This window comes from Mesorhizobium sp. WSM4832 (assembly GCF_055811115.1).
In genome coordinates, this window is the sequence record NZ_JBVVQH010000011.1 from 163663 (window position 1) to 205647 (window position 41985).

General features: G+C 64.1%; 45 protein-coding genes (1 of these 45 only partly in view). 24 read left to right on the top strand and 21 right to left on the bottom strand.

The features are described from left to right. A protein-coding gene (locus AC0L2L_RS17505) for a dihydrofolate reductase family protein (RefSeq protein ID WP_473579820.1) crosses the window boundary here: on the bottom strand, positions 1-133 show its beginning. It extends 419 nt beyond the left edge of the window; only the first 133 of its 552 coding nucleotides appear in the window; its start codon is at positions 131-133; its stop codon lies beyond the left edge, outside the window. A 122-nt stretch (positions 134-255) separates the two neighbouring features. After that, a complete protein-coding gene (locus AC0L2L_RS17510) occupies positions 256-1101 on the bottom strand; it encodes an AraC family transcriptional regulator (RefSeq protein WP_473579821.1) in 846 nt (281 codons plus the stop codon). Positions 1102-1212: 111 nt separating this feature from the next. Between AC0L2L_RS17510 and AC0L2L_RS17515 the strand changes: the two genes are divergently transcribed. Beyond that, the gene (locus AC0L2L_RS17515; RefSeq protein WP_473579822.1) at positions 1213-2451 is read left to right on the top strand and encodes an MFS transporter; all 1239 of its coding nucleotides are present in this window, start codon (positions 1213-1215) and stop codon (positions 2449-2451) included. Positions 2452-2519: 68 nt separating this feature from the next. Here AC0L2L_RS17515 and AC0L2L_RS17520 read toward each other — a convergent pair whose 3' ends face one another. Beyond that, on the bottom strand, positions 2520-3377 hold the full coding sequence (locus AC0L2L_RS17520; protein ID WP_473579823.1) for an alpha/beta fold hydrolase: 858 nt from the start codon (positions 3375-3377) through the stop codon (positions 2520-2522). Between the two features lie 149 nt (positions 3378-3526). Here AC0L2L_RS17520 and AC0L2L_RS17525 point away from each other — a divergent pair, with 149 nt between their 5' ends. Next, on the top strand, positions 3527-3970 hold the full coding sequence (locus tag AC0L2L_RS17525; RefSeq protein ID WP_473579862.1) for a MarR family winged helix-turn-helix transcriptional regulator: 444 nt from the start codon (positions 3527-3529) through the stop codon (positions 3968-3970). Between the two features lie 27 nt (positions 3971-3997). Here AC0L2L_RS17525 and AC0L2L_RS17530 read toward each other — a convergent pair whose 3' ends face one another. Continuing rightward, positions 3998-4642 carry a glutathione S-transferase family protein gene (locus AC0L2L_RS17530; RefSeq protein ID WP_473579824.1) on the bottom strand — a complete coding sequence of 215 codons (645 nt, stop codon included), beginning with the start codon at positions 4640-4642 and terminating at the stop codon, positions 3998-4000. A gap of 349 nt (positions 4643-4991) precedes the next feature. Between AC0L2L_RS17530 and AC0L2L_RS17535 the strand changes: the two genes are divergently transcribed. The 6 genes from AC0L2L_RS17535 to AC0L2L_RS17560 all read left to right on the top strand — a co-directional run bounded on the left by AC0L2L_RS17535 (position 4992) and on the right by AC0L2L_RS17560 (position 9616). Next, positions 4992-5636, top strand: a complete 645-nt coding sequence (locus AC0L2L_RS17535) for a 50S ribosomal protein L25/general stress protein Ctc (RefSeq protein WP_473579825.1) — start codon at positions 4992-4994, stop codon at positions 5634-5636. Between the two features lie 24 nt (positions 5637-5660). Then, positions 5661-6383, top strand: a complete 723-nt coding sequence (pth, locus tag AC0L2L_RS17540; RefSeq protein ID WP_473579826.1) for an aminoacyl-tRNA hydrolase — start codon at positions 5661-5663, stop codon at positions 6381-6383. 92 nt (positions 6384-6475) lie between these two features. After that, the gene (gene ychF, locus AC0L2L_RS17545) at positions 6476-7579 is read left to right on the top strand and encodes a redox-regulated ATPase YchF (protein WP_473579827.1); all 1104 of its coding nucleotides are present in this window, start codon (positions 6476-6478) and stop codon (positions 7577-7579) included. Positions 7580-7598: 19 nt separating this feature from the next. After that, a complete protein-coding gene (gene corA, locus AC0L2L_RS17550) occupies positions 7599-8573 on the top strand; it encodes a magnesium/cobalt transporter CorA (RefSeq protein ID WP_473579828.1) in 975 nt (324 codons plus the stop codon). A gap of 114 nt (positions 8574-8687) precedes the next feature. Beyond that, on the top strand, positions 8688-9149 hold the full coding sequence (locus tag AC0L2L_RS17555) for a MaoC family dehydratase (RefSeq protein ID WP_473579829.1): 462 nt from the start codon (positions 8688-8690) through the stop codon (positions 9147-9149). After that, the gene (locus AC0L2L_RS17560; protein ID WP_473579830.1) at positions 9146-9616 is read left to right on the top strand and encodes a MaoC family dehydratase; all 471 of its coding nucleotides are present in this window, start codon (positions 9146-9148) and stop codon (positions 9614-9616) included. The genes AC0L2L_RS17555 and AC0L2L_RS17560 overlap by 4 nt, the downstream gene beginning before the upstream one ends. Before the next feature lie 164 nt (positions 9617-9780). Here the strand turns inward: AC0L2L_RS17560 and AC0L2L_RS17565 are convergent, their stop codons facing one another. From AC0L2L_RS17565 to petA, 4 genes are all read right to left on the bottom strand, one after another. Next, entirely contained in the window at positions 9781-10326 is a 546-nt protein-coding gene (locus AC0L2L_RS17565) for an adenine phosphoribosyltransferase (protein WP_027164962.1), read from the bottom strand. Between the two features lie 98 nt (positions 10327-10424). Further along, positions 10425-11294, bottom strand: a complete 870-nt coding sequence (locus tag AC0L2L_RS17570) for a cytochrome c1 (protein ID WP_473579831.1) — start codon at positions 11292-11294, stop codon at positions 10425-10427. Between the two features lie 21 nt (positions 11295-11315). Further along, complete coding sequence (locus AC0L2L_RS17575) at positions 11316-12614, bottom strand: cytochrome b (protein ID WP_473579832.1); 1299 nt, start codon at positions 12612-12614, stop codon at positions 11316-11318. Positions 12615-12630: 16 nt separating this feature from the next. After that, positions 12631-13191, bottom strand: coding sequence for a ubiquinol-cytochrome c reductase iron-sulfur subunit (gene petA / locus AC0L2L_RS17580; protein ID WP_027164966.1), 561 nt, complete (start codon positions 13189-13191; stop codon positions 12631-12633). Positions 13192-13502: 311 nt separating this feature from the next. Between petA and AC0L2L_RS17585 the strand changes: the two genes are divergently transcribed. Both AC0L2L_RS17585 and AC0L2L_RS17590 read left to right on the top strand, forming a co-directional pair. Further along, the gene (locus tag AC0L2L_RS17585; protein WP_473579833.1) at positions 13503-13847 is read left to right on the top strand and encodes a cupin domain-containing protein; all 345 of its coding nucleotides are present in this window, start codon (positions 13503-13505) and stop codon (positions 13845-13847) included. An 82-nt stretch (positions 13848-13929) separates the two neighbouring features. Next, positions 13930-14847 (top strand): alpha/beta fold hydrolase, encoded by a 918-nt coding sequence (locus tag AC0L2L_RS17590; protein ID WP_473579834.1) that lies wholly within the window; start codon positions 13930-13932, stop codon positions 14845-14847. A gap of 35 nt (positions 14848-14882) precedes the next feature. On the opposite strand, the gene AC0L2L_RS17595 is transcribed toward AC0L2L_RS17590, so the two are convergent. The 5 genes from AC0L2L_RS17595 to AC0L2L_RS17615 all read right to left on the bottom strand — a co-directional run bounded on the left by AC0L2L_RS17595 (position 14883) and on the right by AC0L2L_RS17615 (position 21591). Further along, positions 14883-15194: a DUF6665 family protein gene (locus AC0L2L_RS17595; protein ID WP_027164968.1), complete on the bottom strand. Its 312-nt coding sequence runs from the start codon at positions 15192-15194 to the stop codon at positions 14883-14885. A 9-nt stretch (positions 15195-15203) separates the two neighbouring features. Further along, the gene (locus AC0L2L_RS17600; protein WP_473579835.1) at positions 15204-17087 is read right to left on the bottom strand and encodes an ABC transporter ATP-binding protein; all 1884 of its coding nucleotides are present in this window, start codon (positions 17085-17087) and stop codon (positions 15204-15206) included. Next, positions 17084-18976, bottom strand: coding sequence for an ABC transporter ATP-binding protein (locus AC0L2L_RS17605; RefSeq protein WP_473579836.1), 1893 nt, complete (start codon positions 18974-18976; stop codon positions 17084-17086). Before AC0L2L_RS17605 ends, AC0L2L_RS17600 begins: the two co-directional genes overlap by 4 nt. 292 nt (positions 18977-19268) lie before the next feature. Continuing rightward, the gene (locus AC0L2L_RS17610) at positions 19269-21149 is read right to left on the bottom strand and encodes an ABC transporter ATP-binding protein (protein ID WP_027164971.1); all 1881 of its coding nucleotides are present in this window, start codon (positions 21147-21149) and stop codon (positions 19269-19271) included. A gap of 25 nt (positions 21150-21174) precedes the next feature. Beyond that, positions 21175-21591 (bottom strand): hypothetical protein, encoded by a 417-nt coding sequence (locus AC0L2L_RS17615; protein WP_473579837.1) that lies wholly within the window; start codon positions 21589-21591, stop codon positions 21175-21177. A 467-nt stretch (positions 21592-22058) separates the two neighbouring features. Here AC0L2L_RS17615 and AC0L2L_RS17620 point away from each other — a divergent pair, with 467 nt between their 5' ends. The 4 genes from AC0L2L_RS17620 (at position 22059) to AC0L2L_RS17635 (ending at position 25423) form a co-directional block, all read left to right on the top strand. Continuing rightward, the gene (locus AC0L2L_RS17620; protein ID WP_473579838.1) at positions 22059-22517 is read left to right on the top strand and encodes a tRNA (cytidine(34)-2'-O)-methyltransferase; all 459 of its coding nucleotides are present in this window, start codon (positions 22059-22061) and stop codon (positions 22515-22517) included. 150 nt (positions 22518-22667) lie between these two features. Then, positions 22668-23114 carry a redox-sensitive transcriptional activator SoxR gene (gene soxR, locus AC0L2L_RS17625; protein ID WP_473579839.1) on the top strand — a complete coding sequence of 149 codons (447 nt, stop codon included), beginning with the start codon at positions 22668-22670 and terminating at the stop codon, positions 23112-23114. A 162-nt stretch (positions 23115-23276) separates the two neighbouring features. After that, positions 23277-24125: a PIG-L deacetylase family protein gene (locus AC0L2L_RS17630; protein ID WP_473579840.1), complete on the top strand. Its 849-nt coding sequence runs from the start codon at positions 23277-23279 to the stop codon at positions 24123-24125. A gap of 92 nt (positions 24126-24217) precedes the next feature. Continuing rightward, positions 24218-25423, top strand: a complete 1206-nt coding sequence (locus tag AC0L2L_RS17635; RefSeq protein WP_473579841.1) for a glycosyltransferase family 4 protein — start codon at positions 24218-24220, stop codon at positions 25421-25423. A 30-nt stretch (positions 25424-25453) separates the two neighbouring features. On the opposite strand, the gene AC0L2L_RS17640 is transcribed toward AC0L2L_RS17635, so the two are convergent. Then, positions 25454-25711: a hypothetical protein gene (locus AC0L2L_RS17640; RefSeq protein ID WP_027164977.1), complete on the bottom strand. Its 258-nt coding sequence runs from the start codon at positions 25709-25711 to the stop codon at positions 25454-25456. 121 nt (positions 25712-25832) lie between these two features. Here AC0L2L_RS17640 and hemF point away from each other — a divergent pair, with 121 nt between their 5' ends. From hemF to AC0L2L_RS17655, 3 genes are all read left to right on the top strand, one after another. After that, a complete protein-coding gene (hemF, locus tag AC0L2L_RS17645; RefSeq protein ID WP_473579842.1) occupies positions 25833-26747 on the top strand; it encodes an oxygen-dependent coproporphyrinogen oxidase in 915 nt (304 codons plus the stop codon). Positions 26748-27002: 255 nt separating this feature from the next. Continuing rightward, positions 27003-27263, top strand: coding sequence for a DUF1344 domain-containing protein (locus tag AC0L2L_RS17650; RefSeq protein WP_027164979.1), 261 nt, complete (start codon positions 27003-27005; stop codon positions 27261-27263). Between the two features lie 462 nt (positions 27264-27725). Continuing rightward, positions 27726-27911, top strand: coding sequence for a DUF1059 domain-containing protein (locus AC0L2L_RS17655; RefSeq protein WP_027164980.1), 186 nt, complete (start codon positions 27726-27728; stop codon positions 27909-27911). Positions 27912-27923: 12 nt separating this feature from the next. Here AC0L2L_RS17655 and AC0L2L_RS17660 read toward each other — a convergent pair whose 3' ends face one another. Genes AC0L2L_RS17660 through AC0L2L_RS17670 form a run of 3 tightly spaced genes read right to left on the bottom strand, consistent with a single transcriptional unit; the run spans position 27924 to position 30465 of the window. Continuing rightward, on the bottom strand, positions 27924-29192 hold the full coding sequence (locus AC0L2L_RS17660) for a CCA tRNA nucleotidyltransferase (RefSeq protein ID WP_473579843.1): 1269 nt from the start codon (positions 29190-29192) through the stop codon (positions 27924-27926). Then, the gene (locus AC0L2L_RS17665; protein WP_473579844.1) at positions 29189-29821 is read right to left on the bottom strand and encodes a CoA pyrophosphatase; all 633 of its coding nucleotides are present in this window, start codon (positions 29819-29821) and stop codon (positions 29189-29191) included. Before AC0L2L_RS17665 ends, AC0L2L_RS17660 begins: the two co-directional genes overlap by 4 nt. Then, entirely contained in the window at positions 29821-30465 is a 645-nt protein-coding gene (locus AC0L2L_RS17670) for a DUF1285 domain-containing protein (RefSeq protein ID WP_473579863.1), read from the bottom strand. Before AC0L2L_RS17670 ends, AC0L2L_RS17665 begins: the two co-directional genes overlap by 1 nt. A gap of 154 nt (positions 30466-30619) precedes the next feature. On the opposite strand from AC0L2L_RS17670, the gene AC0L2L_RS17675 reads away from it, so the two are divergent. Genes AC0L2L_RS17675 through AC0L2L_RS17690 form a run of 4 tightly spaced genes read left to right on the top strand, consistent with a single transcriptional unit; the run spans position 30620 to position 37445 of the window. After that, positions 30620-31624 (top strand): AAA family ATPase, encoded by a 1005-nt coding sequence (locus tag AC0L2L_RS17675; protein ID WP_473579845.1) that lies wholly within the window; start codon positions 30620-30622, stop codon positions 31622-31624. Further along, a complete protein-coding gene (locus AC0L2L_RS17680) occupies positions 31624-32538 on the top strand; it encodes a DUF58 domain-containing protein (RefSeq protein ID WP_473579846.1) in 915 nt (304 codons plus the stop codon). The genes AC0L2L_RS17675 and AC0L2L_RS17680 overlap by 1 nt, the downstream gene beginning before the upstream one ends. Next, positions 32535-35354 (top strand): DUF4159 domain-containing protein, encoded by a 2820-nt coding sequence (locus AC0L2L_RS17685; protein WP_473579847.1) that lies wholly within the window; start codon positions 32535-32537, stop codon positions 35352-35354. Before AC0L2L_RS17680 ends, AC0L2L_RS17685 begins: the two co-directional genes overlap by 4 nt. Positions 35355-35357: 3 nt before the next feature. After that, positions 35358-37445, top strand: coding sequence for a hypothetical protein (locus AC0L2L_RS17690; protein WP_473579848.1), 2088 nt, complete (start codon positions 35358-35360; stop codon positions 37443-37445). A gap of 171 nt (positions 37446-37616) precedes the next feature. Here the strand turns inward: AC0L2L_RS17690 and clpS are convergent, their stop codons facing one another. The 4 genes from clpS to AC0L2L_RS17710 all read right to left on the bottom strand — a co-directional run bounded on the left by clpS (position 37617) and on the right by AC0L2L_RS17710 (position 39136). Further along, positions 37617-37922: an ATP-dependent Clp protease adapter ClpS gene (gene clpS, locus AC0L2L_RS17695; protein ID WP_473579849.1), complete on the bottom strand. Its 306-nt coding sequence runs from the start codon at positions 37920-37922 to the stop codon at positions 37617-37619. A 128-nt stretch (positions 37923-38050) separates the two neighbouring features. Beyond that, positions 38051-38395, bottom strand: a complete 345-nt coding sequence (locus AC0L2L_RS17700) for a hypothetical protein (protein ID WP_473579850.1) — start codon at positions 38393-38395, stop codon at positions 38051-38053. Positions 38396-38544: 149 nt separating this feature from the next. Beyond that, positions 38545-38796 (bottom strand): hypothetical protein, encoded by a 252-nt coding sequence (locus AC0L2L_RS17705; protein ID WP_473579851.1) that lies wholly within the window; start codon positions 38794-38796, stop codon positions 38545-38547. A gap of 37 nt (positions 38797-38833) precedes the next feature. Then, positions 38834-39136, bottom strand: a complete 303-nt coding sequence (locus tag AC0L2L_RS17710; protein WP_027164993.1) for a hypothetical protein — start codon at positions 39134-39136, stop codon at positions 38834-38836. Between the two features lie 237 nt (positions 39137-39373). Between AC0L2L_RS17710 and AC0L2L_RS17715 the strand changes: the two genes are divergently transcribed. The 3 genes from AC0L2L_RS17715 (at position 39374) to AC0L2L_RS17725 (ending at position 41971) form a co-directional block, all read left to right on the top strand. Then, on the top strand, positions 39374-40090 hold the full coding sequence (locus AC0L2L_RS17715) for a response regulator (RefSeq protein WP_473579852.1): 717 nt from the start codon (positions 39374-39376) through the stop codon (positions 40088-40090). Further along, positions 40087-41496, top strand: coding sequence for an ATP-binding protein (locus tag AC0L2L_RS17720; protein ID WP_473579853.1), 1410 nt, complete (start codon positions 40087-40089; stop codon positions 41494-41496). Before AC0L2L_RS17715 ends, AC0L2L_RS17720 begins: the two co-directional genes overlap by 4 nt. Before the next feature lie 94 nt (positions 41497-41590). Further along, complete coding sequence (locus tag AC0L2L_RS17725) at positions 41591-41971, top strand: YciI family protein (RefSeq protein ID WP_473579854.1); 381 nt, start codon at positions 41591-41593, stop codon at positions 41969-41971. The last annotated feature ends 14 nt before the right edge of the window (positions 41972-41985 follow it).

The window sequence follows — 41985 nt, forward strand, 5'->3', positions numbered from 1 at the left end:
TCGACGTCCGCCTCATCTCGTCGTTGAAATGCCGGTGCAATTCTTCCTCGGGAACCGGCAGGTTAATGTCTCCGTTCGGCCCGGCAATGTAGCCATCCAGCGATGTCAGCATGGCATAGACGATCGTCGCCACCAGCGTTCCTCCGATTTTGCCTCTCCGGAAAGAGAAACATAACCGATTGCAATTTGCAATCAGTATTCTGGCAAATGAAACCTTTGACCGGGAGCCGACGCATCACGCGGCGATCGGACCACCTATGCGGCGCGGGATTTTACCGGCATCGCGCCGCGCATATAGCCGCGCGGCGAGGCGCCGAGCATGCGCTTGAACATGGTGATGAAGGCCGGCACGCTGTCATAGCCGAGATCGAGAGCCACCCTGGTGATCGGCTCGCCGTCGGCAAGCCTGGGCAGTGCCGCGAACAGGCATGCCTGCTGGCGCCAGGTCGAGAGCGACAGCCCGGTCTGGCGATGGAAGGCGCGGGTGAAGGACCGCCGGCTCATGCCCGCGGCATCCGCCCATTCGTCGATCGTAGCATGCGGCGAAGGGGCCGCCACGAAGCGCCGGCAGAGCGCCGCGAGCTTCGGATCGGACGGGAAAGGCAGGCCGAGCGGCCGTTCCGGCAGGTTCGGGATCTCGTGCAGCAAAAGCCCCATGACGAGCGCGGCGCGCCCTTCGTACTCGCCGCCCTGAGGCAGCTTCTCCGATTCGACGATCAGGCTGTGCATCAGCTCGGTGATGCCGACGACGCGCAAGCCCTCCGGCAGGCCTGCAATGGCGCCTGGCATCACATAGACCGAGCGCATCGAAACGTCGCCCAGCATCTCGACGGAATGCTCGGTGCCGGCCGGTATCCACATCGCATGGTCGGGCGGCACCATCCAGCGCCCGTGCCTCGTCGTCACCAGGACCACGCCGACCAGCGCATGCAAAAGTTGGCTGCGGCTGTGGCGATGCCGCGGTACGTGATAGCCGTCCGGATACTCCGTCGGCAGCGCGACCGCCGGCCCGACGGCCTGTTCCAGCCATTGCCAGCGGCTTTCATGCAACCGGCCGAGCTCGGCGGCGTCGCCCCTGAATATCTCCCGGCTATTTGGCATCGGATGTGGCCCACTTGCGAAACTATTGGACCAAACCACGAAAGAAGTCGCTTGGCAACAGGCCTATAAGGCCGCCTGCGGTTCGCCGCTAGAAGTCTACGGAGCATTGCCTTGACTGATACGACCGCCACCTCCGTCGCCGCCCCGGCGCCGGCAAGCAACATCTCGGCGCAAGCGACGGCCTTCACCGTCATTCTTGCGGTGAGCTTCTGCCACTGCGTCAACGACATCATGCAGTCGCTGCTTTCGGCGATCTATCCGCTGCTCAAGGATAATTACGGCCTCGATTTCTGGCAGATCGGCCTTTTGACTTTCACCTTCCAGGTGACGGCCTCGTTGCTGCAGCCGGTGATCGGCATGATCACCGACAAGCGGCCGATGCCCTACTCCTTGCCTTGGGGCATGGCCTCGTCGCTGGTCGGCCTGGTGGTGCTCGCTCACGCCGGCCACTACTGGCTGCTCCTGATCGGCGCCTCGCTGATCGGCATCGGCTCGGCGATCTTCCATCCGGAATCCTCGCGCATCGCCCGCTTCGCCTCGGGCGGCCGCTTCGGCCTGGCACAGTCGCTGTTCCAGGTCGGCGGCAATTTCGGCCAGGCGATGGGCCCGCTGCTCGCCGCCTTCATCGTCGTGCCGTTCGGGCAGACCAGCATCTCGTGGTTCACCGTCGGCTCGCTGATCGGCATCGTCGTGCTGTGGCGGGTGGGCGGCTGGTACAGCCGGCTGCGCGCCTCGATGGCCACCCGCAAGCAGGCTGCCCACGTGTCGCCCTTCGCGCGCAAGAAGGTCATGTGGGCATTGACCGTGCTGACGCTGCTGGTGCTGACCAAGAACGCCTATATCGCATCGCTTTCCAGCTACTACACCTTCTACGCCATGCATAAGTTCGGGGTTTCGGTGCAGATGAGCCAAGTGATGCTGTTCCTGTTCCTCGGCGCCTCGGCGCTCGGCATCCTGCTCGGCGGCCCGTTCGGCGACCGCTACGGCCAGAAGGCGATGATCTGGTTCTCGATCGTCGGCGTGCTGCCCTTCACGCTGGCGCTTCCCTACGCCAATCTGGAATGGACGATGGTGCTGACCGTGCTGATCGGCCTCATCCTGTCGTCGGCCTTCTCCAACATCGTCGTCTTCGCGCAGGAGCTGGTGCCGGGCCGCGTCGGCCTGATCGCCGGCATCTTCTTCGGCTTCGCCTTTGGCGTCGGCGGCATCGCGGCCGCGGTGCTCGGCGTCGTCGCCGACATGAAGGGCATCGACTTCGTCTTCCAGATCTGCTCGTACCTGCCGTTCCTCGGATTGCTGACGGTATTCCTGCCCAACATGAGGGAAGCAAGGAAAGCGGCGGCCGCCTAGGTCTCTGAGCTGCGTGCACGCAAAGGCACCCGCCTGGTGGCGGGTGCCTTGATCATTTCCAAAAGGTATTATGCTTTGAAGAAGGCCAGCAGGTCGGCGTTGATGACATCGGCGTGGGTCGTCGCCATGCCATGCGGATAACCTTTGTAGACCTTGAGCTCGCCTTTCTTGAGCAGCTTGATCGTCAACAGCGCGGAGTCGGCGATCGGGACGATCTGGTCGTCGTCGCCATGCATGACCAGCACCGGCACGTCGATCTTCTTCAGGTCCTCGGTGAAGTCGGTTTCCGAGAAGGCCTTGATGCAATCGTAATGCGCCTTGGCGCCGCCCATCATGCCCTGGCGCCACCAATTGTCGACGACGCCTTCGGAAACCTGGGCGGCTGGACGGTTGAACCCATAGAACGGCCCTGCCGGAACATCGCGGAAGAACTGGGCGCGGTTGGCCGAAAGCGCCGCGCGAAAGCCGTCGAACACCTCGATCGGCAGGCCGCCAGGATTGGCCGGCGTCTTCAACATGATCGGCGGCACCGCGCCGATCAGCACAGCCTTGGCGACACGGCCTCCGCCGCCATATTGGGCGACGTAGCGCGCCACTTCGCCGCCGCCGGTCGAATGGCCGACATGGATGGCGTCCTTGAGATCGAGATGCGCGGCGAGCGCCGCCACGTCGGCGGCATAGGTGTCCATCTCGTTGCCGGTGTCGGTCTGGCTGGAACGACCATGGCCGCGCCGGTCATGGGCGATGACGCGGTAACCCTGTGCCAGGAAGAACAGCATCTGGGCGTCCCAGTCGTCGCTGCTCAGCGGCCAGCCGTGGTGGAAGACGATCGGCTGGCCCGTCCCCCAATCCTTGTAGAAGATCTGCGTTCCGTCCTTGGTGGTGATCGTGCCGCTGCCCGAGCCTGACTTGGTCTGCGAGGTCATCTCAATCTCCTTTTGTTGATGTCGCGATAAACGATATCGCGATAACTATATCCATAACGGAGACCAAAACCCTTGTCCACGAAAATATGTATCGCGATATCATTTTTCGTGGTACGCAACGAATACTCAGTCGGCAAAAGGAATGCGCCGTGCCTCTCCCGTTGGACAATCAGCTCTGCTTCACGCTCTACGCCACCTCGATGGCGATCAATCGCACCTACAAGCCAATGCTGGACGAGATGGGGATCACATATCCGCAATATCTGGTGCTCAATGCGCTGGGAGAGGCGGACGGCATGTCGGTGGGCAGCATCGCGCATCGGCTCGCATTGGAATCGAGCACCATCACGCCGCTGGTGAAGCGAATGGAACAGGCCGGCCTTGTCACCCGCCAGCGCAGCCAGACCGACGAGCGTCAGGTGCAGGTCGACCTGACCCCCAGCGGACGAGCCTTGCTCGTGCAGTGCAATTGCCTGAACGAGACCCTGATCGAGCGGTCAGGAATGAAACTGGCTGAGCTCGATGCCCTGAACCGGAAGATTCAAGCGCTACGCAATGCGCTGAATGGCGGCCTGGTGGTCGATGCCGTCTGAGATGGATGAGAAAGGGTCGGATGCGGGTCAGACCTCGATCTTGACCGGCGGCAGCTGAGGCGCCTCCAGCCCCTGGAACGGGTCGCGCCAGGCGTCGATGGCCTCGAGCCGGCCATACCACCGCCGGATCGACGGATAGTCGTCGAGCGGCAATCCGGCGACGTCGTTGAAGGGCAGGAACGTCGCCATGCGGAAGTCGGCATAGGAGATGGAGTTGCCTACCAGCCACTCCCGACCCGAGAGCTCAGGCTCGAGCACCGCCGCGGCTCCATGGAACTGCCTGAGCCCCTCCTCGACGAGCGCCTGATCGACTGGACCGATGCCATAGCGCTGCTTGGTTCCGCGCTCGAAATGCACCATGTCGCAAGCGAATGCGAACCGTTCCTTGCCCCAGCTTATCCAGCGGATCATGTCCGGCTCGCCGTCACCGGTGCGCCAGAAATCCGAACGCGTCTCGCGCGAAAGCCAGCAGGCGATGGCGTCGGCCTCCCACAGGCTCCATCCCGATCCTACCAGTATCGGCAATGTCAGATTGGGGTTGAGCGCGCGATAGCGTTCGGCCTGTCCCGGCGCCATGGGCGATGCGAACTCAAACGCGATCTCAGCCTTCAGATGGCGCGCCGTCGCGACCGCGAGGCGAGGATTGGGGTTGCGGCTGAACAGCAGTTTCATACCGGTCCCCATGGCTTGGTTGCATTCCGCAGGACGACTGAAATCCGTCCAGTCCTACATTTGTCACAAATGGGATTGTCGGTTTATGCTTTGGGAACTGAAAAAACACCCTGCAAGCCTTCCAGCCCATCCGCTTGCGCCCTCGCGCGCCTTCCGCTATAGAGCCGCCACCCGCGTAGACACCCTTGGAGGCAACGCGGAGGAAGGCCGGCCAGGCCTGCTTGATCCCCAGACGCATTTGGATCGCCAAACGCATCGGACAGATCGTGCAAGGCCGCGACGGCTTTCGACGTTTACGGCTGGCCTCGTGCTTGCCGCAAGCGCTCCATAACACGCGAAAGGAAATGCCATGAGCCACGATGCTTATGAGCTCAAAGCCGAAGCGCGCGAACAGGTCGGTAAGGGGTCCGCCCGTGCAGTTCGTCGCAACGGTAAAGTGCCTGCAGTTATTTACGGCGACAAGCAGCCTCCCCTGGCGATTGCGCTCAACTACAAGGACCTTTTCTACAAGATCCATGGCGGCGGGTTCCTGACCACGATCGCCACGATCGATGTCGACGGCAAGAAGATCCAGGTCCTGCCGAAGGATTTCCAGCTCGACCCGGTCAAGGATTTTCCTGTCCATGTCGACTTCCTGCGCATCGGCAAGGACACCCAGGTCAATGTCGACGTGCCGGTCCACTTCATCAATGAGGACAAGTCGCCCGGCATCAAGCGCGGCGGCGTGCTCAACATCGTCCGCCACGAAGTCGAGTTCCACTGCCCGGCCAACGCGATCCCGGAATTCATCACCGTCGATCTCACCGGCACCGACATCGGCGATTCGATCCACATCTCGTCGGTCAAGCTGCCGGCCGGCGTCAAGCCGGTCATCTCCGATCGCGACTTCACCATCGCGACCGTTGCCGGCTCGTCGGCGATGAAGCCGGAGACGGAAGCGACCACGGAGGCGGCCGAGTCTGAAGAGGCGGCTCCCGCCTCCGAAGAGAAGTAATTTCTTCCGCGCCAGGAGACGGCGATGCTTGTCTTTGCAGGCCTCGGCAATCCGGGCGCGAAATACGAAAACAACCGGCACAATGTCGGCTTCATGGCGGCGGACGCGATTGCCCGCCGCCATTCCTTTTCGCCCTGGTCGCGAAAATTCCAGGGCCTGATTTCAGAAGGCACGCTCGGCGGCGAGAAGGTCCTGCTGATCAAGCCGCAGACCTTCATGAATCTCTCCGGACAGTCGGTCGGCGAAGCGCTGCGCTTCTACAAGCTCGAGCCGGCCGCGCTTACCGTCTTCTACGATGAGATCGACCTTGCCGCCGGCAAGCTCAGGATCAAGGTGGGCGGCGGCTCCGGCGGCCACAACGGCATCCGCTCGCTCGACCAGCATGTCGGCAACGCCTATCGCCGCGTGCGCATCGGCGTCGGCCATCCAGGCGTCAAGGAGATGGTGCACGGCCACGTGCTTGGCGATTTCGCCAAGGCCGACCGTGAGTGGCTCGATGTCCTGCTCGCCGCGATCGCCGATGACGCCGGTTTGTTGGCCAAGGGCGACGACAGCTCGTTCATGAACCGTGTCACGCTGGCCTTGCGCGACAAGCTCGTGCCGACCGGCGACGACGACCGCCCGCCGCCCAAGGCGCCGAAAGCGCAAAGCCATATCCGTCAGGCACGTCCGCAGCAGCCGGCGGTCAAAGCTCCGGAAAGCGGTCCGATGGCCGCGATGCTGAAGAAGCTGTTCCGAAAAGACTGAGCGTCGAAACGATCGCGCCAAGGGCTTGACGTTCGTCACCCCTATCGCCCATAGCCCACATCAAAATCGAATTCCGACAGGACTGGACGAACATGGGTTTCAAATGTGGCATCGTTGGCTTGCCCAACGTCGGCAAGTCGACGCTGTTCAACGCTTTGACCAGGACGGCCGCGGCGCAGGCCGCCAACTATCCTTTCTGCACCATCGAGCCGAACACCGGCGAGGTGGCGGTACCGGATCCGCGCCTGCAGAAGATCGCGGCGATCGGCAAGTCGAAGGAGATCATTCCGACCCGCATCTCCTTCGTCGATATCGCCGGTCTGGTGCGCGGCGCCTCCAAGGGCGAAGGGCTGGGCAACCAGTTCCTCGCCAACATTCGCGAGGTCGACGCCATCGTGCATGTGCTGCGCTGCTTCGAGGATGACGACATCACCCATGTCGAAGGCCGCATCGACCCTGTCGCCGACGCCGAGACGGTCGAGACCGAGCTGATGCTTGCCGACCTTGAAAGCCTCGAGCGCCGCATCGCCCAGTTCCGCAAGCGCGCCGCCGGCAAGGACAAGGAAGCCATGGCCGTCCTGCCGATGATGGAGGCAGCGCTTGAATTGCTGCAGGCCGGCAAGCCGACGCGCCTCCTGCTCAACGGCATCGCGCAGGAGGATCTGCGCATCCTGCAAGGGCTGAACCTGCTCACCTCGCATCCCGTTCTCTATGTCTGCAATGTCGCCGAGGCGGACGCCGCCACCGGCAACGAGCACACCAGGGCGGTGGAGAAGATGGCGGCCGCGCAGGGCGCTGGCACGGTGGTGATCTCGGCGGCGATCGAGGCGGAAGTCGCTCAGCTTTCCGACGAGGAGGAAATGGAGTTCCTTGCCTCGCTCGGCCTCGACGAGCCGGGCCTCAACAAGGTGATCCGCGCCGGCTACGAGCTGTTGCAGCTGATCACCTATTTCACCGTCGGGCCGAAGGAGACGCGCGCCTGGACGATCCACAAAGGCGACAAGGCGCCGCAAGCGGCCGGCGTCATCCACACCGACTTCGAACGCGGCTTCATCCGCGCCCAGACGATCGCCTACAACGACTTCGTCACGCTGGGCGGCGAAGTGGCGGCCAAGGAAGCCGGCAAGGCACGCGACGAAGGCAAGGAATATGTCGTCCAGGACGGCGACATCATGCTGTTCAAGTTCAACACCTGATCCGCCAGGAGACCCGGCGATGATAAAAACCTTCGTCGTCGACAATGATCGCCTGCGCCTCACCGAGGATCTCTCGGCGGACGGCGACAGGGTCGTCTGGGCCGATCTCTTCAACCCGACCAAGGAGGAAGAGGCGCGCATCGAGAGCTGGCTGGGCATCGCCATCCCGACCCGCGAGGAGATGGAAGAGATCGAGATTTCGAGCCGCCTTTATGTCGAGGACGGCGGCTACTTCATGACCGCCGTGCTGCCGGCGCAGACCGAGGCCGACGACCCGTTGATGTCGCCGGTAACTTTCGTGCTCGCCGGCAAGAGGCTGATCACCATCCGCTACCATGAGCCCAAGGCCTTCAAGACCTTCCCGCTGCGCGCCGAGAAAGTGGCGACCGGCTGCACCAGCGGCGACACCATCCTGATTGGTCTTCTCGAAGCGATCGTCGACCGGCTCGCCGACATCCTCGAGCGTGCCGGGCGCGATGTGGAAGCGATCTCGCGCGACATCTTCGAGGCGCGCTCGACCAAGGCCTCGAAGCGTAACCGCGATTTCCAGGAGCTTTTGAAAGGCATCGGCCGCAAGGAGGACCTGGCTTCCTCCATCCGCGATAGCCTGATCTCGCTGCAGCGTCTTGCCGGCTTTCTTGCCCATGTCGCGGACCAGACCAAGATGAGCAAGGATGTGCGGGCTCGCATCAAGACCTTGTCGCGCGACGTGCTGTCGCTTGCCGACCACGCCACCTTCCTGTCGCAGAAGATCTCCTTCCTGCTCGATGCCACGCTCGGCATGATCTCGATCGAGCAGAACGCCATCATCAAGATCTTCTCGGTCGCCGCCGTCATCTTCCTGCCGCCGACGCTGGTCGCCTCGATCTACGGCATGAACTTCGACATCATCCCCGAGCTCAAATGGGAGCTCGGCTATCCTTTCGCCATCGGCCTGATGGTGCTTTCGGCCATCCTGCCCTTCTGGTATTTCCGCCGCCGCGGCTGGCTTTGACGCCATCGGCCGGCGACGGCTGCCTTGGCTGGCTTACCAGAAAGGGCTTGACCAAATCGCAGTTGGCCTTCATCCGACCTGAGGGATCGTACATACGTCAACCGGATTGCCGACATGACCGGAAAGACCTGGGCTTATGAGGATTTCGTCGAGGGCGCCTCGCTCGACCTTGGCAGCAAGGACGTAAGTGCTGCCGAAATCATCGAATTCGCCTCGGAGTTCGACCCGCAGCCGATGCATCTCGACGAGGAAGCAGGCAAGGCGAGCATCCTCGGCGGGCTTTCGGCTTCGGGCTGGCACACCTGCGCGATGTTCATGCGCATGCTGTGCGACGCCTTCCTGCTCGATTCGACCTCGCAGGGCTCGCCTGGCATCGAGCATGTGAAATGGAAGAAGCCGGTGCTGGCCGGCGACCGTCTTACCGGCAAGCTCACCATTCTGGCCAAGCGTCAGTCTAAATCCAGACCTCAGCTTGGCCTCATTACGATGCGCAGCGAGCTCGTCAACCAGCACGGCGAGAGTGTCTTCGAGCTTGAGAACACCGGCATGTTCCTCACCCGCGAGGCCGTGGCATGACGCTCGACGAATATTTCCTCATCGGTGAAACCGTCACCCTTGGCTCGCACAGGTTCGAGCCCGAAGAGATCAAGGCGTTCGCCAGGAAATACGATCCGCAGATCTTCCATGTCGATGAAGAGGCGGCGAAGAAAAGCGTACTTGGCGGGCTCTGCGCCTCGGGCTGGCACACCGCGGCCACCTGGATGAAATACAACCTCGAAAAGCGCATGGAGACCGAAGGCGTGCGCTGGACCGGCCCCGGCCCGCAGCCCGAATTCGGCCCCTCGCCCGGCTTCCGCAACCTGAAATGGCTGAAGCCGGTCTATGCCGGCGAGACGGTGACCTTCACCCGCACCGCGCAGGCGCACCGCCCGCTTGCCGGCCGCCCAGGCTGGAACCTGCTCACGCTGCGCTCGGAAGGTTTCGATTCGACCGGCGACAAGGTCATCGAATTCGACAGCGCCGTGCTGGTGAAGGTGGAGTGATTTTCCTTCTCCCCGTTTACGGGGAGAAGGTGCCCGAAGGGCGGATGAGGGGCGGCGCCAGCGTTGGTATTCAACCTCGACCGTCGCACTTACCCCTCACCCTGCTCCGCTCGCTTTGCTCGCTTCGCTTTCCCTCTCCCCGCAAACGGGGCGAGGGAGAAAGACTAATGCCCCTCGAACCCGATCAGCGTTCTGACCGGCACGCCGAGCGCTTCCAGCTTTTGTCGGCCGCCGAGGTCCGGCAGGTCGATGACGAAGCATGCGGCGACGATGTCGGCACCGATCTGCCTGAGCAGGTTCACCGCCGCTTCCGCCGTTCCGCCAGTGGCGATCAGGTCGTCGACCAGGATCACCTTCTCGCCCGGCGAGACGCCGTCCTTGTGCATCTCCATCTCGTCCAGCCCGTATTCGAGGCTGTAGGCCACCCGCACCGTCTCATAAGGCAGCTTGCCTTTCTTGCGGATCGGCACGAAGCCGGCCGAGAGCTGGTGCGCCACGGCGCCGCCGAGGATGAAGCCGCGCGCCTCGATGCCGGCGATCTTGTCGATCTTCAGCCCTGCATAGGGATGCACCAGCTCGTCGATGGCCCGGCGGAAGGCGCGCGCATCGCCAAGCAGCGTGGTGATGTCGCGGAACAGGATGCCGGGCCTGGGGTAATCCGGAATGGTGCGGATGGCCGCAAGCAGTGTGTCTTCGAGGGAGGATTTCATGGGCGGTTGATCCGTTGCCGGACAGTTTTGCCGGCAAGTGGCCAAAAAGAAAAGGGCGCCCTTCGGCGCCCTGGCATTTTTCTGGGAAGCCGGGTGGCTCAATGCGCCACGTCGGCCCACACCTTGCGCTTGGTCATGTAGACGAGCGCGCCGAACAGCAGCAGGAACACCAGCACGCGGAAGCCGGTCTTCTTGCGCTCTTCCAGGTGAGGCTCGGCCGCCCACATCAGGAAGGCCGAGACGTCGCGGGCGTACTGGTCGACCGTCTGCGGCGAACCGTCGTCATAGGTCACCTGGCCGTCCGAGAGCGGCTTCGGCATCTTCAGCGACACTCCGGACAGGAAGTACGGATTGTAGTGCGTGCCTTCCGGGATCGCCATGCCGGCCGGCGGCGTCTCGTCATAACCGGTGAGCAGCGAGTGGATATAATCCGGGCCGCCCTGCGCATACTGGGTGAAGATATCGAAGACGAAGCGCGGGAAGCCGCGCTCGACGCCGCGCGCCTTGGCGAGCAGCGACATGTCCGGCGGCGCGGCGCCGCCATTGGCGGAGGCCGCGGCCTGCTCGTTCGGGAACGGCGCCGGGAAGTGGTCGGACGGCTTGCCCGGGCGATCGAACATGTCGCCGGCATCGTTCGGGCCGTCATGGATGGTGTATTCGGCGGCTAAGGTCTTGATCTGCGCTTCCGAATAGCCGAGCCCTTCCAGGGTGCGGAACGCCACCAGGTTCATCGAGTGGCAGGCGGAGCAGACTTCCTTGTAGACCTTGAGGCCTCGCTGCAGCTGCGCCTTGTCATAGGTGCCGAACGGGCCGGCGAAGCTCCAGCTCATTTCCTTCGGTTCGTTGATCGGGAAATGCGTCGGCGCGGCCGGGTTCTGCTCTTCCTCGGCGATGGCAACGGCACTTGACATCCAAGTACCCGCAACCACCAGGCCGAGTAGCGCCAGCGAGGTGAGAATCTTCTTCATACCCAAAATCCCCTCAGATTCTCAGCCTTTGGTTTCCGGCGCGGCGGTCGCGCCTGCCGGATGTCCGCCGCCCTTGTTTTTTTCCAGCACCGCCTCGGTGATCGAGTTCGGCAGCCGCCTAGGCGTCTCGATCAGGCCGAGCACCGGCATGACGACCAGGAAGAAGGCGAAGTAGAACAGCGTCGCCATCTGCGCCATGAACACGTAGCTGCCTTCCGCCGGCTGCGAGCCCAGCCATCCGAGCAGGATGGCGTCGGCCACGAACAGCCAGAAGAACACCTTGTACCATGGACGGTAGACCGCCGAGCGCACCTTGGAGGTGTCGAGCCACGGCACCAGGAACAGCATGGCGATGGCGCCGAACATGCACAGCACGCCGCCGAGCTTGGAGTTGATCGGCCCGACGTTGAAGGTGATGGCGCGCAGGATCGCGTAGAACGGCAGGAAGTACCATTCCGGAACGATATGGGCCGGCGTCTTCAGCGGGTTGGCGACCGTGTAGTTGTCCGGGTGGCCGAGATAGTTCGGCAGGTAGAAGACGAAATAGGCGAAGATGAACAGGAACACGATCATGCCGAACGCGTCCTTGATGGTCGCGTAGGGCGTGAAGGCGACGGTGTCGGTCTTCGACTTGACCTCGATGCCGGTCGGGTTCGACTGGCCGACGACATGCAGCGCCCAGATGTGCAGCACGACGACGCCGGCGATCATGAACGGCAAAAGGTAATGCAGCGCGAAGAAGCGGTTCAGCGTCGGATTGTCGACGGCGAAGCCGCCGAGCAGAAGCTGCTGGATCCAGTCGCCGACCAGCGGGATGGCGCTGAAGAAGCCGGTGATGACGGTGGCGCCCCAGAAGCTCATCTGGCCCCAGGGCAGCACATAGCCCATGAAGCCGGTGGCCATCATCAAGAGGTAGATGATGCAGCCGAGGATCCACAGCAGTTCGCGCGGCGCCTTGTAGGAGCCGTAGAACAGGCCGCGGAAGATGTGGATGTAGACGGCGACGAAGAAGAACGAAGCGCCGTTGGAATGGAGATAGCGCAACAGCCATCCCGAATTCACGTCGCGCATGATCTTCTCGACCGAATCGAAGGCGAGATTGGTGTCGGACGCGTAGTGCATCGCCAGCACGATGCCGGTCAGGATCTGCGCGACCAGCATGATCGACAGGATGCCGCCGAACGTCCACATGTAGTTGAGGTTGCGCGGCACCGGATAGGCGACGAAACTGTCATAGATCAGCCGCGGCAGCGGCATGCGGGCGTCGAACCAGCGCTCGATACCGGTCTTGGGCGTATAGGTCGAGTGTCCCTCGCTCATCGAAATGTCCCCTGCCTCAACCGATAAGGATCTTGGTATCGGAAATGAACTTGAATACCGGGATCGCCATGTTCTCCGGCGCCGGGCCTTTGCGGATGCGGCCGGCGGTGTCGTATTGCGAACCATGGCAGGGGCAGAACCAGCCGCCGAAATCGCCTTCCTGGCCGAGCGGGATGCAGCCGAGATGCGTGCAGACCTGCACCATCACCATCCAGGCTTCCTTGCCGGGCGTGGTGCGGTTGGCGTCGGTCGCCGGCGCGTCGGACGGCAGGTTGGCGTTGCGCGCGATCGGGTCCTTGAGATCGCCGAGGTTGACGGCTTCGCCGTCCTTCATTTCCTTTTCGGTGCGGTTGCGCACCACCACCGGCTTGCCGCGCCACTTGACGATCAGCGAACTGCCGGGCTGCAGCGAGGAGACATCGACCTCGACCGAAGCAAGTGCCAGCGTCGAGGCGTCGGGACGCATCTGGTCGATGAACGGCCACGCGACGGCTCCGGCGCCGACAACGGCGGCCATGCCGGTGGCCACGTAGAGAAAATCGCGACGGTTGGGATCGTGGATGTCGGTTGCGCTCACGGGTGCCTGATCCTTTCGCCTCTTCCTAACCGGAGGCCGAGCCTTGTCCCCGCTCAATCGCACCTGCCCGACAGCGCATGGCGAACAGGCTAGCGAATTCCTCCGGCATTTGGAGTTCGGTTTATGCGTGCGGCCCGTTTTTGTCCAGCGGGGTGAGGCCACAAGGGCAGATTGTCGCGGGGATGTACGGCGGTCGCGACCGGCGCCTCTTCGCCAAGCCGCCGGATAGGGTGAGACAGCAGGGAATCCGGGATAAAATCGGGCCGGCGTTCGCCTCGACAGCGGCTCCTGGCCCGGTCTATTCTGCGGCCATGGCGCATGTCATTGAACGCGACAGCTGGGCCGACGCCCCCGACCGCTGGAAAGGCGAGCTGCAATGCGGCCAATTCGGCGCCAATTCCTGCCTGATCTTCAATTATCAGCCCACGGTCGGCGGCGGCCCGCGCCTGCACAAGCACCCCTATGCGGAGATATTCGTCATCCGCTCAGGCACCGGCCTGTTCATGATCGGCGACGAGGAAATCAAGGCCACGGCCGGCCAGATCCTGATCGTGCCGCCTGACACGCCGCACAAATTCACCAATCTCGGCCCCGGCCCGCTCGAAAGCACCGACATTCACGAGAATGGCCACTTCATCACGGAGTGGCTGGAATGATTCTTTCAACCCTTCGATTGGACCTGTCCGAAGGCTGACTGCGGCCTAGTTCCATCCATCTGGCACCGATGGAGATCGAGGCATGCTAACTCGCACCGTTGAGGTCGAGGGGCTGGCCATCGCGATCCGGGAAGCAGGACCGCCCGATGCGCCCGGCCTTCTGCTGCTGCATGGCTGGCCGCAGAGCTCTTACGCTTTTGGGGCAATCATCGACCGGCTGGCCAAGGACCAGCGCGTGGTCGCCCCGGACCTGCCGGGCATCGGCGGCTCGCACGGCATGCCCAGAAGCGGTGAGAAGGCATATCTGGCCAAGCTGATGAACCGTCTGGTTAACGCCTGCGGCTTGCGGCAGGTCATCGTCGCCGGCCACGACGTCGGCGGCCAGATCGCCTATGCGCTGTTGCGGGACAAGTCCGCGGAGTTGTCCGGCGCGGTGATTATGGATGTCGTCATCCCTGGCGTGGCGCCGTGGGAAAAGGTCATCCGCAACCCGCACATCTGGCATTTTGCCTTCCATGCGATCCCGGCTTTGCCGGAGCTGCTGGTGAGCGGCCATGAGCGCGCCTATTTCGATTTCTTCTTCGATGTCCTTTCGAAGGAAAAGTCGGCGATCCCTGCCAAAGCCCGGGACATCTACACAAAGGCCTATTCGCGGCCGGAAAGCCTCAAGGCGGGCTTCGACTGGTATCGCGCCTTTGCCGACGATGCCAGGCCAATTCCGTGCCGTCTGCGACCCCGATTACCACGCCGGTGCTTTATCTCAGGGGCTCGGCCGCACCCGGCGACATCGCCGATTATCTCGACGGCTTCAGGTCCGCGGGTCTATCGCGGGTCGAAGGCGACATCATCGCCGACAGCGGGCACTTCGCGGCTGACGAGAACCCGACAGCGCTCGCTGCAAGATTGGCACGCTTTCGCAAAGAGATCGGCGCGCCTAGAGCAATTCCAGGAAAAGTGTGAGCGGTTTTCCGTCTGGAATTGCGTCAAAACAAAGAGATAGAGCGGTTCGCCGTTTCCGTGAAACGGTGAAACGCTCTAGCTGGCGCCAAGCCTGACCAGAACCGCCCTTGGAATGTCGTATTCACGGATCACCGCATCGTGCCGGCGCAGCCCGCAAAGCTCGCGCTGGATGAAGTAGGCATGGACGGCCGCGGCCGCTTCCTTGAGCAGCCGGGCGCGATCTTCGCCCTCGCCGCCCTCGCGCAACTTGCGTAGCGTTTGTTCGACGCGCTGCCCGGCGCGGCCGAGCGCGGCGGCCTTTTCGGCCAGGATTTCGTGGCCGAGCAGGTCGAGCGCATTTTCCTGCGCGCCTGACCGTCCGAAATTCGAGGGCATGCGTACCGACATGGTGCCGTTCTACTCCGCCGGCCGCGTCTCTTCCAGCACGCTTTCCTCGTTGAACAGGAAGCCGCCGGACTGCCGTTTCCAGAGCCGCGCATAGAGCCCGTCGAGCGCCACCAGCTCGTCATGCGTGCCTTGTTCGACGATGCGGCCGCCGTCGAGCACCACCAGCCGGTCGAGCGCCGCGATCGTCGAGAGCCGGTGCGCGATGGCGATCACCGTCTTTTTCTCCATCAGCCTCGTCAGGTTCTCCTGGATCGCCGCCTCGATGTCGGAGTCGAGCGCCGAGGTCGCTTCGTCGAGGATGAGGATCGGCGCATCCTTGAGGAAGACGCGCGCAATCGCCACGCGCTGCCGCTGGCCACCGGAGAGTTTCACACCGCGCTCCCCGACATAGGCCTCGTAGCCGGCACGATCGCGGTTGTCGCGCAGGCCGAGGATGAAATCATGCGCCTCGGCCTTCTTCGCGGCGGCGATCACTTGCGCATCGGTGGCATTCGGCATGCCGAGCTTGATGTTGTCGCGCAGCGAGCGGTGGAACAGCGCCGTGTCCTGGCTGACCACGCCGATATTGCCGCGCAGCGAGTTCTGCGTGACCCCGGCGATATCCTGGCTGTCGATCAGGATCCGGCCGCCTTCCAGGTCGTAAAGACGCAGGATCAGGTTTGCCAGGGTCGTCTTGCCGGCGCCGGACGGCCCGACAAGGCCGACCTTCTCGCCCGGGCGCACGACGAGGTCGATGCCGTCCAGCACCCCTGCCCCCTTGCCGTAATGGAAGGTGACGTTCTTGACCTCGATGCGGCCACCGGCGACCACCAATTCCCTGGCGTCCGGCGCATCGGTCAGGCCGAGCGGCTGGGTGATCAGCGCCTTGGAGTTCTCCAGCACGCCGAGGTTCCTCAGGATGCTGTTGAGCTGCATCATCAGCCGTCCCAGCAGCATGTTGAGCCTCAGCACAAGGGACAGCGTGAAGGCGACGGCGCCGACGGTGATCGAGCCTTCCACCCAGAGATAGATGGCAAAGGCCGCGATCGCGGTGATCATGATGCCGGAGAGCATGGTCAGCGCCATGCGCACGCCGGTCAGCCGCCGCGTGAACGGCCGCAACGCGTCGAGATAGATGTCGAAACCGCTGCGGATATAGCGGTCGTCGCCGTCGGCCGAAAACAGCTTCAGCGTCTGCACGTTGGAATAGGAATCGACGATGCGGCCTGTGATCATCGAGCCGGCTTCGGCGGTCGCCTCGGCATGTTTGCGGATCGCCGGCAGATAGAGTTTCGCCAGCCAGCCGAAGGCGGAGATCCAGACAACCACCATGACCGCCAGCCGCAAATCCAGCCCCGCGACCAGCGCCAGCGTCGTCACCGTATAGACGATCATGAACCAGACCACCTCGATGAAGCTCTCCATCAGGTCGCCCGTCGCCTGACCCGCCTGCCAGACCTTGGTGGCGATGCGGCCGGCGAAATCGTTCTGGAAGAAGGCGTAGGACTGGCGCGAGACATGCCGGTGCGCCTGCCAGCGCACCAGATTGTAGAACCCGGGGGTGATCGTCTGCTCGTCGACCAACGCCGACAGGCCGACAACGGCCGTGCGGACGATGAGCACCACCGCGCCCATGAACAGCAGTTCGGGACCTGCCGCGCCCCAAAGCGCGTGCCAGCTGCGTTCGCCGGGCAACTGGTCCAGGATATCGACCAGCCTTCCGACGAAATAGAAGAGGCCGGCCTCGACCAGCGGCGCGATGCCGCCGATGACGAGCATGGCGAAGAAGGCGAGCTTTGCCTGCCCGACATAGTGCCACAGGAAGCCGCCGACGCTGGCCGGCGGCCGAAGATTCGCGGGCTCGCGGAACGGGTAGACCCAATGCTCGAACCAGCGATAGATGGCTTGCATCATTCCGCGGCTTCACCCTTTGTCGACAGGTCTTCGGCGGCCTGCTTTTCCTCGAGCAGGAACCCGCCCGACTGGCGCCGCCAGAGCTGGGCATAAAGCCCGCCCTTGGCGATCAACGCCTCATGCGAGCCATCCTCGACGACACGGCCTTTGTCCATCACCACCAGCCTGTCCATCGCCGCGATGGTCGACAGACGATGGGCAATGGCGATGACGGTCTTGCCCTGCATGAGCTTGTACAGATTCTCCTGGATCGCCGCTTCCACCTCCGAATCGAGCGCGGACGTCGCCTCGTCGAGAATAAGGATCGGCGCGTCCTTCAGCATAACGCGGGCAATGGCGATGCGTTGCCGCTGGCCGCCGGACAGCTTTACGCCGCGCTCGCCGACCAGCGCCTCGTAGCCGCACTGCCCGTGCGGATCGGTCAATCCAGCGATCACATCGTCGATCTGCGCGGCTTTGGCGGCGCTGAACATGGCCTCGTCGCTGGCGGACTGACGTCCATATTTGAGGTTCTCGCGAACGGATCGATGCAGCAGCGACGTATCCTGGTTGACGAAGCCGATCGCCGCGCGGACGCTCTCCTGCGAGACCCCGCGGATATCCTGTCCGTCGATCAGCACCTTGCCGTCCTGCACGTCGAACAGCCGCAGCACGAGATTGACCAGCGTCGACTTGCCGGCTCCCGATCGCCCGATCAGGCCGACCCGCTCGCCCGGCGCGATTTTCAGCGACAGATCGTCGATGACACCGCCTTTGCCGTCCGTGCGCCAGTAGTTGAAGTTCACCCGGTCGAACTCGATGCCGCCCGCGCTCACGATAAGGGCCGGTGCGCCGTGTTGGTCCTGCATGGTGATGGGACGCGCGATCGTCGTCATCGAATTGCTGGCGACGCCGATCTGCCGGAAGACGTTGCCGCCGACATCGAGGATCCTGCCGGAGATGTTGGCGATCTGCAGCGCGAACGGTATGGCCGTCGCCACCGCCGCGGTGGTCATGGCGCCGGCGTTCCAGCCGGCGAGCGCCAGCCAGCTTATGGCGATCAGCAGCGCCGCGTTGAGCACGAACAAGGCCGACCACATCAGCGTGAAAACGCGCATCAGCTGGTAAAAGGTTTCGGCGTGCTCGACCACCGCTTGCGAGACATATTCGTCTTCGTGTTCGCCGGTCGAGAAGGTCTTGAGCGTCAGGATGTTGGTGTAGCTGTCGACCATGCGGCCGCTCACCTGCGACCACCGCTCCGACAGCGCCGACGAGCGCCGCGTGATCCTGGGCATCGCCAACGAGAAGATCAGGCAATAGAACGCCAGCCACAGCGCCACCACCGCCAGCAGAAGCGTGTCTAGCCGCGCCAGCACGACGATGGCCACGGCGACGAAGACCAGCGCATACCAGACGGCGTCGACGGTGAGGTTGACGCTCATCTCCACGGAATCGCCGCTTTGCATGACCTTGGTCCCGATGCGCCCGGCAAAGTCGTTCTGGAAGAACGACCAGTCCTGGCGCACGACATGCCAATGGCTCTGCCAGCGGATGAGGTCGATGAGATTTGGCGCGATGGCGTGGTTGCGAACGAGCGCGTCGACGACCATCGACAGCGGACGCAACAGCACGACGAACGCCATCAGGGCGAGCAGCGGCCCATGCGCCGCGAAGAAATCGCCGGGCTTGGCGTCGGTCAGTGCGCCCACGATCAGGCCGACGAAAATCGGCAGCATCGCGTCGACGATGGCGGCGACGGCAACGATGATCATGCGCAACCGATACGCGGCGCGAAACTGGCTTATGAAATACCAGTAGAACCGCCAAAGCCCCATTGGCGGCTGCCGGTCGTCGGCGAGCGCCACCGGCGAATAACGGCTTTCGAACCAGGTGAAGATGCGGTCGAACATTTTTCTCTCGTGGACGCCGGAAACCGCCTGCACCGATCTGGTAGCCGGCCTGCTCTGACCATGCCGTGGTTACGCCCGGGATCGATTCCCGACAATCGTCGTGACCTGCTGGTGCCAGAGCGGTTCAGCATTTCACAAAATCGCTGAACCGCCCCAAGTCTTTGTTGTTGCGCAATTCCGGACAGAAAACCGCTATGCACTTTTCCTGGAATTGCTAAGTCCTTGTTGCTGCGCAATTCCGGACGGAAAACCGCTATGCACTTTTCCTGGAATTGCTCCAATCGCGATCGCGTTACTCCGCTGCCATCTCGGATTGGGGCCCCTTGGCATCCGACTCAGCCGGCGCGTCATCGAGCAGGAAGCCGCCGGACTGGCGCTGCCAGAGCTGGGCGTAGAGGCCGCCCTTGGCGACGAGCTCCTCGTGCGAGCCTTCCTCGATGATGCGGCCTTTGTCCATGACGACGAGCCGGTCCATCGCCGCGATGGTCGACAGGCGGTGCGCGATGGCGATGACGGTCTTGCCCTGCATCAGCTTGTAGAGGTTCTCCTGGATGGCCGCCTCGGCTTCCGAATCGAGCGCCGACGTCGCCTCGTCGAGGATCAGGATCGGTGCGTCCTTCAGCATGACACGGGCAATCGCGACGCGCTGCCGCTGGCCGCCGGACAATTTGACGCCCCGGTCGCCGACATGGGCGTCGAAGCCCTTGCGGCCGTTGTGGTCGGAAAGCTCGCTGATGAAGTCCAGCGCCTCGGCCCGTTTCGCCGCCTCGATCAGCATCTCGTCGGTTGCGTCTGGCCGGCCGTAGAGGATGTTCTCGCGCACCGAGCGGTGCAGCAGCGAGGTGTCCTGCGTCACCATGCCGATCTGCGCGCGCAGCGAGTCCTGCGTCACCACCGCGATCTCCTGGCCGTCGACGAGGATCCTGCCGCCTTCCAGGTCGTAGAAGCGCAGCAAGAGATTGACCAGCGTCGACTTGCCGGCGCCGGAGCGGCCGACAATACCGACCTTCTCGCCGGGTTTCACGGTAAGCGACAGGTTCTCGATGACGCCCTTCTGCTTGCCGTAGTGGAAGCGGATGTCCTCGAAGCGGATCTCACCATGCGCGACGGCGATGTCCTTCGCGCCTGGCCTGTCCTCGACCAGACGCGGCAGCGAGATCGACTGGATGCCATCGTGCACCGTGCCGATGTTCTCGAACAGCCCGGACATCTCCCACATGATCCACTGCGACATGCCCCACATGCGCAGCACCAGGCCGATGACCACGGCGACCGCGCCGATCGTCACCGCCTGGCCCAGCCACAGCCACAGCGAGATCGCCGTGACGGAAAACAGAAGCAGCGAATTCAGGATGTAGAGCAGGCCGTAAAGCACGGTCACCAGCCGCATCGAGCGGTAGACCGTATCGAGGAAGCCGGCCATGCCTTCCCTGGCGAAGGTGGCTTCGCGCCGCGCGTGCGAAAACAGCTTCACCGTCTGGATGTTGGTGTAACTGTCGACGACGCGGCCGGTCATGGTCGAGCGCGCGTTGGCCTGCTCCTCGCCGACCTTGCCGAGCCGCGGAATGAAGAAGCGCAAGAGCCCGATATAGCCGACCAGCCAGACGGCAAGCGGCGCGGCCAGCCGCAAGTCGGCCGAGCCGACGATGAACAGCATGCCGAGGAAATAGACGATGACGTAATTGAGAACCTCGATCAGCTTGATGACGCAGTCGCGCACGGCGAGCGCCGTCTGCATCAGCTTGGTGGCGATGCGGCCGGCGAACTCGTCCTGGTAGAAGGCCATCGACTGCTTCAAGAGATAGCGATGCACCTGCCAGCGGATGCGCATGGGATAGTTGCCCATCAGCGTCTGCTGGTTGAGCAGCGAATGCAGCCAGACCGTGCCCGGCAGCGCGAACAGCACGACGAAAGCCATGCCGGCGAGCTTCCAGCTCTCGGTCTGCAGGAAAGTTTCGCGGTTCTGCGCCGACAGCCAGTCGACGATGCGGCCCATGAAACCGAACATCCACACTTCGGCGATGGCGATCGACGTCATCAGGATCGCGTCTGGGATGATGTAGGGCAAGGCGCCGCGCGTATAATGCAAGCAGAACGCGATCAGCGTCTTCGGCGGTTCGACCGGCTCCTCGGCAGGGAACGGATCGAGCCTGTTTTCAAACCAGCGGAACATTCCAGGCACTCGACTGTCTCTGCGCTCACGCGGCGCGGGATTGATGGGCAAGGTTTTTCGGCCGCGCGGCGCCGCGGGCCGGCGATACGGAACCATCCGTATCGCCGGCCCTGCTTCGCGCAATATAGGGTGTCGCGGGCTTTTCGCCGACAGGCTCGTTCGATGAGCCCGACGGCCCCGAACTTCCCGATGAAAAGCTCGAGCCTGCCCGGGCCTTGTCGCCCGGCCGGATCAAGCGGATGATCCGGCGCACCAGCGTGGGCCGGCTGTGGTCGGGCACCGCGCGCGAGAAATCGACGTCCGGCAGCATGCCGCGATGCGGCCTGCGCCGTTCCTCGGCATGCACCGCCGACGAATAGGTCTCGCCGATCAGCAGCGCCCAGGTCGCCGCCTTGCGCTCGTGCAGGCTTCTTGACCCCGGTATCTTATAGGGATCGAACATCGGTCCGTCCTCCAGATGCAAATGCGTTAAAAATGGTGATGCGGCCTCGACCACGGGCATTCGGCCGAAGGCGCGGATCGACTCGGTCGGGACGTGAGGGCACGCGTCGGTTGGGACACGACAAGTGTCGGTCCCGACACTTTCAGGTGGGGCACGACGCCCTTTTGGCAGTTTGAAAAACATCGCAAGATTCCTTCGAAGGCCGAAAACTGGGTTCGGCGGGAATCGGTGCGATGAAGACTTAAAGTGTCAGAAGAATCGTCGTACCGAAACCGCCTGCGGGCATACGTGAGCCCCGGAAAGGAGCTGGATGTGCATGGTCATCATGTGGTTCCCCTCCTACGGTTTGGGTTGACGATGATGGGCATATACTCGACTTCGCAGAAAATGGCCACCCGCCAGTCCAGAAATCGCCGAAAGCCGGAGATGCCTGTGGCCGATCTGCCACTTATTAGCAGGATGCGGAAATGAACGATCGTCTCCGCATCGCGCTCTACCAGCCGGATATCGCCGGCAACACCGGGACAATCCTGCGCTTCGCCGCCTGCCTCGACCTTGCCGTCGATATCGTCGAACCAGCCGGCTTCCCGCTCTCGGACCGGACGCTGAAACGGGCCGGCATGGACTACCTCGAAATGGCGGCTCTGACCCGTCATGCCGACTGGCACGCCTTCGAGCAGTGGCGAAAGGCGCATGCGCGTCGCCTGGTTCTGTTCACCACCAAGGCCGCGGCCGCCTACACCGACTTTGCTTTCACCGCCGGGGACATTCTCCTGTTCGGCCGCGAAACCGCCGGCGTGCCGGATCAGGTCCACCAGGCGGCGGACGCGCGACTGACCATTCCGATGCGGCCTGGCGCGCGCAGCATCAATGTGGCGCTGTCGGTCGCCATGGTCGCCGGCGAAGCCCTCCGCCAGCTCGGCTAGTATCCGTGGCCCACCTTCCTTGCCGCCGCCGACGATGGCGGTTTCTCCCGTCATTCTCACCCAGGCGCACATCGCCTTCTCCTGCATTTGCCCTATCGACGGTTCTTCGCTACAAGCTCAACTTAACTTGAGGTCAAGCGGAAACTTCGAATGGCTACGGTAAAGGAATTGACGGTCGGCCAGGTGGCTGTGCGTAGCGGCGTGGCGGTATCGGCGCTGCATTTCTACGAGGCGCGCGGACTGATCCGCAGCCACCGCACGTCGGGCAACCAGCGGCGCTACGGCCGCGACGTGCTGCGGCGCGTGGCGATCATCCGCGTCGCCCAGGAGGTCGGCATCTCGCTCGCCGACATCGCCGCCGCGTTCCAATCCCTGCCCGAGGGCCGGACCCCGACCCGCGAGGATTGGAATCTGCTTTCAACGGCTTGGCGCGATGGGCTCGATCATAAGATCAGCCAGTTGAAGAAGCTGCGCGACGGCCTGACCGATTGCATTGGCTGCGGCTGCATGTCGATCGACAAATGCCCGCTGAGGAACAGGGAAGACCGATTGAGCGCTCAAGGGGCGGGAGCGAGGCGGCTGTTGGTCGAGCGCTGACTGGAGCTTAGATGCTTGATTCTCAAAGGCCGACAGGTATCTTGCCAATCCTGCGAGCCGTCGAGATCGTCCCCCAAAATAGTCATTGCCGGACAAGACCTTCGCTTGCAGGAGAATGCCCTAGACCTCAATCTTCTCCGCAACCCGGTGGATCGCAGCGGCATGAGTTGGAACGCCATCGCGTCCTTCGGTCCGAAGGCCCTGCACGGCCTGAATCTCGCCGCGCAGGATTTTGCCTCGCGCCGGCGCCCTGCTCCGGCCGGTCTCACCGAAGCTTCGACGCATGATCTCTACCTCGCTCCCCATTGCGACGACATCTGCTTTTCGCTCGGGGCCTTCGCCCTCAGGCGACGAAAGGGCGTCCTGCTCACATTGTTCTCGAAATCGGGCTATGTGGCCCGCCCGCAGACGATCGCAGCGCTTGGCGATGACCGCATCGCCGTGATCTCCAGCCTGCGCCAGCGCGAAGACCTCGCCTTTGCAGAGCAGGCTGGCCTGCGGCCCTGTTTCGGCGGGCTCGACGAGGCGCTGCTGCGCGGGCACGATCCGTTCGAAACCGCCAAGGCCCAGGACGACGCACGGCAGCTCGACGGCGCCGTCGTCGCGGCGATCTTCGCCGCGGCAGCGGAACAGCCCAAGGACCGGCAGCCCTGGCTCTTCTGCCCGATGGCCATCGGCGGGCATATCGACCACATGGTGGTCCTCAAAGTCGTGTTGCGGCATTACAACGCCCTGCGGGCGCGCTGGCGCATCGCCTTCTACGAAGATCTGCACTATGCCTCCGCCTGGCAGGCGCGGGCGACCGGGCTTGCGAGGTTCCGTCACCTTGCCGTGGAGTTGAAGCCGCAGCGCTCGCTCTGGCCCATCGGCGCGGCGGCCGACAAACTGGCGCTCGTTGCGCTGTATCCGAGCCAGTTCGTCGAGCCGCCGGCCTCGATAAAGCCGTTCACTCCGGCCCAGCGCATCCCGGCCCCGGCGCATGAGGCGCTGTGGAGCATCGAACAGACATGACGCGCTCCAACCCCTCCTTGCCGTCGCTGCACCTTGCGTGGACAGCGCTGGCCAAAAGCTGGTCGGGCACAAAAGAAAAATGGCGCCGGCTGATGGCTCGCCTTCAGCTGAGGCCTCGCGCCGCCGTATCTCGAGAGCTGTTTTCCGCCCTGGCGCGGTCGCCGCGCGATGATGCGGACCTGCGGCCGCACTTGCTCGTCCTGGTGCCTTGGCTGCCGATCGGCGGCGCCGAAGTGCTGCTTGCCGATATCCTGGACAGCCTCAAGGCCGAATGGCGCCTCAGCATCGTCACCACCGAGCGCGGCGACCAGGCGTTGGCGCCGGCATTCGCGGCAATCACCCCCGAAATCTACCATTTGCCGAATCTGCTCAGTCGGCGGCATTGGTTCGACTTCGTCGCCGCGCTTATGGCCTCACGCGATTCCCGGGCGATCCTGTCGAGCGGATCGCGCTTCCTCTATGCCAATCTGGAGCGGATCAAGACACGATTTCCGGCGATCCTGAGCTACGACATCATGCACAATGATGCGCCGAAGGGGCATCTGGCGTCGGCGCTCCGCGCCGGGCTTCACATTGATCGCCTCATCGCGGTGAACGAAAGTATCGGGCGCTCGTTTACGCGTGGCGGTGCCGGTTCCGGGACGGTGGCTGTCATCCCCAACGGCGTAGATTACCAAGGCGTTTTCAACCCGCAAAGCGTTGACCGCCACGCAGCCCGCGGACGCTTCGACATCGAGGATGGCGCTTTTGTCATCGGCTTCGTCGGACGGATGAGCGAGGAAAAGCGTCCGCTCGCCTTTCTGGCGGTGGCCGCGCCTATCCTCGCCGCCCATTCCCATGTCCGCTTGCTGGTGCTAGGCGACGGTCGAATGACCAAAGCGTTTCGCGATGCGGCCCGTACCGCCGGCATCGCCGACCGCCTCCATCATTTGCCTCGCCTCGATCGGGCGGCGATGCCACAGTTTTACGCCGCCTGCAGCATCATGGTGCTGCCTTCGCGCATCGAAGGCACGCCGCTCACGATGCTTGAGGCGCTGGCAATGGGTTGCCCGGTGGCCGCCACCGATGTCGGCGACACGGCGCTCATCATCCGCGAAGGCATCAACGGCTTCATCGCTCCGGTCTCAATCCCGGAGGCGCTGACGCCGCGCGTTGCCGGGCTGGTCGGCGACGAAGCGGCCCTGGAGCGGATGCGCGCGGCAGCGCGGCAGTCGATCATCGACACCGGACGTTCGGCCGATGCGATGCTGGCCACCTACAGGGCGTTGCTGCGGCCAACTCGGGAAGTTCCCGGCTGACATCGAAGGTAGCTACGTTCGCAGCGCGCCTTAATCGGCCGCCGGCAGCCGCCGCATGGTGAACTCGATAACGTCGCCTGGACGTTCGAACCAGCTTTCGATCTCGGTCCAGTAGGCCTGTTTCGGGAAACGCTCGAACCACTCCTTCGCCTTGAGGCGCGCGTCGGGCCGCGGCAACACGAAGGTCTCGCGCAGGAATCCGTCACGCGGCTGGTTTATGCGCTCGGCCCGCGAGCGTTCCAGCCTCTTCTTCAAGCCATCCAGCGGCGGTCTCGCCGGGGTGCGCACGAAGCAACTCCTTTGCACCTGGGTCAGACAGGACTTGACCCTTGTCTCCAAGAGATTAGGGATCGCGCGCAGAAAAAACGAGTCATTTGTCAGGCAGGCGTGCCTATGGCTGGAGACCGAATTGGAAAGACCTGACCTTCCCGTGGGCCTGCCGGCCGACATCGAGCAGAAGAAGATGAAGGCCCGCCTCTGGTTCGAGACTTTGCGCGAACGCATCTGCGCCACCTTCGAGCAGATCGAGCAGGAACTGATCGGACCGCAAGCGTCATGGTCGCCCGGTCATTTCGAAAAGACCCCGTGGGAGCGCGACGAAGGCCGCGGTGGCGGCGGCACCATGTCGATGATGCGCGGCCGCGTCTTCGAGAAGGTCGGCGTGCACACCTCGACCGTCCATGGTGAATTCTCGCCTGAGTTCAGGAAGCAGATTCCCGGCGCCGAGGAGGACCCGCGCTTCTGGGCAAGCGGCATCTCGCTGATTGCCCACCCCTGGAATCCCAATGTGCCGGCCGTACATATGAATACGCGCATGGTGGTCACCACGCGCCAGTGGTTCGGCGGTGGCGCGGATCTGACGCCGGTGCTCGACCGTCGCCGCAACCAGGACGATCCGGACACGATTGCTTTCCATCGCGCCATGCAGTTCGCCTGCGACAAGAACCCCGCGGTGGCCGACTATCCGAAATTCAAAGCCTGGTGCGACGAGTATTTCTTCCTGCCCCACCGCAATGAGCCGCGCGGCGTCGGCGGCATCTTCTTCGACTGGCTGCATTCGGAGGAGGACGAGGGCGGCTGGAATGCCGATTTCAATTTCGTCCAGGATGTCGGACGCTCTTTCCTCGTCGTCTATGCCCATCTGGTGCGGGGCAACTTCAACCAGACCTGGACCGATGACGAGCGCGACGAACAGCTCATCCGGCGCGGCCGCTATGTCGAATTCAACTTGCTTCACGATCGCGGCACCATCTTCGGCCTGAAGACCGGCGGCAATGTCGCCTCGATCCTCTCCAGCCTGCCGCCTGAGGTAAAATGGCCGTAACAATCCGGTGAGCGCGGGCGTCGCCGCATTGCTGTCCCATTCGCTGAATCTTGGCCGGCATTGTGGCAGGGACGATATCTTTTTCGTCTAATATCCTTTTGAAAGAATTGATGTATTTAACGTTTCCGGGTCGGGAAGCGCCGGCGGCAGAAGCGGAGATTGCGGTCTCCCGCGGGCCGTGACCCGACGCGACTTGACGGCCCCGATCAAGAGGGTGCCTGCCGAACGGGGCACCCGCATCCAGGAGAGCATGCTATGCGCAAGCTGATCGTGACGGCAGCAGCCGCTGCCTTTCTCGCCTCCGGTGGCGCCGCGTTCGCGGCGGTCAAGCACACCACCGGCACCGTGAAGAGCTTTGATGGAACGGCCAAGAGCCTTGTTCTGGACAATGGATCGACTTTCACGCTGTCCAAGGCCTTCAAGGATCCCGGCATTCAGGCCGGCGAGAAGGTCCGCGTGTCCTGGGACATCAGCGGCAAGAACAAAATTGCCGAGGCCGTCAAGATCATGAAGTAGCGGCGCTGAGCATGATGCCGAAAGGTGTGAAGCGGTTTTCGGGCGACATCATGCTCTATCTCTTTGATTTGGAGCCGGATTCAGATTTCAGGTCGACTTGATCTGAAATTGTCCGGCTCTAATGCATGTCGCCCAAAAGTGTGCAGCGGTTCTGGGACAACGACATGCATAAAAACAAAGACTTTAAAGCGTGTCGCCTGAATCCGTTTCAGCGCGACACGCTTTAGCCAGGCTCAGGCAACGCGAAAGGCGGAGCATCCTTGCTCCGCCTTTCGGTTTCGTGGGTTTTGCCGCGCCGACCGCCCCTGGCTACTCTTCATGCAACCGAAAACGGCGGCATGTGTTATTGATATCCATCCGAGCAATTCCGCGAAAACGCGCCCCTGCTTCCGACGGATTGCATAAAAAACAATGGCTGGAGCGGCCGGGCTGGGCAGCTCCAAAGCGAGGAAAGGAAAACCCATGAAGGAATTTCAATGCGGATCGCTGGTTCCCGGCTGTGACTGGCACACGCGCGCCGACGAGGAAGCCGAGGTCATGCGCCGCGCCGTCGAGCATATGCGCGAGACGCATGGTGAGACCATCATCCGCGAGACGATGATCGAGGCGATCCGTTCGCGCATCCAGAAGGTCCGCGACGCGGCCTGAGCCTTAATATCTTCAGGTTTGCAGTGCCTGCGCGGCGCGTTCCATGAGCGCGCCGCGTTCCAGCGTGAATCCCGACCCGACCCACTCCTTTTCGAGGTTCTTCAGCGTGGCGCCGAGCTTCGGCCCCGGCGGCGCGCCAAGTCCGGTCAGGTCGGCGCCTTTGATCGGAAACACCGGCTTTTCCCATTTCAGGGTGAAATTGAGCAGGCGGGAAAAGCCGCCGGCTTCCATCATCGCCTGATTGTCCTCCACGGCACGCGTCCGAGCGGCGGCGAGCGCCAGCCTGATGCGATCGAGATAGCCGTCGCGATCGCCGTAATAGAGTTTTTTGGCCAGTTCGGTCTCGGTTGCCTTCGCATCCGGGGCGACGGTTAGCGCCCAATGCCGCAGGCGATCGGCCTCTCCGTTCGAAAGTCGCAGCCGCTTGGCAAGCGTCTTCATGCGCACGGCATCAGGGGGGACGATCGCCTCCAGTCTCAGCATCGGATCGGCGCTCCAGCCGAGATCCGCCCCGGTCCTGACCAGGCCGTGGACGGCGTCGATGCCCCACTTCTCGCTTTCCGGAAGTGCTGCGGACAGCACGCCCGCCTGGCGCATCCACAGCAGGGCGCGCGAAGGATCCGGGGCCGACAAGAGCTTCTTCAGTTCGGACCAGACACGTTCGGCCGAAAGCTGGGCAAGCCCGTCCTTCAGCCTGGCGCAGGCCTTTAGCCCTTCCGCGTCCGGCCGTCCGTCGCCATACCAGGCAAAGAAGCGGAAAAAGCGCAGGATGCGCAGATAGTCCTCGCGGATGCGCGCTTCCGCGTCGCCGATGAAACGCAGCCGCCGCGCCTCGATATCGGCGATGCCGCCGACAAGATCGACGACCGTCCCGTCGGCTTCGGCATAGAGCGCGTTGATGGTGAAGTCGCGCCGCTCGGCGTCAAGCTTCCAGTCGCGCCCGAAGGTCACTTTCGCCCGCCTGCCGTCGGTCTCGATGTCGGCACGCAGCGTGGTGACTTCATAGGGCTTGCCGCCCGTAATCACGGTGATGGTGCCGTGCTCGATGCCGGTCGGCGCCGTCTTGAAGCCGGCCGCCCCGGCGCGTCGGAGGGTCTCTTTCGGCAAGGTGGACGTGGCGATGTCGATGTCGGCGACCGGCTGTCCGAGCAGCGTGTTGCGCACCGCGCCGCCGGCGACACGCGCTTCCTCGCCGCCCTGCTTCAGCACGGCCAGCAATTGCTGCAAGTGCTTGTCGCCCAGCCAATCGGCCCGGCCCGAGAGAGACACCTCGGCGCTCACGCATAGAGCCTTTCATAGAGGGTGCGGACGATGCCGGCGGTGACGCCCCAGATGCGCTGGCCACCATAGGGCATATCGTAGAAGAACCATTCGAGGTCGTTCCAGAAACGGCTGTCGCGCGCGTGGTTGGCCGGGTCCATCAGGAAACTCAGGGGCACCTCGAAGGCCGCATCGACCTCGTCGGCATTGAGCGTCAGCGAAAAGCCCGGCCGGACGATGGCAAGCACCGGCACGATGCGGTAGCCGCTGCCCGACACATAATCCGGCATGCGGCCAATGATCTCGATGTGGTCGCGATCGAGGCCGATCTCCTCGAAGGTCTCGCGCAGGGCGGTGGCTTCAGGGCCAGGATCGGTCGCATCGATGGTGCCGCCCGGGAAAGCCACTTGGCCGGAATGGCTGCGCAGCTTCTCGGCGCGCTTGGTGAACAGCACCGTGGCGCCCTCGGCATGGTCGACGACCGGGATCAGCACCGCCGCGTCGCGCAGCGGCTTGACGTGCTTGAGCCTCGGGTGGCCGGGATTGAAGCGATGGTCGCCGAAATCGTCGCCGGGAGCGATTTCGGCCTGCGCCGCGACGCGGGCGCGAAAATCAGCGATCGAAAACGGTGCCGGCGTCACCTGGTCCATCACGCGCTCAGCCGTTTCAGCTTCTCGGCCGGCATGATCGGATAGACCTCGCCGCCCGAGCGGACGGCGAACATCGCCTTGCCGCCGATATCGATCTCCTCGCCATGCTCGACCAATTCATACATCACCGGCCGCGCCACCAGCGCCTCCAGCCGTCCGCGCACCAGGACATAGGGTTTCAGCCCGCCGGTTTCGTCTTCGTCGACGAAGCGCAGCGGATGACCGGGTCCGGCGGCGACGACATCGCCGACATTGGTGCGGAAGGTGACGACCTGGTCGTCGCCGCTTCCTGACACGTTCATTTCGACGGCGATGAACGGCGCGTCGGCGACGCGGATCCCGACCCGCTCGACCGGCGTCACAAGATAGGTCTTGCCGTCCGCATCCTTGCGCAGCACGCTGGAAAAAAGCTGTACCAGCGGCATGCGCCCGATCGGCGTGCCGAGATAGAACCAGGTGCCGTCGGCCTTGATCTCCATGTCGAGGTCGCCGCAGAAGTCGGGGTTCCAGCGCTCGACCGGCGCCGGCCCCTTGCCGGCCCGCGCGGCCCGCGAGATCAGCGCTTCCAGGCCGCGCGCCTCGGTGGCGCCGGTCAGGCTCTGTTCGCTCGGGCTTTGCTCACGATGTTCGCTGCGTTCGGCCATGGTCACGAAATAGTCACTGTTGTCCCGATTGTCAGCCTTGTCGGCGCAAGTCTGTGATTTAAGTTCGAATGCAGGCGCCAGGCGAAGCCGAATCGCGGCATCCTGCGACGTTGAGAATGCAGGCCGGTATTTCCAACCACAAGGATCGAACGGCATGAGCGTGATGATCAAGGAAAGCCCGATCAGCGAAAAAGCGATGATCGAGGAAGCCGAAAAGGCGCTTGCCGACATCTCCAGGGTCCGCGACGCGGTCGGCCGGGTGATCTTCGGCCAGGAAGCGGTCGTCGAGCGCACGCTGGTGGCGCTGCTGGCGGGCGGCCATGCGCTGCTGGTCGGCGTGCCGGGCCTTGCCAAGACCAAGCTGGTCGAAACGCTGGGCATCGTGCTCGGCCTTGATTCGCGCCGTGTCCAGTTCACGCCCGACCTGATGCCGTCGGATATCCTTGGCTCGGAAGTGATGGAGCAGGACGAGTTCGGCAAGCGTTCCTTCCGCTTCATTTCCGGTCCGATCTTCACGCAATTGCTGATGGCCGACGAGATCAACCGCGCCTCGCCGCGCACGCAATCGGCGCTGTTGCAGGCGATGCAGGAATATCACGTGACCATCGCCGGTGTTCGCCACGACCTGCCCTCGCCGTTCCATGTGCTGGCGACGCAGAACCCGCTGGAGCAGGAAGGCACCTATCCCCTCCCCGAGGCCCAGCTCGACCGTTTCCTGATGCAGGTCGACATCCTTTACCCGGAAATCGAGGCGGAACGCCGCATCCTGCTTGAAACCACCGGCGTCGACGAGGCAAAGGCCGACAACGTGCTGCAGCCGGCCAGATTGAGGGAAATCCAGACGCTGATCCGCCGCATGCCGGTGCCGGAAAGCGTCGTCGAGGCGATCCTCAAGCTGGTGCGTTCGGCCAGGCCGGGCCAGGGCAATGCCGAGACCGACAAGCACGTCGCCTGGGGGCCGGGCCCGCGCGCCAGCCAGGCGCTGACCCTGTGCGCCCGCGCGCGCGCTCTATATGATGGCAGGTTGGCGCCCTCGGTCGACGACGTTCGCGCTTTGGCCGAACCGGTGCTGCAGCATCGCATGGCGCTGACTTTCGCCGCCCGCGCCGAAGGCACTTCGGTGCGTGACGTGGTGGCGAAACTGGCAAAAGGCATCTGATGGGTCGAATAGGCGAGGTCCAGGCACCGGTTGCGACGCGCGACGCGCTCGCCCGTGGCCGGCTGCGGGCTTCACTGGTGCCGGACCTGCTGGTCGAGGCGCGCCGCATCGTCAACACGGTGATCGCCGGCTGGCACGGCCGCCGCAAGCGCGGCATCGGCGAGAATTTCTGGCAGTTCCGGCCCTATGTCGAAGGCGATTCCTCGCGCATCGACTGGCGCCGCTCGGCTAGGGACGACCATATCTATGTACGCGACCGCGAGTGGGAAGCCGCGCACACCGTCTGGCTCTGGGCCGATCCATCGCCTTCCATGCTCTATAAATCGGCGGGCGCCGCCGTTTCCAAGGAATCGCGCGCGCTGGTGCTGGCGCTCGCCTTGGCGGAGCTTTTGTCGCGCAGCGGCGAGCGCATCGCCTGGCCGGGCCTGGCCGACCCGTTCACGGCCCGCAACGGCGCCGAGCGCATCGCCGCCCAGCTCAGCCATGCCGCCGCGCTGCCGGCCAAGCCCGACCTATCGGCCATCCGCCGCTTCTGCGACATCGTCCTGGTCAGCGACTTCCTCGATCCGGTCGAGGAAACCACGGCCTGGCTCGACGTGCTCGCGCGCCACGGCGTGCGTGCCCATCTGATCGAGGTGGCCGACCCGGCCGAGGAAACCTTCCCCTATGCCGGCCGCACCGAGTTCACCGATCCGGAGACCGGCGATAAGCTGACCGCCGGCCGCGCCGAGACGCTGGCCGAGGAATATCGCCTGCTTTACCGGGCTCGCCGCGAGGAACTGGCCGCCTGGTGCAAGCGTCTCGGCTGGAGCTACACCGTCAACCATACTGACCGTCTCGCCTCCGAGGCGCTGGTGGGCGTCCACTTGGCGATGACCGCCGACGGCACCAATCTCGGAAAGGCGGTCGCATGAGCTGGCTGCCGCTTTCCTTCGGAGCACCCGTGGTGCTGTGGGGCCTCCTGGCGCTGCCGGTGATCTGGTGGCTGCTGCGGCTCACCCCGCCCAGGCCGCAAACGGAGGTTTTCCCGCCGCTCAGAATCCTCGCCCGGGTCCTTAGGCGCGAAGAAACCCCGCAGCAAAGCCCCTGGTGGCTGACGCTGCTTCGGCTGCTGATGGCGGCGCTGGTCGTGATGGCGCTGGCCGAGCCGGTCTTCAATCCGCGCGAGAAACTGCCGGCGGAAGGTGCTGCCCTGGCGCTTGTCATCGACAATGGCTGGGCGAGCGCCGCCGACTGGAGCAAGCGCGTCGCCACCGCCGAGCGGCTGATCGCCGATGCCGGCTCGAACGGCGTGCCGGTGGTGATCGCCTTCACCGCCGAGAAACCCAATGCCGAGATCGGCCCTTTCGATGCCTCGGTCGCGCTCGATCACCTGCGCGCCGCCAAGCCGCGGCCGGTCCCCACGGATCGTCCAGCCGTCTACGCCCGCGTCGCCGCCGCCTTGGAGCGCCTGCCGGGCGCAAGCGTTGCGGTGCTCGCCGATGGGCTTGCCGCCAAAGGCGACGACGCCGCCTTCAAGACGCTTCTCGAAAAGAACGCGGCGCGGCTGGTCTGGGCCACATCCGACCGGCCTTCGGTGACTGGCCTGATCGGCGCCGACAACCAGGTCGACGGCTTTGCGCTGACCGCCATTCGCGCGCCGGGCGATCCGGCGCCGGCGCAGGTCACCGCGGGCGCCTTCGACGACAAGGGCCGCCGCATCGCCGATGCGACGCTGACCTTCGCGCCGGGCGAAGCCACCGCCACGGCCACGATGGCGGTCCCGTTCGAGCTGCGCAACGACTTCGCCTCGATTGCACTCGACGGCGAGCATCAGGCCGGCGCCGTGCGCGTGCTGGACGAAAGCTCGAAACGGCGGCGCGTCGGCCTGCTGTCGCAGGCCGAGGCCGACCAGGCGCAGCCGCTTCTGTCGCCGCTCTATTACATCCGCCGCGCCCTGCAGCCCTTCGCCGATCTGGTCGAGCCGTCGAGCGCCGACCTCGCCGACGCCATTCCGCAGCTTCTCGACCAGAAGCCGGCGATGATCGTCATGGCCGATGTCGGCACCATCCCGCAGCAGGTCAAGCAGCGGCTGGTCGACTGGGTCGACAAGGGCGGCACGCTGGTGCGTTTTGCCGGCCCGCGCCTTGCCGCGGCCGGCAATGACGATGATCTGCTGCCGGTCCGGCTGCGCAGCGGCGAGCGCGCGCTGGGTGGTGCTCTGTCGTGGACGACACCGCAGGCGGTCACCGAATTCCCGAAGAATGGTCCGTTCGCCGATCTTTCCCCGCCCTCCGAAGTGACGGTGAGCCGGCAGGTTCTGGCCGAGCCGACGCCCGACATCGTCGAGCGCACCTGGGCGACGCTTGCCGACGGCACGCCGCTGGTGACGGGCATGAAGAAGGACAAGGGCACGCTGGTGCTCTTCCATGTCACGCCCGAGGCGACATGGTCGAACCTGCCGATCTCCGGCAGCTTCGTCGAGATGCTGAGGCGCGTCGTGCAATTGTCGCGCAACCAGGGCGCCGCGATCGCCAATGCCGAAGCCACCGCCGCATCGCTCGCGCCCTACCGCATGATCGGCGCCGACGGCATGCTGACGCCGCCTTCGCCGGATGCACGGCCGCTGGTGCCCGGAGCCGGCCCGCTGCCGGTGACGCTGGAAAACCCGCCCGGTCTTTACGGCTCGGAAACCGGCGTCTTCGCACATAATCTTCTCAACGCTTCGAGCACGTTCGCGCCGCTGGCGCGCCCGCAGGTTTCGCTGCCGGTCACAGCCATTCCCTACGCCTTCGACGAATCGGAGAACCTCAAGGGGCCGCTGGTCGCCATTGCGCTTCTGTTGATGGTGCTCGACACTTTGGCCGTGTTCTGGATGGGCGGCCTGCTGACGCGCCGGCCGCGGCGTGCCGCGGTGGCGACCGCCGCAGCCGTTCTGGTCGTGCTCGGCGGCCTCGTCGGCCATGCCGATCTTGCTCGCGCCGACGATTCGAAGCCCGGCGACGCCCAGGCGATCGAGGATATTTCGAAGACCCGCATGGCCTATGTGATCACCGGCGAGCCCGGCGTCGATTCGATCAGCCGCGCCGGCCTCGAAGGCCTGACGCGTTTCCTGATCGAAAAGACCGCGCTCGAGCCCGGCCCGCCGGCCGGCGTCGATATCGCCAAGGACGAGCTGTCCTTCTTTCCCCTGATTTATTGGCCGATCGATGCATCGGCGCCGATGCCCAGCCAGGCGGCGATCGCCCGCATCGATGCCTACATGCAGCAGGGCGGCACTGTCCTGTTCGATACGCGCGACCAGTTTTCAAACGGCATCGGCGCCGGCTCGGCAAGCCCGGCGACCGAGCGGCTGCGCGACATCCTCGGCAATCTCAACGTGCCGCCGCTGGAGCCGGTGCCGTCGGACCATGTGCTGACCAAATCCTTCTTCATCCTTCCGGAGTTCCCCGGCCGCTTCAACGGCAGCCCGCTATGGGTCGAGGCCTCGCTCGACGCCAGCAACACCGAGAACCGCCCGGTGCGCACCGGCGACGGCGTCTCGCCGATCATGATCACCGCCAACGATTTCGCCGGCGCCTGGGCGGTCGACGAGAACGGCGATCCGATGCTGCCGACCGTGCCGCCGGACCCGATGCAGCGCGTCTATGCGCTGCGCGCCGGTGTCAACATCATGATGTACATGCTGACCGGCAACTACAAATCCGACCAGGTGCATGTGCCCGTGCTGCTCGAACGGCTGGGGCAATAGGTCATGAACTGGTCGATCTCTTTCGAACCGCTCGTCTCCTGGCCGCTCTTCGGCCTGCTCTTCGTGCCGTTGCTGCTGCTGGCGCTGGTCGGCCTGTGGTTCCGCCAGCGCGGCTCGGCGCTGCGCTTCGTCGCGCTGCTCGCGCTTGCCGCGGCATTGCTCAACCCTGTCTTTCTCGCCGAGGAGCGCGACGCGCTGAAGAGCGTCGTCGCCCTTGTCGTCGACCGCAGCCAGAGCCAGGACATCGGCGACCGCACCAAGCAGACCGACGAGGCGCTGGCCGGGTTGCAGCAGCGTCTTGCCCGCTTCAAGCAGTTCGATGTCCGCGTCGTCGAGGCCGGCAAATCCGAAGCCGCCGACGAGCGCACCGAAACCAGGCTGTTCAGCGCGCTAGAGGGCACCTTCCGCGACGTGCCGCCGTCGCGCATTGGCGGCGCGATCATGATCACCGACGGCGAGGTGCATGATGCGCCTGCCGGAACGCCGGAGTTCAACGCGCCGCTGCATGCGCTGATCACCGGCAACGAGCATGAGAAGGACCGCCGCATCCGCTTCGAGAACGCGCCGCGCTTCGGCCTCGTCGGCAAGCCGCTCGACATGACCTACCGCGTCATTTCGACGGAAGGCAATGGCGCTCCGGTGGATGTGCGCGTCTCGGTCAATGGCGAGCAAGTCTCGGTCGAGCACGCGACCGTCGGACAGCCGATGAAGCTCTCGGTCACCATCCCCAATGCCGGCCGCAACATCGTCCAGCTCGGCATCGACCGCGAGCCGGGCGAACTGACCGACGCCAACAACCGGGCGATTGCGCTGGTCGACGGCATCCGCGAGAACCTGCGCGTGCTCTTGGTTTCCGGCGAGCCACATGCCGGCGAGCGCACCTGGCGCAACCTTTTGAAGTCGGATGCGTCGGTCGATCTCGTCCACTTCACCATTCTGCGTCCGCCGGAAAAGCAGGACGGCACGCCGATCAACGAGTTGTCGCTGATCGCCTTCCCGACGCGTGAGCTGTTCGTCGAGAAGATCAAGGATTTCGACCTGATCATCTTCGACCGCTACCAGCACCGCGACGTGCTGCCGATCCTCTATTACGATTACATCTCCGAATATGTCGAAAAGGGCGGCGCGCTGCTGATTGCCGCCGGTCCCGAATATGCCGGCGAAAACTCGATCGCGCGCACGCCGTTGAACAGCGCGCTGCCGGCAATGCCGACCGGCGAGGTGGTGGACAAGGCCTTCTATCCGCGCCTGACGGATCTCGGCCAGCGTCATCCGGTGACGCGCGGGCTCGATGGCTCGGCGAGCGACCCCCCGCATTGGAGCCGCTGGTTCCGCACCATCGGCGTCAAGAATCCGGAAGGCGAAGTGGTGATGAAGGGCGCCGACGACCGGCCCCTGCTGCTGCTCGACCGCAAGGGCGAAGGCCGTGTCGGCATGCTCTTATCTGACCAGGGCTGGCTATGGGCGCGCGGCTTCGAAAGCGGCGGCCCGCATGTGCAGCTCTACCGCCGCATCGCCCACTGGCTGATGAAGGAGCCGGAACTGGAAGAGGAGCGGCTGACCGCCGACGGCCGCGGCATGATGCTTGAAATCCGCCGTCAGACGATGAGCGACGACCCTGGCCCGGCCCAGGTGATCACGCCCTCGGGCAAAACGGTGACGGTAAAGCTCGAAAAGTCCGAGCCCGGGATTTTTACCGGCAGCCTGCAGACCAGTGAGATCGGCCTTTACCAGATCGGCAATGGCGATCTCACCGCGCTTGCGCATGTCGGCCCGATCAACGCGCCGGAATTCTCGGACGTGATCTCAACCGAGGATAGGCTGAAGGCGCCTGCCGAGGCGACCGGCGGCAGCGTGCGGCGGCTGGCTCCGTCATCGACGCTCGGCAATCTCGCCGGCGGCGTCACCTTGCCGTCGATCGTGCCGATCCGCTCTTCGGCGGCCGCTGCGGGCGACGACTGGATCGGCCTGCGCACCACCGACGACAGCGCGCTCAAGGCCGTATCGCGCGTGCCGTTGTTCGGCGGCTTCCTCGGCCTCGGCCTGCTGCTGCTCGCCATCGGCTCGATGTGGTATCGCGAAGGGCGGTAATCCCTTTCCTTCTCCCCGTTCCACGGGAAGAAGGTGCCCGAAGGGCGGATGAGGGGCGGCGCCATCCTTGGATTGAAGTCGGAGCTTGCCTCACCCCTCACCCTGCTCGGCCGGCAAGCCGGCCTCGCTGTCCCTCTCCCCGTAAACGGGGCGAGGGAAGAAAAGAAGCCCCTACTCTTCCGGCTCTGTCGTGAACAGCAGCGGATAGCCCTTGGCCTTGCCGGCATCCGTCGCCCGCGTGGCCTTGGTCTCGGCAATGTCGCGCGTAAACACCGCGACGACGCACACGCCGCGCGTATGCGCCGTGATCATGACGCGGTGCGCCTGATCCTCGCTCAGTTTGAACTCGCCTTTGAGCACAGTCACCACGAACTCGCGCGGCGTGAAATCGTCGTTGACCAGGATGAGCTTGTAGAGCTTCGGCCGCTCGGTCTTCGGCTGCGTCTTGACGCGGGGTTTGATAACGGTTTCGGGCATCGTATCCAGCAGCGAGCAACTGGGTTCTCGCTCTCATTTTGTCACGCGGGAAAACACACGTCCAACCCTCCGCGCGGCTGGCGACGGATTGGACGATCGACCTTATGTGGGGAAGCGCCGCCGGCGGGTCAACGGCCCTGGCGTCCGACCGGACGGCGCATCGCGGTTCCCGGTTTGCCCGGGACGGAGCCGCCATCGATGCTCGAGCCGCGTTCCATGAACGCAAAGAATATCCAGCCGGCAAGGCCGATCAGCGTTATGCCGGTCAGCACGATCAGGACCCAGGATTGCGCCGGGGTGATATAGTCGAAACTCGATGAGATCGCCGGCGCGAAGAGCTCGGGCTCGGTCCGGCCGCTGGCGGGATCCGGAACGGGGCTTGCGGTAAAAATGATCAACGATCGCGCCGCCGCGGTGGCGATCAGGCCACCGATGGTCAGCGAGCGCATCAGGGACGAAAACCGCTTCTTCATGCGGATTGCCCTACATCACCGGCATTGCGATCGGGTTAAGCGCTGCAACAGGCGCGGCGGAAGCTGCCGGCTGGGAGGCTTCTGTCGCGCGTAAGCCGCTCCGGCCGAAATGGCCGGAGCGGCTTTGCAAGATGATGCCGAGACCTGGTTCAGGTCTTCGGGGCGTCCTTCTTGTCGGTCTTATTGATGACCTTCTTCGTGGCAGCCTTCTTGTGCTTCTTGACGGTCTTCTTGGCGACTTTCTTCACCGGCTTCGCGGTGCTGTCGGCCGGAACAGCCGTGGTGGTCGCGGTCGAAGCAGCCGGGGCAGCGGTCGTCGTGGCGGCGGCGTTGCCGAGAGCCGGCATCGCGAAAGCGAGAGCAACACCGAGGCCGAGGGCGGAGAGGATGGACTTCTTCATGGCTTCATTTCCTTCTTTTTGCAGGTCTGGATGAGCGTCACTGAGCGGGATCGACCGGTGTCACTCCAAGCAGCTTCAAAGCATTTGCGAGCATCCGGATTCCCTGCGCCTGCTTCTTGTTGGCGCAGAACCGGATTCCCTTTCTTTGCAGTGCTTTCGCCGCGGTGACCTGCGTTGCCGCGGCATGGGTTTCGAGGGCTTCGTCAACTTGACGGCTCAGATTGGTGCAGCGCTCGCTCCGGGTGAGCGGCGCGACCTTTGCGGTGGAGGCGCCGGCCGCTGCGGTCACGAGCGATATGCTGAGCAAAGCACCCGTCACGCTGATCCAGAACCTCTGCATTGGTCTCGTCCGTAACTCCGGAAACTCGCGTCGCAGCCGATGACCCGACCGCCACGGCATCAGTTATGCCCTTGAAACTTTTCACCAGTTTTTCCCGACTGTAGAATTTTGTTTCTGGATTGTTTCTGGGGGATCGGGTTCGCGCGACGATCGCGGCACTGGCCAACATGTGGCCCGAATTCTATCGTGTGGGTGGATCGGCTAAGGGATGCCAGGCAACAGGATCATAGGTTTCGAGTGAAATCAGACGCGCACATACTGATCGTCGACGACGACAAGGGCATACGTGACCTGCTGCAGGAGTTTTTCCAGAAGCGCGGGCTGCGCACGACGGTGGCCGGCGACGGCACCGAGATGGAAGCGGTCCTGCGCCGCACGCCGGTGGACCTGATCGTTCTCGACGTAATGCTGCCCGGCAGAAGCGGACTCGAGCTTTGCCGCGATATCCGTGCCAACTATGCCACGCCGATCATCATGCTGACCGCGGTCACCGAAACGACCGACCGCGTGGTGGGCCTCGAAATGGGCGCTGACGACTATGTCCCGAAGCCCTTCGATCCACGCGAGCTTCTGGCCCGCATCCGCGCCGTGCTGCGACGCAACGGCAGCGCCGAGCCGCGTCGCCCCACAGCCAGGCAGATCTACCGCTTTGCCGGCTGGACAATGGATTTCGCGCGCCGCCGCCTGACGGCGCCCGACGATGTCCGGGTGGAACTGACGATGGCGGAGTTCAACCTGCTGCAGACCTTCGTCAAGAGCGCGCAACGCGTGCTTACTCGCGAGCAGTTGATCGAGCTTTCCGGCGGCGACTCCGGCTACAGCTTCGACCGCAGCGTCGACATTCTGGTGAGCCGCCTGCGCCGCAAGATGGAAGACGATCCGAAGACGCCGAAACTGATCCTGACCGTACGCAGCGGCGGCTACCAGTTCCTGCCCGAGACGACGTCCGAATGAAACGCTTCCTGCCGCAGACCCTGCCTGTCTGGGTGCTGCTCATCGTCATTGCCGGCCTCATGATCAGCCAGGTCGCGACGCTCTACATCGTCGCGCGCGATCGCGCCGCCGCCAACAGCGTGGTCGATCTCTACCGGTTGAACGACCGTGCTTATTCGCTGGTGCAACTGATGCATGACGCCACGCCCGAAGAGCGCAAGGCGACCGCGTCCGGTTTGTTCAACTCGACCTATGCGCTGACGGTTTCGGACACGCCCGCCGTCACCTCTTCGATCGCCGGCGACGACCAGCTGGCCGAGTTGGAGGACATCCTGGTCGGCCGCCTGTCGAAGTTCGGCGTCACCGACGCGCGCGTGCGACGCGATCCGGCCACCCAGGAGGCCGATGTCCCGGACGGCCAGGCGGTGAACAAGGATGTCGGCCAGGTCGAGCGCGACCTGCTGGTTCTGGCAGCCGATTTTGCCCAGAGCGACAAGCTGACCGCATCGCTGCGCTTTGCGGACGGACAGTGGCTGAACTTCACCGAGCCGATCACGCCGCCGGGGCCGATTCTGAGCCTCGACAGCCTGCCGCTCTACTCGCTGATTGCCGGGCTGGTCGTCGTTATGTCGATCTGGTCGCTGCGCCGGCTGACCGCGCCTTACCGGATGATGGAAACGGCGGTCAAGCGCATCGGCAACGACCTGAAGAGCCCGCCGATCGCCGAGAGCGGCAGCCGCGAGATCCGCGCCGCGGCAAAGGCGATCAACGCCATGCAGACGCGGCTGCGCGATTATGTCGAGGACCGCGAGCACCTTGCGGCGGCGCTGGCGCATGATCTGCGCACGCCGCTGACGCGAATGCGCCTGCGCCTCGAACTTCTACGCAGGTCGCCGGCGCGCGAGGCGCTTGCGCACGACCTCGCCGACATCGAAAGCATCGCCAGCTCGGTCATCGACTTCGCCAAATTCGAGGTGACCGAGGAAAAGGCCGAGCGGATCGATTTCTGGTCGCTGGTGGAATCGGTCGCGGACTCCTTCGACGGCGCGTCCTTAGACGAAGATGCGACCCCTTCGCGCGGCCTGATCTGCGTTGCGCGGCCGGTGGCGCTGCGCCGCTGTGTCACCAATCTCATCCAGAACGCGGTGACCTACGGCAAGAGGGCGCATCTCGGCGTGCGGCGATCGGGCGACACGATCACGCTTTCGATCCGCGACGAAGGCCCCGGCATCCCGCAGGCGAAACTGGACGCGGTGTTCGGCTCCTTCGTGCGACTGGAGGAATCGCGCAACCGCACGACCGGCGGACTCGGCCTCGGCCTCACCATCGCCCGCAACATCGCCCGTGGAGCGGGCGGCGAGGTCGATCTTTCCAATTATCCCGGCGGCGGCCTGCTGACCGAACTGCGGCTGCCCGTGGCAAGTTGAGTCAGCAGGCGGCTGCCTGACCTCACTACGCTACTGGATCGGCCGGCTCTTCCTTGTGATAGTGCCGCCCGTCTCGGCATGAGGAAACCACACCATGTTCTACGCTGTCCTTGCCTATCACGTCGAAGAGGCCGTCCAGTCCTGGACGCCCGATGAGGATGCCGCGTTGATGAAAGACCTGCTCGAGGTCAACGACAGGCTGACGCGCGAGGGCAAGCTCGGGCCGGCGGCCAGGCTCGGCGCGACGGCCGATGCCGTGACGCTGCGCGGTCCGGGGGACGGCATGGTCATCGACGGTCCCTTCGCCGAAACCAAGGAGCAATTGCTCGGCCTTTATGTCCTCGACTGCGCGAACCAGGACGAGGCGATCGCGGCCGCGCGCGACTTGAAGCGCGTCAATCCCTCCGCCGTCTACGAGATCCGGCCGATCATGCTCTATCTGCCAGGCGCGCCGCTGGCTGCTGGCGAGGAGTGAGAAGAGCCTGCCAC

Excerpts from the sequence above, each read along its gene's own strand:
- AC0L2L_RS17670 (WP_473579863.1), bottom strand. The coding sequence starts at position 30,465 with ATGGCCGAACGCAGCGAACATCGTGAGCAAAGCCCGAGCGAACAGAGC.
- AC0L2L_RS17535 (WP_473579825.1), top strand. The coding sequence starts at position 4,992 with ATGAGCCACGATGCTTATGAGCTCAAAGCCGAAGCGCGCGAACAGGTC.
- AC0L2L_RS17650 (WP_027164979.1), top strand. The coding sequence starts at position 27,003 with ATGCGCAAGCTGATCGTGACGGCAGCAGCCGCTGCCTTTCTCGCCTCC.
- AC0L2L_RS17725 (WP_473579854.1), top strand. The coding sequence starts at position 41,591 with ATGTTCTACGCTGTCCTTGCCTATCACGTCGAAGAGGCCGTCCAGTCC.
- AC0L2L_RS17700 (WP_473579850.1), bottom strand. The coding sequence starts at position 38,395 with ATGAAGAAGCGGTTTTCGTCCCTGATGCGCTCGCTGACCATCGGTGGC.
- AC0L2L_RS17615 (WP_473579837.1), bottom strand. The coding sequence starts at position 21,591 with ATGTTCGATCCCTATAAGATACCGGGGTCAAGAAGCCTGCACGAGCGC.
- AC0L2L_RS17510 (WP_473579821.1), bottom strand. The coding sequence starts at position 1,101 with ATGCCAAATAGCCGGGAGATATTCAGGGGCGACGCCGCCGAGCTCGGC.
- AC0L2L_RS17675 (WP_473579845.1), top strand. The coding sequence starts at position 30,620 with ATGAGCGTGATGATCAAGGAAAGCCCGATCAGCGAAAAAGCGATGATC.
- AC0L2L_RS17585 (WP_473579833.1), top strand. The coding sequence starts at position 13,503 with ATGGCGCATGTCATTGAACGCGACAGCTGGGCCGACGCCCCCGACCGC.
- AC0L2L_RS17630 (WP_473579840.1), top strand. The coding sequence starts at position 23,277 with ATGAGTTGGAACGCCATCGCGTCCTTCGGTCCGAAGGCCCTGCACGGC.
- soxR (WP_473579839.1), top strand. The coding sequence starts at position 22,668 with ATGGCTACGGTAAAGGAATTGACGGTCGGCCAGGTGGCTGTGCGTAGC.
- AC0L2L_RS17530 (WP_473579824.1), bottom strand. The coding sequence starts at position 4,642 with ATGAAACTGCTGTTCAGCCGCAACCCCAATCCTCGCCTCGCGGTCGCG.
- AC0L2L_RS17610 (WP_027164971.1), bottom strand. The coding sequence starts at position 21,149 with ATGTTCCGCTGGTTTGAAAACAGGCTCGATCCGTTCCCTGCCGAGGAG.
- AC0L2L_RS17600 (WP_473579835.1), bottom strand. The coding sequence starts at position 17,087 with ATGATGCAAGCCATCTATCGCTGGTTCGAGCATTGGGTCTACCCGTTC.
- AC0L2L_RS17680 (WP_473579846.1), top strand. The coding sequence starts at position 31,624 with ATGGGTCGAATAGGCGAGGTCCAGGCACCGGTTGCGACGCGCGACGCG.
- AC0L2L_RS17560 (WP_473579830.1), top strand. The coding sequence starts at position 9,146 with ATGACGCTCGACGAATATTTCCTCATCGGTGAAACCGTCACCCTTGGC.
- AC0L2L_RS17605 (WP_473579836.1), bottom strand. The coding sequence starts at position 18,976 with ATGTTCGACCGCATCTTCACCTGGTTCGAAAGCCGTTATTCGCCGGTG.
- AC0L2L_RS17710 (WP_027164993.1), bottom strand. The coding sequence starts at position 39,136 with ATGCAGAGGTTCTGGATCAGCGTGACGGGTGCTTTGCTCAGCATATCG.
- AC0L2L_RS17705 (WP_473579851.1), bottom strand. The coding sequence starts at position 38,796 with ATGAAGAAGTCCATCCTCTCCGCCCTCGGCCTCGGTGTTGCTCTCGCT.
- AC0L2L_RS17690 (WP_473579848.1), top strand. The coding sequence starts at position 35,358 with ATGAACTGGTCGATCTCTTTCGAACCGCTCGTCTCCTGGCCGCTCTTC.
- AC0L2L_RS17635 (WP_473579841.1), top strand. The coding sequence starts at position 24,218 with ATGGCTCGCCTTCAGCTGAGGCCTCGCGCCGCCGTATCTCGAGAGCTG.
- AC0L2L_RS17655 (WP_027164980.1), top strand. The coding sequence starts at position 27,726 with ATGAAGGAATTTCAATGCGGATCGCTGGTTCCCGGCTGTGACTGGCAC.
- AC0L2L_RS17685 (WP_473579847.1), top strand. The coding sequence starts at position 32,535 with ATGAGCTGGCTGCCGCTTTCCTTCGGAGCACCCGTGGTGCTGTGGGGC.
- corA (WP_473579828.1), top strand. The coding sequence starts at position 7,599 with ATGATAAAAACCTTCGTCGTCGACAATGATCGCCTGCGCCTCACCGAG.
- ychF (WP_473579827.1), top strand. The coding sequence starts at position 6,476 with ATGGGTTTCAAATGTGGCATCGTTGGCTTGCCCAACGTCGGCAAGTCG.
- AC0L2L_RS17520 (WP_473579823.1), bottom strand. The coding sequence starts at position 3,377 with ATGACCTCGCAGACCAAGTCAGGCTCGGGCAGCGGCACGATCACCACC.
- AC0L2L_RS17575 (WP_473579832.1), bottom strand. The coding sequence starts at position 12,614 with ATGAGCGAGGGACACTCGACCTATACGCCCAAGACCGGTATCGAGCGC.
- clpS (WP_473579849.1), bottom strand. The coding sequence starts at position 37,922 with ATGCCCGAAACCGTTATCAAACCCCGCGTCAAGACGCAGCCGAAGACC.
- AC0L2L_RS17720 (WP_473579853.1), top strand. The coding sequence starts at position 40,087 with ATGAAACGCTTCCTGCCGCAGACCCTGCCTGTCTGGGTGCTGCTCATC.
- AC0L2L_RS17555 (WP_473579829.1), top strand. The coding sequence starts at position 8,688 with ATGACCGGAAAGACCTGGGCTTATGAGGATTTCGTCGAGGGCGCCTCG.
- pth (WP_473579826.1), top strand. The coding sequence starts at position 5,661 with ATGCTTGTCTTTGCAGGCCTCGGCAATCCGGGCGCGAAATACGAAAAC.
- AC0L2L_RS17570 (WP_473579831.1), bottom strand. The coding sequence starts at position 11,294 with ATGAAGAAGATTCTCACCTCGCTGGCGCTACTCGGCCTGGTGGTTGCG.
- AC0L2L_RS17665 (WP_473579844.1), bottom strand. The coding sequence starts at position 29,821 with ATGGACCAGGTGACGCCGGCACCGTTTTCGATCGCTGATTTTCGCGCC.
- AC0L2L_RS17620 (WP_473579838.1), top strand. The coding sequence starts at position 22,059 with ATGAACGATCGTCTCCGCATCGCGCTCTACCAGCCGGATATCGCCGGC.
- AC0L2L_RS17590 (WP_473579834.1), top strand. The coding sequence starts at position 13,930 with ATGCTAACTCGCACCGTTGAGGTCGAGGGGCTGGCCATCGCGATCCGG.
- AC0L2L_RS17595 (WP_027164968.1), bottom strand. The coding sequence starts at position 15,194 with ATGTCGGTACGCATGCCCTCGAATTTCGGACGGTCAGGCGCGCAGGAA.
- AC0L2L_RS17565 (WP_027164962.1), bottom strand. The coding sequence starts at position 10,326 with ATGAAATCCTCCCTCGAAGACACACTGCTTGCGGCCATCCGCACCATT.